Source organism: Providencia sp., from assembly GCF_052096715.1.
Classification (GTDB): Bacteria; Pseudomonadota; Gammaproteobacteria; order Enterobacterales; family Enterobacteriaceae; genus Providencia.
On the sequence record NZ_JBQDNB010000015.1, the window covers coordinates 1 to 57,671 of the forward strand.

Annotated in this window: 51 protein-coding genes and 1 tRNA gene (1 of these 52 running past the window's edge); 17 read left to right on the forward strand and 35 right to left on the reverse strand. The window is 40.7% G+C overall.

Annotated elements, in window-relative coordinates; genetic code table 11:
- Positions 1-186: 186 nt before the first annotated feature.
- The 20 genes from ACTH6U_RS12550 to sdhC all read right to left on the reverse strand — a co-directional run bounded on the left by ACTH6U_RS12550 (position 187) and on the right by sdhC (position 20,072).
- Positions 187-262, reverse strand: a tRNA-Lys gene (locus ACTH6U_RS12550).
- 230 nt (positions 263-492) lie between these two features.
- The gene (gene ybgF / locus ACTH6U_RS12555) at positions 493-1,281 is read right to left on the reverse strand and encodes a tol-pal system protein YbgF (protein ID WP_294109999.1); all 789 of its coding nucleotides are present in this window, start codon (positions 1,279-1,281) and stop codon (positions 493-495) included.
- A gap of 22 nt (positions 1,282-1,303) precedes the next feature.
- The gene (pal, locus tag ACTH6U_RS12560) at positions 1,304-1,801 is read right to left on the reverse strand and encodes a peptidoglycan-associated lipoprotein Pal (RefSeq protein WP_047756402.1); all 498 of its coding nucleotides are present in this window, start codon (positions 1,799-1,801) and stop codon (positions 1,304-1,306) included.
- Positions 1,802-1,843: 42 nt separating this feature from the next.
- Positions 1,844-3,136: a Tol-Pal system beta propeller repeat protein TolB gene (gene tolB, locus ACTH6U_RS12565; protein WP_336431006.1), complete on the reverse strand. Its 1,293-nt coding sequence runs from the start codon at positions 3,134-3,136 to the stop codon at positions 1,844-1,846.
- Between the two features lie 145 nt (positions 3,137-3,281).
- A complete protein-coding gene (gene tolA, locus ACTH6U_RS12570; protein WP_294109989.1) occupies positions 3,282-4,394 on the reverse strand; it encodes a cell envelope integrity protein TolA in 1,113 nt (370 codons plus the stop codon).
- A gap of 56 nt (positions 4,395-4,450) precedes the next feature.
- Entirely contained in the window at positions 4,451-4,876 is a 426-nt protein-coding gene (tolR, locus tag ACTH6U_RS12575) for a colicin uptake protein TolR (protein ID WP_294109987.1), read from the reverse strand.
- A gap of 17 nt (positions 4,877-4,893) precedes the next feature.
- Positions 4,894-5,577 carry a Tol-Pal system protein TolQ gene (gene tolQ / locus ACTH6U_RS12580; protein ID WP_294109984.1) on the reverse strand — a complete coding sequence of 228 codons (684 nt, stop codon included), beginning with the start codon at positions 5,575-5,577 and terminating at the stop codon, positions 4,894-4,896.
- A complete protein-coding gene (gene ybgC / locus ACTH6U_RS12585) occupies positions 5,574-5,969 on the reverse strand; it encodes a tol-pal system-associated acyl-CoA thioesterase (protein ID WP_434720137.1) in 396 nt (131 codons plus the stop codon). Before ybgC ends, tolQ begins: the two co-directional genes overlap by 4 nt.
- A gap of 262 nt (positions 5,970-6,231) precedes the next feature.
- A complete protein-coding gene (ybgE, locus tag ACTH6U_RS12590) occupies positions 6,232-6,519 on the reverse strand; it encodes a cyd operon protein YbgE (protein ID WP_294109980.1) in 288 nt (95 codons plus the stop codon).
- Positions 6,520-6,524: 5 nt separating this feature from the next.
- Positions 6,525-6,647, reverse strand: a complete 123-nt coding sequence (gene cydX / locus ACTH6U_RS12595) for a cytochrome bd-I oxidase subunit CydX (protein ID WP_068441571.1) — start codon at positions 6,645-6,647, stop codon at positions 6,525-6,527.
- Between the two features lie 12 nt (positions 6,648-6,659).
- Complete coding sequence (gene cydB / locus ACTH6U_RS12600; protein ID WP_294109970.1) at positions 6,660-7,799, reverse strand: cytochrome d ubiquinol oxidase subunit II; 1,140 nt, start codon at positions 7,797-7,799, stop codon at positions 6,660-6,662.
- Positions 7,800-7,813: 14 nt separating this feature from the next.
- Positions 7,814-9,382: a cytochrome ubiquinol oxidase subunit I gene (cydA, locus tag ACTH6U_RS12605; RefSeq protein WP_294109967.1), complete on the reverse strand. Its 1,569-nt coding sequence runs from the start codon at positions 9,380-9,382 to the stop codon at positions 7,814-7,816.
- Between the two features lie 830 nt (positions 9,383-10,212).
- Positions 10,213-11,085: a succinate--CoA ligase subunit alpha gene (sucD, locus tag ACTH6U_RS12610; RefSeq protein ID WP_294109964.1), complete on the reverse strand. Its 873-nt coding sequence runs from the start codon at positions 11,083-11,085 to the stop codon at positions 10,213-10,215.
- The gene (gene sucC, locus ACTH6U_RS12615; RefSeq protein WP_294109962.1) at positions 11,085-12,251 is read right to left on the reverse strand and encodes an ADP-forming succinate--CoA ligase subunit beta; all 1,167 of its coding nucleotides are present in this window, start codon (positions 12,249-12,251) and stop codon (positions 11,085-11,087) included. The genes sucD and sucC overlap by 1 nt, the downstream gene beginning before the upstream one ends.
- Positions 12,252-12,382: 131 nt before the next feature.
- A complete protein-coding gene (odhB, locus tag ACTH6U_RS12620; RefSeq protein ID WP_441829647.1) occupies positions 12,383-13,597 on the reverse strand; it encodes a 2-oxoglutarate dehydrogenase complex dihydrolipoyllysine-residue succinyltransferase in 1,215 nt (404 codons plus the stop codon).
- Between the two features lie 14 nt (positions 13,598-13,611).
- A complete protein-coding gene (sucA, locus tag ACTH6U_RS12625) occupies positions 13,612-16,419 on the reverse strand; it encodes a 2-oxoglutarate dehydrogenase E1 component (protein ID WP_434720140.1) in 2,808 nt (935 codons plus the stop codon).
- A gap of 385 nt (positions 16,420-16,804) precedes the next feature.
- Positions 16,805-17,521, reverse strand: coding sequence for a succinate dehydrogenase iron-sulfur subunit (locus ACTH6U_RS12630; RefSeq protein WP_294109956.1), 717 nt, complete (start codon positions 17,519-17,521; stop codon positions 16,805-16,807).
- A gap of 35 nt (positions 17,522-17,556) precedes the next feature.
- Positions 17,557-19,323 carry a succinate dehydrogenase flavoprotein subunit gene (gene sdhA / locus ACTH6U_RS12635; protein ID WP_294109954.1) on the reverse strand — a complete coding sequence of 589 codons (1,767 nt, stop codon included), beginning with the start codon at positions 19,321-19,323 and terminating at the stop codon, positions 17,557-17,559.
- Positions 19,324-19,668 carry a succinate dehydrogenase membrane anchor subunit gene (gene sdhD, locus ACTH6U_RS12640; RefSeq protein ID WP_294109953.1) on the reverse strand — a complete coding sequence of 115 codons (345 nt, stop codon included), beginning with the start codon at positions 19,666-19,668 and terminating at the stop codon, positions 19,324-19,326.
- On the reverse strand, positions 19,662-20,072 hold the full coding sequence (sdhC, locus tag ACTH6U_RS12645) for a succinate dehydrogenase cytochrome b556 subunit (RefSeq protein WP_294109951.1): 411 nt from the start codon (positions 20,070-20,072) through the stop codon (positions 19,662-19,664). Before sdhC ends, sdhD begins: the two co-directional genes overlap by 7 nt.
- 606 nt (positions 20,073-20,678) lie before the next feature.
- Here sdhC and ACTH6U_RS12650 point away from each other — a divergent pair.
- Entirely contained in the window at positions 20,679-21,965 is a 1,287-nt protein-coding gene (locus tag ACTH6U_RS12650; RefSeq protein WP_294109949.1) for a citrate synthase, read from the forward strand.
- An 89-nt stretch (positions 21,966-22,054) separates the two neighbouring features.
- Here ACTH6U_RS12650 and ACTH6U_RS12655 read toward each other — a convergent pair whose 3' ends face one another.
- Positions 22,055-22,813, reverse strand: coding sequence for an AraC family transcriptional regulator (locus ACTH6U_RS12655; RefSeq protein ID WP_294109947.1), 759 nt, complete (start codon positions 22,811-22,813; stop codon positions 22,055-22,057).
- A gap of 99 nt (positions 22,814-22,912) precedes the next feature.
- Here ACTH6U_RS12655 and ACTH6U_RS12660 point away from each other — a divergent pair, with 99 nt between their 5' ends.
- Positions 22,913-24,049 (forward strand): multidrug effflux MFS transporter, encoded by a 1,137-nt coding sequence (locus tag ACTH6U_RS12660; protein ID WP_441832323.1) that lies wholly within the window; start codon positions 22,913-22,915, stop codon positions 24,047-24,049.
- Positions 24,050-24,361: 312 nt separating this feature from the next.
- On the opposite strand, the gene ACTH6U_RS12665 is transcribed toward ACTH6U_RS12660, so the two are convergent.
- Positions 24,362-25,105, reverse strand: coding sequence for a type 2 GTP cyclohydrolase I (locus tag ACTH6U_RS12665; RefSeq protein WP_294109941.1), 744 nt, complete (start codon positions 25,103-25,105; stop codon positions 24,362-24,364).
- Between the two features lie 277 nt (positions 25,106-25,382).
- On the opposite strand from ACTH6U_RS12665, the gene ACTH6U_RS12670 reads away from it, so the two are divergent.
- Together ACTH6U_RS12670 and ACTH6U_RS12675 are read left to right on the forward strand one after the other, a co-directional pair.
- Positions 25,383-25,643: a hypothetical protein gene (locus tag ACTH6U_RS12670; protein ID WP_441832324.1), complete on the forward strand. Its 261-nt coding sequence runs from the start codon at positions 25,383-25,385 to the stop codon at positions 25,641-25,643.
- Positions 25,630-26,097 carry a colicin Z C-terminal domain-related protein gene (locus ACTH6U_RS12675; protein WP_441832325.1) on the forward strand — a complete coding sequence of 156 codons (468 nt, stop codon included), beginning with the start codon at positions 25,630-25,632 and terminating at the stop codon, positions 26,095-26,097. Before ACTH6U_RS12670 ends, ACTH6U_RS12675 begins: the two co-directional genes overlap by 14 nt.
- A gap of 45 nt (positions 26,098-26,142) precedes the next feature.
- Here the strand turns inward: ACTH6U_RS12675 and ACTH6U_RS12680 are convergent, their stop codons facing one another.
- Positions 26,143-26,538, reverse strand: a complete 396-nt coding sequence (locus ACTH6U_RS12680; protein WP_441832326.1) for a hypothetical protein — start codon at positions 26,536-26,538, stop codon at positions 26,143-26,145.
- A gap of 217 nt (positions 26,539-26,755) precedes the next feature.
- Positions 26,756-26,962 carry a YbfA family protein gene (locus ACTH6U_RS12685; RefSeq protein WP_441832327.1) on the reverse strand — a complete coding sequence of 69 codons (207 nt, stop codon included), beginning with the start codon at positions 26,960-26,962 and terminating at the stop codon, positions 26,756-26,758.
- Between the two features lie 410 nt (positions 26,963-27,372).
- Here ACTH6U_RS12685 and kdpF point away from each other — a divergent pair, with 410 nt between their 5' ends.
- The 7 genes from kdpF to ACTH6U_RS12720 all read left to right on the forward strand — a co-directional run bounded on the left by kdpF (position 27,373) and on the right by ACTH6U_RS12720 (position 35,749).
- Entirely contained in the window at positions 27,373-27,462 is a 90-nt protein-coding gene (kdpF, locus tag ACTH6U_RS12690; protein ID WP_294109932.1) for a K(+)-transporting ATPase subunit F, read from the forward strand.
- A gap of 1 nt (position 27,463) precedes the next feature.
- On the forward strand, positions 27,464-29,167 hold the full coding sequence (gene kdpA, locus ACTH6U_RS12695; protein WP_441832328.1) for a potassium-transporting ATPase subunit KdpA: 1,704 nt from the start codon (positions 27,464-27,466) through the stop codon (positions 29,165-29,167).
- 13 nt (positions 29,168-29,180) lie between these two features.
- On the forward strand, positions 29,181-31,244 hold the full coding sequence (kdpB, locus tag ACTH6U_RS12700; RefSeq protein ID WP_441832329.1) for a potassium-transporting ATPase subunit KdpB: 2,064 nt from the start codon (positions 29,181-29,183) through the stop codon (positions 31,242-31,244).
- A 10-nt stretch (positions 31,245-31,254) separates the two neighbouring features.
- The gene (gene kdpC, locus ACTH6U_RS12705; protein WP_336431004.1) at positions 31,255-31,848 is read left to right on the forward strand and encodes a potassium-transporting ATPase subunit KdpC; all 594 of its coding nucleotides are present in this window, start codon (positions 31,255-31,257) and stop codon (positions 31,846-31,848) included.
- A 7-nt stretch (positions 31,849-31,855) separates the two neighbouring features.
- A complete protein-coding gene (gene kdpD, locus ACTH6U_RS12710) occupies positions 31,856-34,543 on the forward strand; it encodes a two-component system sensor histidine kinase KdpD (protein ID WP_434720145.1) in 2,688 nt (895 codons plus the stop codon).
- A 16-nt stretch (positions 34,544-34,559) separates the two neighbouring features.
- Positions 34,560-35,243 (forward strand): two-component system response regulator KdpE, encoded by a 684-nt coding sequence (gene kdpE, locus ACTH6U_RS12715; protein WP_294109922.1) that lies wholly within the window; start codon positions 34,560-34,562, stop codon positions 35,241-35,243.
- A 101-nt stretch (positions 35,244-35,344) separates the two neighbouring features.
- Positions 35,345-35,749: a DUF5329 family protein gene (locus tag ACTH6U_RS12720; RefSeq protein ID WP_441832330.1), complete on the forward strand. Its 405-nt coding sequence runs from the start codon at positions 35,345-35,347 to the stop codon at positions 35,747-35,749.
- A 263-nt stretch (positions 35,750-36,012) separates the two neighbouring features.
- On the opposite strand, the gene glnS is transcribed toward ACTH6U_RS12720, so the two are convergent.
- From glnS to ACTH6U_RS12770, 10 genes are all read right to left on the reverse strand, one after another.
- Complete coding sequence (gene glnS, locus ACTH6U_RS12725) at positions 36,013-37,680, reverse strand: glutamine--tRNA ligase (protein WP_294109919.1); 1,668 nt, start codon at positions 37,678-37,680, stop codon at positions 36,013-36,015.
- A gap of 197 nt (positions 37,681-37,877) precedes the next feature.
- Entirely contained in the window at positions 37,878-38,693 is an 816-nt protein-coding gene (locus ACTH6U_RS12730) for a sulfite exporter TauE/SafE family protein (protein ID WP_441832331.1), read from the reverse strand.
- A gap of 330 nt (positions 38,694-39,023) precedes the next feature.
- Positions 39,024-39,758, reverse strand: a complete 735-nt coding sequence (locus ACTH6U_RS12735; protein WP_294109914.1) for a vWA domain-containing protein — start codon at positions 39,756-39,758, stop codon at positions 39,024-39,026.
- A 216-nt stretch (positions 39,759-39,974) separates the two neighbouring features.
- Complete coding sequence (locus ACTH6U_RS12740; protein WP_441832332.1) at positions 39,975-40,868, reverse strand: hypothetical protein; 894 nt, start codon at positions 40,866-40,868, stop codon at positions 39,975-39,977.
- 304 nt (positions 40,869-41,172) lie between these two features.
- Positions 41,173-41,376, reverse strand: a complete 204-nt coding sequence (locus ACTH6U_RS12745) for a hypothetical protein (RefSeq protein ID WP_441832333.1) — start codon at positions 41,374-41,376, stop codon at positions 41,173-41,175.
- 74 nt (positions 41,377-41,450) lie between these two features.
- Positions 41,451-41,855 (reverse strand): RidA family protein, encoded by a 405-nt coding sequence (locus tag ACTH6U_RS12750; protein WP_294109908.1) that lies wholly within the window; start codon positions 41,853-41,855, stop codon positions 41,451-41,453.
- A gap of 195 nt (positions 41,856-42,050) precedes the next feature.
- On the reverse strand, positions 42,051-43,682 hold the full coding sequence (gene mdlC, locus ACTH6U_RS12755) for a benzoylformate decarboxylase (RefSeq protein WP_434720153.1): 1,632 nt from the start codon (positions 43,680-43,682) through the stop codon (positions 42,051-42,053).
- 339 nt (positions 43,683-44,021) lie between these two features.
- Positions 44,022-45,305 carry a cytotoxic necrotizing factor Rho-activating domain-containing protein gene (locus ACTH6U_RS12760; protein WP_441832334.1) on the reverse strand — a complete coding sequence of 428 codons (1,284 nt, stop codon included), beginning with the start codon at positions 45,303-45,305 and terminating at the stop codon, positions 44,022-44,024.
- Between the two features lie 415 nt (positions 45,306-45,720).
- Complete coding sequence (locus ACTH6U_RS12765; protein ID WP_294109901.1) at positions 45,721-46,716, reverse strand: XdhC family protein; 996 nt, start codon at positions 46,714-46,716, stop codon at positions 45,721-45,723.
- Positions 46,717-46,725: 9 nt separating this feature from the next.
- A complete protein-coding gene (locus tag ACTH6U_RS12770) occupies positions 46,726-47,289 on the reverse strand; it encodes a nucleotidyltransferase family protein (protein WP_441832335.1) in 564 nt (187 codons plus the stop codon).
- A gap of 325 nt (positions 47,290-47,614) precedes the next feature.
- Between ACTH6U_RS12770 and ACTH6U_RS12775 the strand changes: the two genes are divergently transcribed.
- From ACTH6U_RS12775 to ACTH6U_RS12785, 3 genes are read left to right on the forward strand one after another with little or no spacing between them, the layout of a single operon-like run.
- Positions 47,615-50,410, forward strand: coding sequence for a xanthine dehydrogenase family protein molybdopterin-binding subunit (locus ACTH6U_RS12775; protein WP_441832336.1), 2,796 nt, complete (start codon positions 47,615-47,617; stop codon positions 50,408-50,410).
- The gene (locus tag ACTH6U_RS12780; protein WP_441832337.1) at positions 50,407-50,958 is read left to right on the forward strand and encodes a (2Fe-2S)-binding protein; all 552 of its coding nucleotides are present in this window, start codon (positions 50,407-50,409) and stop codon (positions 50,956-50,958) included. Before ACTH6U_RS12775 ends, ACTH6U_RS12780 begins: the two co-directional genes overlap by 4 nt.
- A complete protein-coding gene (locus ACTH6U_RS12785) occupies positions 50,955-52,190 on the forward strand; it encodes a cytochrome c (RefSeq protein ID WP_441832338.1) in 1,236 nt (411 codons plus the stop codon). Before ACTH6U_RS12780 ends, ACTH6U_RS12785 begins: the two co-directional genes overlap by 4 nt.
- A 44-nt stretch (positions 52,191-52,234) precedes the next feature.
- Here ACTH6U_RS12785 and ACTH6U_RS12790 read toward each other — a convergent pair whose 3' ends face one another.
- Entirely contained in the window at positions 52,235-52,795 is a 561-nt protein-coding gene (locus ACTH6U_RS12790) for a DedA family protein (protein WP_441832339.1), read from the reverse strand.
- 433 nt (positions 52,796-53,228) lie between these two features.
- Between ACTH6U_RS12790 and ACTH6U_RS12795 the strand changes: the two genes are divergently transcribed.
- The 3 genes in view from ACTH6U_RS12795 to ACTH6U_RS12805 are tightly spaced (at most 12 nt apart) and all read left to right on the forward strand, a layout consistent with a single transcriptional unit that may run on beyond the window.
- Positions 53,229-56,147, forward strand: coding sequence for a xanthine dehydrogenase family protein molybdopterin-binding subunit (locus tag ACTH6U_RS12795; RefSeq protein WP_336431001.1), 2,919 nt, complete (start codon positions 53,229-53,231; stop codon positions 56,145-56,147).
- A complete protein-coding gene (locus ACTH6U_RS12800) occupies positions 56,144-56,710 on the forward strand; it encodes a (2Fe-2S)-binding protein (protein ID WP_294109887.1) in 567 nt (188 codons plus the stop codon). Before ACTH6U_RS12795 ends, ACTH6U_RS12800 begins: the two co-directional genes overlap by 4 nt.
- 12 nt (positions 56,711-56,722) lie before the next feature.
- A protein-coding gene (locus ACTH6U_RS12805) for a cytochrome c (protein WP_441832340.1) crosses the window boundary here: on the forward strand, positions 56,723-57,671 show its 5' portion. 392 nt of this gene lie beyond the right edge of the window; 949 of the gene's 1,341 nt are visible here — the first part of the coding sequence; it begins with the start codon at positions 56,723-56,725; its stop codon lies beyond the right edge, outside the window.

The following is a 57,671-nucleotide window of genomic DNA, read 5'->3' on the forward strand; positions in this document are numbered from 1 at the left end:
ATTAAAAGTCAACTGCTCTACCGACTGAGCTAACGGCCCATCTTAAAACTTTCTATTACTTCGAATGATTCGCTTCGCTCATTTCGAACCTGCAACCAGCTTGCAAAAACTCGACTAATCTACCGACTGAGCTAACGGCCCATCTTAAAACTTTCTACTACTTTTACAATCTAAAAAACTTTAAGATGGTGGGCCGTGCGGGATTCGAACCTGCGACCAATTGATTAAAAGTCAACTGCTCTACCGACTGAGCTAACGGCCCATCTTAAAGTTTTCTAGTTAATTAAAATCTTACTAATTAATTCTCGTTTATACGGTTAAAAACCTAAGATTATCACAAACATCTGAGTAAACTTATTCTCGTATCAACGGCGGCTAATAATACTGATTTCTGACGATGGTGCAATGATTTTTTTGAAAAAAAAGACTGAATGCACACTTATCATACGGATAACCCCGAAATATTTGGGAATATGTCTTCGGGGCTATGAATTAAAGTGTACTCAACTTTTTTTCAGCAAGTTTTGAACCAGAACTATTCGGGTACTGTTTTAACACCTGTTGATAAACAGCTTTTGCTTTATCTTTTTGTCCCTTATCTTGCATGATCAGCCCAACTTTATATAAAGCTTCACTGCTCTTTTGGGATTTTGGATATTGCTTCACTACAGTCGCAAAGTAGAATGCTGCATCGTCTTTGCTACCTTTATTGTAGTTTAACTGCCCCAACCAATAATTAGCGTTAGATAGATATCCCGATTTAGGATAGGTTTTAATAAACCCTTGTAGTGAACCAATCGCTTCGTCAATTTGAGCTTTTGATTTACTGTTCATCGCAAGTTGAACGGCCGCATTATAATCATCTTTTTCATTACCACCAGCATTGGAACCCGCTGCTGGTGTGGCATCTGAAGGTGATTGTGCATTAGATGCACTTGTATCTGCTGCATCTGTTGAGTTAGTTGAATTACCGCCACCAGCATTGTCTAATTGCATGTACAAATCTTTTTGACGCTCGACAACTTGATTCAATTTGTATTCACTTTCTTGAATCTGACCACGTAGCATATCAATGTCACGTTGGTTATCAGCGAGTTGTTGCTGGATTTGATACAGAATTTGACCTTGAGAGCTAACAGCAGTCTCAAGCTGGGAGAGACGGTCTCCGGGCGAACCCGATCCGACATTGTTGATTGGCGCTTGGGCAATAGCGGTCCAAGGGACCGCTACGCCAACCAATAACGACAGACCAACTAGGAGTTGTCTGAAGTTACTGTTCATAATAGATAATTTCGCTTATCTATTAGTATGCAATGACTGCACGACGGTTTTTCGCGTAGTCTGCTTCAGTATGACCTAACACAGCTGGTTTTTCTTTACCGTAAGAAACCAGTGAAACTTGGTCACCAGAAACACCTTTGCTTTGCAGGTACATTTTAACTGCATTAGCACGACGTTCGCCCAACGCGATGTTGTATTCTGGAGTACCACGCTCATCCGCATGACCTTCAACTACAACACGTACTGATGGGTTGCTGCGCAGGAATGCTGCGTGTGCATCTAACATATCAGCGTATTCTGGAGATACGTTGTATTTGTCAAAGCCAAAGTAAACAGTGTTGTTCTGTTGCAGCTGTTCCATTTGCTGACGTGCCAGCTCTTCCGCAGACAGACCAGTGTTAGTTTGATTTGTAGAAGTATCAACACCATCTTGGTCATTGTTTTTGTTAGAGCTACAAGCTGCGACTGCCATGATTGGTAACGCGATCATCAGCCCTTTAAGCACTTTATTCAGTTGCATCGTTTAGATCCTTAATATTTTGCCACACATTATTATTATGCATCACAGATACGGCGACCAGGCAGGAAATTTTACCTGTCCATCGGTAGCCGGAAGACGCGCTTTGAAACGCCCGTCGGTCGAAACTAGCTGCAATATAGTCCCCAAGCCTTGAGAGGAGCTATAAATTACCATAGTGCCGTTAGGTGCGATACTCGGCGTTTCATCTAGGAACGTTTTCGTTAAAAACTCAACGTTATTCGTTGCCAGATCCTGTTTGGCGATATGCTGTTGACCGCCCCCAGAGCTGACCATCACTAAGAAAGTTCCATCCGGGCTTACATCAGCATCCTGATTTTGCGTTCCTTCCCAGGAAACACGTTCAGGGCTACCACCATTAATATTCATTTTATAAATTTGCGGGCGTCCCGCCTGATCTGAAGTATAGACTAAAGTTTGGCTATCTGGCATCCAAGTTGGCTCAGTATTATTACTGCGACCATCGGTTACCTGACGAATTTGCCCACTTGCTAGTTCCATAATATATAAATTCAGGCTGCCTGTTTTTGACAGAGCAAAAGCTAATTTAGTCCCATCAGGTGAAAACGCAGGAGCACCGTTATGACGCGGGAATGATGCAACCTGGCGAATAGCGCCACTTGATAGAGTCTGAATAACTAAAGCTGAACTACCGCTTTCAAACGTTACATAAGCCAGTTTTTCACCATCAGGTGACCATGCTGGCGACATTAAAGGTTCTGGTGAACGGTGAACCGTAAATTGGTTAAAACCGTCATAATCAGAAACTCGTAATTCATAAGGATATTGACCGCCTTTATTCACCACAACATAAGCGATACGGGTACGGAAAGCACCACGGATGCCAGTCAATTTCTCAAATACTTCATCACTTGCAGTATGTGCTGCATAGCGTAACCATTCTTTGGTTACTTTAAACTGATTTTGAGCAAGTACAGCGCCAGGGTTAGCCGCAACGTCCACTAACTGATAACTGACAACATAACTACCATCAGCAGCAGGCTGTACCTGACCAACAACAACCGCGTTAATCCCTAACGCAGTCCAAGCATCAGGAATAACTTCAGAAGCCGTGCCAGGTTGTTGAGGCATACGACTTGGCTCAATTGGGTTAAACTTCCCACTATTACGTAAATCAGCACCAACAATCATGCCAACCTCTTGTGGTGGTGCACCAGCACCTGCCCATTTAAAAGGCACGACACCAATCGGCTGAGCGGTATTAACACCCTCAGTGATTTCAATACGTATTTCTGCCTGAGCAATAGTAGCCCATAACATTAGGAACCCTAAAACTACTTTAAAAGCCTGCTTCATCCGTAATCTCCCTTACTGCAATATTCATCATCGCAATAATTCGCTGAATTTTAACAAAGGTATAATAACAAAACTAGATAGCACAGAAACTATTTATGCTTTTGCGATGAGTTTTTCAATGACAAAAACACTTACTCATTGAAAACTAAGGCTTAAACACTACAGTGCTACCTGCTTTATTAAATGTATCATAGACCTCTCGACTAGGTGGTTTCGGCATTGTAGCAAGTTTAGCTGCTCTAATTGCCGCATCACATAGTGCCGCGTCATTAGTTGGACTATTTTTTGGTGTAATACTAACCAATAATCCATCCGGCGCAAGCTTCAATTGGAGATCACAAGTTCGTCCACGATAACTTTCAGAATCATAGAACTTGCTTTGGATCGCCGCTTTCACTTTTCCTGCATAGCTATCCACATCTGAGTTGGAAGCGCCTGATTTTTTACCACCGCCACTTCCTGCTGCGGCTTCTCCACCTTGTTTACTTGGGCCTGATGCGGTTAAGTCACCCAGTAAGTCATCAACGGATGATGCACTTTTCGCAGCTTCTGCTTTAGCCTTAGCGGCCTTAGCTTTAGCATCTTTAGCTTCTTTGTCTGCTTTAGCTTTAGCGTCTTTAGCTTCTTTGTCCGCTTTAGCTTTAGCCTCTTTTTCAGCTTTAGCTTTAGCATCGGCTTCAGTTTTTGCTTTCGCTTCTGCATCGGCTTTAGCCTTAGTGGCTTCAGCTTCTTTCTTAGCTTGGGCTTCGGCCTTAGCCTTAGCTTCAGTTTGTTCTTTAACTAATTTTTCTTTTTCAGCTTTTGCTTGTGCAGCAGCTTCTTCAGCAACTTTTTGCTCTTCCTTGGCTTTTTTCGCTGCTTCTTTTGCTTGTTTTTGCTGTTCTTCTGCTTCTTTTAACTGCTTATCTGTTTCGCGCTCTGTTTTAATGCGCTCCTCTTCAAGCTTTTGCAGACGTTTTTGTTCCTGCTCTTGCTTTTCCCTCAGCTCAGCATCTTGTTTCTGTTCTTTCTCTTTACGCTCTTTAGCTGCCTGCTTGGCACTATTTTGCTGTTGCTGAGTTTGATTATATTGCTCAACAATCGCACCGGGGTCGACCATCACGGCATCTATAACCGTGCCTTCTTCTCCCCCACCGCCAAGTTTGACGACAGAAACTAAAGAGCCTATAACAATTAGACCAATCAAAAGGACGTGCAGAACTATCGACACGATCAATGAACGATTTAAGTTATCTTTTTTCTCTTTTGTCTTTCCCACGCTGGCTTCCAAAAAAAGAATCGTGACTAATTCGAATTCAAACTAAACAATTCAGTCTAGATAGCCTGAGTCATCAAGCCGACAGATTTAATTCCTGCACGATGCAAAATATTAAGCGCCTTAATGACTTCATCATAAGGAACTTCTTTAGCGCCGCCAATAAGGAAAACCGCTTTCGGATTTTTCTCTAGCTGTGCTTTAGCCTCAGCTGCAATCTGTTCAGGTGGAAGTAGCTCTAAGCGATCTCCATCAATCAACATATTATATTGATCCACGCCGGCTACCTCTAAGATAATCGGAGGATTATCACTCGATGATACAGTTTGCGTATCAGTAGCATCCGGTAGGTCAACCTCCACGCTCTGAGAAATAATTGGTGCTGTCGCCATAAAAATCAACAGCAACACCAACAAAACATCCAGTAATGGAACAATGTTGATTTCGGATTTCAGCTCACGTTTGCGTCTACTATTGCGCGCCATTCGCTTTTCTCCCCGTCTTATTTCTTATCAGCTGAGAATGCCTGACGGTGCAATATTGCCAGAAACTCTTCCGTGAAGTTGTCATAGCTTTGCTCTAATTTGTTTACGCGCAAGTTTAAACGGTTAAAAGCCATAACCGCAGGAATAGCAGCAAACAAACCAATAGCAGTTGCAATAAGTGCTTCAGCGATACCCGGTGCAACCATTTGCAGTGTTGCTTGCTTTACCGCACCAAGTGCAATAAAGGCGTGCATGATTCCCCATACAGTACCAAATAGACCAATATAAGGGCTAATCGACCCTACGGTACCTAAGAAAGGAATATTAGCTTCCGCCGATTCAAGCTCACGGTTCATTGAAATGCGCATAGCTCGAGAGGCGCCGGTAAGGACAGCATCAGGAGCATGAATATTCGCTTGATGTAAACGAACAAATTCTTTAAATCCAGAGTAAAATATTTGCTCTGTTCCGCTTAAGGCATCACGGCGAGCTTGGCTCTCTTTATACAGGCGAGATAACTCAATACCTGACCAGAACTTATCCTCGAACGCTTCGGCTTCACGCGTTGCCGCATTTAAAATTTTTGTTCTTTGAATAATGATGGCCCAAGATGCAATAGAAAAACCCATCAAAACGAACATTATAAGCTGAACCAATAGGCTAGCTTTTAGGAATAAATCCAGGATATTCATGTCAGTCACTGTTTAAACTCCGCGACAATAGACTTAGGAAGCGCTTTAGGCTTCATTTTTGATATGTCCACACAAGCAATTAAGGCGGTTGCCCCACAAAGTAGATTACCTTGTGAATCAACTAACCTTTGATTAAAGATTAATGAGGCACGTTTCATTTCAACAATTTGTGTTTCAACTTCTAACAGATCATCTAATCGAGCACCTTTAACAAAGTCGATAGTCATACTACGCACGACAAAGCCAAGGTTCTCAGTAAGCATGCTTTGCTGATTGATCCCTTTATTTCGCAACATTTCAGTTCTTGCCCGCTCAAAAAAAGCTAAATAACGAGCATGATAAACTACACCGCCCGCATCTGTATCTTCATAATACACGCGAACAGGCCAGCGAAATAACATAGCAACCACTCCGTCTTAGGTTAAATCAATTAACGGTGCCACTATACGCAAGACGGTGCCGCATTGGAATCACTTTGAAAGTAAAGATATCAAAAATAATTATGGGTACGATGACCCATAATGAGTAAATATACGCAAAATAATTAAAATTATAGGTAATCGACAAACGAATACAGCCAAATATCACACTTAACTTAAATTAACCTGATAACTTAATACGTAAATGTAATCACCATACAACTCAAATTATAGCGAATATAGATTAACTAAAGACTCTAATCAGTCCCCAGATAAGGATGATAGCAGCAGGAAGAGGATGAAAAACTGCTCGCCAGATGACTTTTTTAGGTTTAAAACCCACACCAAAAATCATCGAACTACAAGTTGCCCAAATTAACAGCAACCCTTGCCAAATTAAAAATGAACTGGTACTGGCTGCAAATAGGGTTGGATCCCACATCACAGCACCGGCAGTCACTAGCGCTAAAATAAGGATAAGGGCCCTTATTAGCCCCTTATCCATTAGCTGATAGGTTTTATCCACCAGCATATTATTTACTCACCATCTTTAGCTGTTTTAGCAGCTTTAGAGTCTTCAGAATGCTCTAGCGCTAATGCTGCAATCACTGCAAAACTACAAGCTAACAGAGTGCCGAGAATCCAGGCGAAATACCACATATGTTATGCTCCTTAATACAGTGAATGCTTGTTGCTTTCGATGAAGTTTTTGTCCAAACGGCCAAACATTTTGTAGTAACACCACGCAGTGTAAGCCAATACTAGCGGAACAAAAATGATAGCAACAACGGTCATAACCTGTAGAGTAAACAAGCTAGATGTTGCATCCCACATGGTCAAGCTTGCATTAGGCATAATGCTTGATGGCATGATGAATGGGAACATCGCAACGCCACATGTCAAAATAATACATGCGATAGTCAGAGATGAGCTAACAAATGCTAATCCATTCTTATCTGCTTTCGTGAACAGCATTGTAAATAATGGTAGTGCTACGCCTAAAGCAGGCAGAGCCCACAGCGCTGGATAGTTATTGAAGTTAACCAGCCATCCACCAGAAACCACTTCTACAGTTTTGTTCAGTGGGTTAGATACGCCATAAGTATCAATAGTTGAAGTTATCGCATAACCATCAATACCCATAACTAACCATACACCCGCACCAGCAAACGCTAACAGTGTTATTAAAGCAGTTAGGTAAGTTGTCTTACGAACACGCAGATGTAACTCACCTGCTGTACGCATTTGTAGATAAGTTGCACCTTGGGTAACAATCATCATCAAACTTACAACACCCGCTAACAAACCATAAGGGTTCAGCAGACCAAACAGATTACCGGTATAAGTCAGATACTGTTGATTATCAATTTGCAGTGGAACACCTAATAATAGGTTACCAAACGCAACACCGATAACTAGCGGTGGAACAAAACCACCGATAAACAGACCCCAGTCCCACATGCTACGCCATTTTGGATTCTCCAGTTTTGAACGGTAGTCAAAACCGATCGGACGGAAGAATAATGCAGCTAAAACCAAAATCATAGCAACATAGAATCCAGAAAATGCAGCAGCGTAGACTTGTGGCCATGCAGCAAACATTGCACCACCCGCGGTGATCAACCAAACTTGGTTACCATCCCAGTGCGGTGCAACGGCATTAATCATGATACGGCGTTCAGTATCCGTTTTACCTAAGATAGGTAATAAGAAGCCAACGCCCATGTCAAAGCCATCCGTGACAGCAAAACCAATCAGCAGAACGCCGATAAGGATCCACCACACAAATCGAAGAACTTCATAATCAAACATAAGTGGACTCCTATTTACTGAACGTCGTGTGTTGAACTGTTTTTCTGTTCAAAATGGTAACGACCCGTTTTCAGGCTACTAGGGCCTTTGCGAGCAAATTTGAACATCAAGAACATTTCAGCAATTAAGAACAGCGTATACAGACCACAAATCAGGACTAAAGAGAAGATCAGGTCATGAGTAGTCAAGTTAGAGTGTGCAACCGAAACAGGTAACACCTCACCAATTGCCCACGGCTGACGACCATACTCCGCAACAAACCAGCCTGATTCAATTGCAATCCATGGTAATGGAATACCATATAGAGTCGCACGCAGTAACCATTTGTTTTGACCAATACGGTTGCGTACAACAGCTAAGAAAGACAATCCAATAATTAAGAGTAGTAAGAAGCCAACACCAACCATGATACGGAATGCCCAGAATAATGGACCTACGTTCGGGATACTGTCTTTCACTGCTTGTTGGATTTGTGCTTCTGTTGCATCAACAACGTTTGGTGCATATTGTTTCAGCAGAAGACCATAACCGAGGTCGATTTTGCTTGCTTCAAATGCTGTACGTAGAGCAGGATCTTTGTCACCAGCTAAAAGCTGTTGCAACTGACCATAAGCAATCATACCGTTACGAATACGAACTTCATGCTGTTTCATTAAGTCTTTCAGACCTAAAACAGGTGTATCCAGTGAACGTGTTGCGATGATACCCATTGCCCAAGGAATAGAAATAGCGAATTTATTCTCTTGCTTTTCAGTATCAGGCCATGCAATCAGATTAAATGAAGCCGGAGGTGGGTGAGTTTCCCATTCTGCTTCAACTGCAGCGAGTTTAGTTTTTTGCACGTCACCCATTTCGTAACCTGACTCATCACCAAGCACGATAACAGACAGAACCGCAGCAATACCAAAACTTGCAGCAATTGCAAAAGAACGTTTAGCAAAAGCAACATCACGTCCTTTTAGCAAGTAGTATGAACTAATACCAAGAATGAACATGGCACCAGTACAATAACCCGCAGCAACAGTGTGAACAAATTTAACTTGTGCGACAGGGTTCAGCACTAGCTCCGAGAAGCTAAGCATTTCCATGCGCATGGTTTCAAAGTTAAAGTCAGAAGCGATAGGGTTTTGCATCCAACCATTCGCGACCAAAATCCACAATGCAGAGAAGTTAGAGCCTAAAGCAACCAACCAAGTCACCGCGAGGTGCTGATTTTTGCTTAAACGATCCCAACCAAAGAAGAATAAACCAACAAAGGTAGATTCTAAGAAGAACGCCATCAAACCTTCGATTGCAAGAGGTGCACCGAAGATATCTCCGACATAGTGCGAATAGTAAGACCAGTTAGTACCGAATTGGAACTCCATAGTCAAACCAGTTGCAACACCTAGGGCAAAGTTAATACCAAATAACTTACCCCAGAACTTAGTCATATCTTTATAAATTTGCTTACCAGATAGTACATATACCGTTTCCATAATCGCAAGCAAAAACGCCATACCAAGCGTCAATGGTACAAATAGGAAATGGTACATCGCAGTCATGGCAAACTGTAATCTTGACAGTTCGACAATATCAAACATCTTGACTCCTTGCTCCTAGCAGGAAGACACCGACTTGCGGCAACCCGGCCTTCAGTTTAAAACCGAAGGACCTCTTAACTACCAGCAAAAAATGCCTCAAAACAACAAATAATTAACAAAAGGAAAAGAACTAACTACACTATAATAATAGTACGCTTATCTTTACATACAATAAACTTCTTTTACGTGATTCAGATTTGAATTCTGACTTTACATCAAGAATTATACTATTTAATAGATAAAGACATATTTGATCGAGCACCAATTTAAGCAATTTAAACAAATAAAGCCAGTAGCAATGAATTGATTTACGTCAATTTTTTGCTTTTTGTTAATTGATTGAAGCCACAAACAATTAATCGTTATTTAGATGTTAATTTGCTGTTATTGACAATGAAGCAAATATGCATTTTTCTTTAAAAGATTAACAAAAAAATATTATCTTTCTTTTAAACATTCAAAAAAAGAATATTTAATTTATTATAGTATCTTATTTTGCAGTTATTACGAATTTTATTAAAAAAAGAACTTATCTCAACTAATTGTCTATTTATCGTTAATTAAAATCACTTTAAATCCATAAAATTGATGTACCGCAAATTACGTATTTCTCCATTAATTGTGCTTTCCTTTCCCACAACCAAAAATCATACTCACTATATCTAAACATCGCTAACGCACTTTATACCATGGTGACAGCGGAATCTTATTTCATTTTATACATTGATTAAGCCTATAGTATAAACGCCAGCTATAAAAAAACCCGCATCCAAAATAGATGCGGGCTTCTGTCTCTTACTCTAAACGCGAATAAATAACTCGCGCTTAGCTTACTTGTTTAGCAATGATTTTACTGCATCGCCGATATCTGCAAGGCTACGAACAGTTTTCACGCCAGCGGCTTCTAAAGCAGCAAATTTCTCATCGGCAGTACCTTTACCACCAGCGATAATTGCGCCCGCGTGGCCCATACGCTTACCTTTCGGCGCCGTAACACCTGCAATATAACCAACCACAGGTTTAGTCACGTGCTCTTTAATATATGCAGCCGCTTCTTCTTCTGCGTTACCACCAATTTCACCGATCATAACAATCGCTTCAGTTTGTGGATCTTCTTGGAATAATTTCAAGATATCGATAAAGTTAGAACCCGGAATAGGGTCGCCACCAATACCGACACATGTAGATTGGCCTAATCCTGCATCTGTGGTTTGTTTAACCGCTTCATAGGTCAACGTTCCTGAGCGAGAAACAATTCCAACTTTACCTGGCAGATGAATGTGCCCCGGCATAATACCAATCTTACACTGACCCGGTGTGATAACCCCTGGGCAGTTTGGACCGATCATGCGAACGCCTGCTTGGTCTAATTTTACTTTAACTGTCAGCATATCCAGAGTTGGGATACCTTCAGTAATAGTAATAATTAGCTTAATGCCTGCATCGATAGCTTCTAAGATAGAATCTTTACAAAATGGTGCTGGCACATAGATAACTGATGCAGTCGCGCCAGTTGCTTCTACAGCTTCACGCACGGTATTAAATACAGGAAGGCCTAAATGCGTTGTACCGCCTTTACCTGGTGTGACACCGCCAACCATTTTTGTACCGTAAGCAATAGCTTGTTCTGAGTGGAATGTACCTTGACCACCCGTAAAACCTTGGCAAATTACTTTGGTGTTTTTATCGATTAAAATAGACATTATTTAGCCTCCGCTGCTGCTACTGCTTTTTTAGCTGCATCAGTCAGGCTGTTAGCAGCAATAATATTCAAGCCACTTTCTGCCAGTTTTTTCGTTCCGAGTTCAGCATTATTACCTTCTAAACGCACAACAACTGGCACATTGACGCCAACTTCTTCAACTGCACCAATGATACCGTCGGCAATCAGGTCGCAACGAACAATACCACCAAAAATGTTAACAAAAACCGCTTTAACATTTTCATCTGAAAGGATGATTTTAAACGCTTCAGTTACGCGCTCTTTAGTTGCCCCGCCACCGACATCAAGGAAGTTAGCTGGGGAACCGCCGTGCAATTTAACGATATCCATCGTTCCCATTGCAAGACCCGCACCATTAACCATACAACCAATGTTGCCATCGAGAGCAACATAATTCAGTTCCCACTGAGCGGCTTGCGCTTCACGCGCATCTTCTTGGGATGCATCATGCATTTCACGCATTTCTGGCTGACGATATAATGCGTTGCTATCAATTCCTAATTTACCATCTAAGCAAATCAGGTCACCCTCGGTATTAATAACCAGTGGGTTAATTTCAGCTAATGCAAGATCGCGCTCAAGGAATAACGTTGCTAGACCCATGAAAATTTTAGCAAACTGGCTAACTTGTTTACCAGTTAAGCCTAATTTGAATGCAAGCTCACGGCCTTGGTAAGGCATAGGACCTGTCAGTGGATCAATACTTGCTTTATGAATTAACTCAGGCGTTTCTTCAGCAACTTTCTCAATTTCAACGCCACCTTCAGTTGACGCCATGAATACGACACGACGAGTGCTACGGTCAACAACGGCACCTAAATAGAGTTCTTTTGCAATATCAGTCGCCGTTTCTACCAAAATTTGGTTAACCGGCTGACCGTTTGCATCTGTTTGATAGGTTACTAAGTTTTGACCTAACCACTTTTCAGCAAATGCACTGATATCGTTGATATCATTTGTAACTTTAACGCCACCTGCTTTACCACGTCCACCTGCATGAACTTGGCATTTAATGACCCAAGGACCATTACCAATTTTTTTAGCAGCTTCAAGGGTTTCAGCGACCGTTGAACAAGCATAGCCTGTCGGCGCTGGCATACCATAACGTGCAAACAGCTGTTTTGCCTGATACTCGTGTAAATTCATGATGTTCTATCCATAATTAAGTCTGAAGAGGCGTTTATTCGCCTCTGCAATTGTTACTGATTTAGCAACCAGCGAACTGGTTACATCGGTTACTTCAGACCGGGCAGGTTGTACCCTGCCCTGTTATGTTGCTATACGTCTAGCAGTAAACGAGTTGGATCTTCCAGCATATCTTTGATAGCGACTAAGAAGCCCACTGATTCACGACCATCAACTAAACGGTGGTCATAAGACAGCGCTAAATACATCATAGGAAGAATTTCTACCTTACCATTTACAGCCATAGGGCGGTCTTTAATGGCATGCATGCCTAAAATTGCGCTCTGTGGTGGGTTAATGATAGGGGTGGACATCAGAGAACCGAATACGCCGCCATTAGTGATAGTGAAATTACCACCCGTTAAGTCTTCAACTGTTAACTTACCGTCGCGACCTTTGATAGCCAGTTCTTTAATATTTTTTTCAATATCAGCCATGCTCATGCCATCAACATCACGTAAAACTGGTGTTACCAAGCCTCGTGGCGTTGAAACTGCAATACTAATATCAAAGTAGTTATGATAAATCACATCAGAACCGTCAATAGAAGCATTCACTTCTGGGTAACGTTTCAGTGCTTCAACCGCCGCTTTAATATAAAAAGACATAAAGCCTAAACGTACGCCATGACGTTTTTCAAATGCTTCACCGTACTGGGTACGTAAGTCTTTGATTGGCTGCATGTTGATTTCGTTGAACGTGGTCAACATCGCCGTAGTATTTTTCGCTTCCAGTAAACGCTCTGCAATACGTTTACGCAGACGAGTCATTGGAACACGTTTTTCACTACGATGTGCTAATGGAGCTTGTGGAGCTGCCGGTGCTTGAGCAACTGCTGCTGCCGCAGGTTTGTTAGTTGCTAAATGTTTCTCAACATCTTCACGCGTTAAACGACCACCAACACCCGTTCCTTTAATATCTGCTGCATTCAAGCTGTGCTCAGCAATTAGGCGACGAATAGCTGGGCTCAGCGCATCATTGCTTTCAGTTTCTAAGCTACCAGTTTGACGTTGTGCAGGTGTCGATACCTGAGCTTCTTTAACTTCAGCAGGAATACCAGTGCTATCACCTAAACGAATACGGCCTAATAACTGTTTAGATAAAACAGTTGCGCCTTCTTCTTCAACGATAGCTTCTAAGATACCCGCTTCACTCGCAGGAACTTCTAAAACCACTTTGTCTGTTTCGATCTCTACCAGCACTTCGTCACGCTCGACTCTATCACCTGCCTTTTTATGCCATGTGGCAACCGACGCATCTGCAACGGATTCAGGAAGATCGGGAACAAGAATTTCTACGCTACTCATTTTGTATCCTTTATTTATTCAATGTTCAAAGCGTCATTTACCAGGGCTTTTTGTTGTTCCTGGTGAACGGACGTATAACCAACTGCTGGAGAAGAAGAAGCAGCACGGCCTGCATAGCGTAAAGTCGCTCCGGCAGGGATTGCTTCACGGAAATTATGTTGACTACAGTACCAAGCACCTTGGTTTAATGGCTCTTCTTGACACCAAATGAAGTCTTTCGCATTAGTAAATGGCGCCAATGCATTTTGGATATCTTCGTGTGGGAACGGATATAGCTGTTCAATACGAACAATCGCAACATCGGTTTGCTCATTCTTACGACGTTGCTCTAATAGATCGTAATAGACTTTTCCTGAACACAGAACGACACGTTTCACATTTTTCGGATTGATTTCATCTATTTCACCGATAACCGTTTCAAACTTGCCATTGGCCAGTTCTTCCATGCTTGATACCGCTAATGGGTGACGAAGCAGTGATTTAGGTGACATAACAATCAGAGGACGGCGCATACCACGTAGCGCTTGGCGACGTAACATGTGATAAACCTGTGCCGGTGTTGATGGTACACACACTTGCATGTTCTGATCTGCACACAGTTGTAGGTAACGTTCTAAACGTGCAGATGAATGCTCTGGGCCCTGACCTTCATAACCATGAGGCAGTAACATGACCAGACCACACATACGACCCCATTTTTGCTCGCCTGAGCTAATAAATTGGTCGATAACTACTTGAGCACAGTTAGCAAAGTCACCAAATTGCGCTTCCCAAATCGTTAGTGTGCGCGGTTCAGTTGTTGCGTAACCATATTCAAATGCAAGTACCGCATTTTCGGTCAGGACTGAGTCCCAAACATTAAATACACCTTGACCATTATGAACATTTTGCAAAGGTACGTAGACGGAGCCATTCGTTTGGTTATGAACAACCGCATGACGATGGAAGAATGTACCACGTCCGGCATCTTCACCTGATAAACGAACAGCAACGCCTTCATCGACAAGTGTGGCATAGGCTAAAACTTCAGCTGCACCCCAATCGAGAAGTTTTTCACCTTTCGCCATTTCTAAACGATCTGCGTAGATTTTCTCAACACGTGATTGAGCAACAATACCATCAGGAATTGTGCTTAATTTCGTCGCAAGTTCAGTGAGTCGTTTAGGATCATAAGTTGATTTATATGAAGCATCCCAATCATGATTTAAGTAAGGTTCCCACGTGTATGCATTGAGTCCCATTTCACGGTACTCTTCAACGACACAGTCACCTCTGTCGAGCGCATCACGATAGAGATTAACCATCTCAGTCACTTCATTTGCAGAAACCACACCGCTTTCAATTAAGCGATCTGCATAGATTTTACGTGGTGTCGGATGCTGCTTAATTTTTTGATACATAATTGGCTGAGTTGCATTTGGCTCATCAGCTTCATTATGGCCATGACGGCGATAACAGACTAGGTCGATCATCACGTCACGTTTAAATGTATTACGGAAATCAAGCGCTAAGCGGGTCACAAAAGCAACCGCTTCAGGATCATCTGCATTAACGTGGAAAATTGGTGCCTGCACCATTTTCACGATATCCGTACAGTATTCAGTTGAACGCGTATCTTTTGGATTTGAAGTCGTAAAACCAATTTGGTTATTAATTACGATACGCATTGTACCGCCAACCTCATAACCGCGAGCTTGAGACATGTTCAAAGTTTCTTGAACTACGCCCTGACCTGTCACTGCCGAGTCACCATGAATGGTAATAGGCAGAACCATATTGCTGCGACCTTCATCAAGACGGTCACGGCGTGCGCGTACAGAACCAATAACAACTGGGCTAACAATTTCAAGATGCGATGGGTTAAACGCCAACGCTAAGTGAACGCGCGAACCCGCGGTTTCAAAGTCAGATGAAAAACCTTGATGGTATTTCACATCACCTGCAGTTGAGTGATCTTTGTGCTTGCCCGCAAACTCATCAAAAAGTTCAGCTGGTTTTTTACCTAAGATATTAATCAGAACGTTGAGGCGGCCACGGTGAGCCATACCTAAAACAACTTCACGTGTATCTTGCTTGCCGGCGTGGTGGATCAGATCCTTCAACATAGGGATCAATGAATCACCACCTTCCAGTGAAAAACGTTTTGCCCCTGGGAATTTAGCACCTAAGTAACGCTCAAGGCCTTCGGCAGCAGTCAGTTCAGCTAAGAAACGACGTTTCTCTTCTTTAGAGAATTGCTCTGCAACATTCACAGACTCAAGACGTTGCTGTATCCAGCGCTTTTCTTCAGTGTTGGTGATGTGCATATATTCAGCGCCGATTGAACCGCAGTAAATGCGTTTCAGCTCTTTATATAAGTCACTGAGCTTCATGGTTTCTTTGCCGATAGCAAACGAACCCACGTTGAACGTTTCGTCAAAATCTTCTTTTGTTAAGTTGTGGAAGGCGGGATCTAAATCTGGAACAGATTCTCGATTCCAAAGACCTAACGGATCAAGATTTGCGTTTTGATGTCCACGAAAGCGGAATGCGTTAATTAGTTGCAAAACTTTAACTTGTTTTGCATCGATCGTAGGATCGCTAATAGAGGTGTGATAACGCGTAGAATCTTTTGCTAAGCGACGGAAATAATCGCGTGCTTGCGAGTGAAATTGCTCACTGTTGGTGCTTGCACCAGCCAGTTGTTGGAAAATATCTTTCCATTGCTCATCTACGGAATTAGGGTCAGTCAGATAATCTTCATAGAGCTGTTCTATATAAGACTGGTTCGCGCCTGCCAGAAAGCTTGAATCCAGCCAGTCCTTCATTACGCCGTTCTGCATTGTGATCCCTTAAGCTATTAGAAGCTTTAGTTTTCGCCGTGGTTAACTAATCGCCGCATTTAAGCGACCTCGATAAAGGTTCTCTTGGACATGCTTTTTGCATGTTCTCACTTTGGGAGTCCCATTATCAATTGAGGGTTTCCCTTTTAAGGAACCTTTAAAAACTGGCTGCGGTTTTTAAAGGTTCCTTGCTTACGCTCGTGTCTTCATCTTTTGCAGTTGGCTTTTTACTTTCACTTTTTTACTTTACGCTTTCGGTGACTTTATGGACTATTTTACAAGATTAGCATTTTTATTTTACGCTTTATCTTTACTTTATGTGTTTATTTTGTGCTATCACTTAATTAACCAGCAGTACCTAGGTACCGCTGGTCAAAATCAGCTTTTATGCACTATGTTTTAGTAACATAGATTTAATATGGCCGATAGCTTTCGTTGGATTTAGTCCTTTAGGGCATACATTGACACAATTCATAATGCTATGACAGCGGAAAACACTAAAAGCGTCGTTCAGATCATCTAATCTTGAATCCGTTTCAGTATCGCGACTATCAATCAGGAATCGATACGCTGCAAGTAGACCTGCGGGACCAATAAACTTATCCGGATTCCACCAAAAAGATGGGCAAGAAGTTGAACAACACGCACACAAAATACACTCATATAAACCATCGAGCTTTTCACGTTGTGCAGGTGATTGTATATTTTCACGCGCCGGTGGATTCTTATTATCATTAAGAAGATAAGGCCGAATTTTTTCGTATTGAGTGTAAAATTGAGTCATGTCGATAATCAAGTCACGCACAACAGGCAGACCGGGTAATGGACGGATCACAATTTTCTTCCCATTACGCGTTAAAGCAGATACTGGCGTGATGCAAGCCAGTCCATTTTTACCGTTCATGTTCAGACCATCAGAACCACACACCCCTTCACGACAAGAACGGCGAAAAGACAGTGTAGGATCTTGTTCTTTCAGCTGAATCAACGCATCCAATAGCATCATGTCACGCCCTTCCGGTAATTCAAGGGTGTAATCTTGCATACGTGGTGCGCTATCCACATCCGGGTTATAGCGATAAATCGAAAATTGTTGTTTCATAATTTATTTCTCCGCAACTGGATTAACACCACACATTAGTAGGTACGAATTTTCGGTGGGAAGGGTTCACGCAACTTAGGCTGCATGTTAACTTCACGACGCGTCATCGTTTCAGATTGCGGTAAATACAATGAGTGACATAACCAATTCGCATCATCACGCTCTGGATAGTCAAAACGGCTATGAGCACCACGACTTTCTGTACGGAAATTTGCAGCTTGTGCTGTTGCATAAGCCGTTTCCATCAGGTTATCCAGTTCTAAACATTCGATACGCTGAGTATTAAATTCAGTCGACGTATCATCAAGACGTGCATTTTGCAGACGCTCACGAATCACTTTCAGCTCTTCTAAACCTTTTGCCATTGCATCACCTTCACGGAATACCGAGAAGTTATGCTGCATGCAAGTTTGTAGTGCTTTACGAATCTCAACAGGATCTTCACCGGTACGTGCATTTTCCCAACGATTGAAGCGGGTCATTGCCGCATCGATATCAGATTCAGAAGCATCACGCATCGAACCTTGTTCCATGATTGATTCTTTCAAGTGCACGCCAGCTGCACGACCGAATACCACAAGGTCAAGCAATGAGTTACCACCTAAACGGTTTGCACCATGTACGGATACACAAGCAATTTCACCCACTGCAAACAAGCCAGGGATAACTTCATCTTCGCCTTTTTCGTTATAGCGAATCGCTTGCCCTGTAACTTTCGTTGGAATCCCACCCATCATATAGTGACAGGTTGGAATAACAGGAATTGGCTCTTTAATTGGATCAACGTGCGCAAAGGTGCGAGACAGTTCAAGAATACCCGGCAAACGGGATTCCAGCACATCTTTACCTAAGTGATCCAGTTTCAGTTTAGCGTGTGGACCCCAAGGACCATCACAACCACGGCCTTCACGGATTTCAATCATGATTGAACGAGCAACTACATCACGACCTGCGAGATCTTTCGCGTTTGGTGCATAGCGTTCCATAAAACGCTCGCCATCTTTATTCAGTAGATAACCACCTTCACCACGACAACCTTCTGTCACCAGAACGCCAGCGCCGGCAATACCTGTCGGGTGAAACTGCCACATTTCCATATCTTGCAAAGGCACACCAGCACGAGTTGCCATACCAACACCATCACCAGTATTGATGTGTGCATTCGTCGTTGACTGATAAATACGTCCTGCTCCGCCAGTCGCTAAAATTGTCGCTTTAGCTTTGAAGTAAACTACCTCACCGGTTTCCATGCAGATTGCGGTACAACCGACAATATCACCATCTTGATTTTTAACTAAATCAAGGGCGTACCACTCGGAAAAAATGGTCGTGTGATTTTTCAAGTTTTGCTGATACAGAGTATGTAACAGAGCGTGACCAGTACGGTCAGCAGCTGCTGCGGTACGTGCTGCTTGCTCGCCACCAAAATTTTTGGATTGACCACCAAATGGACGCTGATAAATAGTGCCATCATCAAGGCGCGAGAAAGGCAATCCCATATGCTCTAATTCAAGGATAGCTTCCGGCCCAGTTTTACACATGTACTCGATAGCGTCTTGGTCACCGATATAATCAGAACCTTTAACGGTGTCATACATATGCCATTCCCAGTTATCAGGGTGCGTATTACCAAGTGCAACAGTAATACCGCCTTGTGCTGATACTGTATGAGAACGTGTTGGAAAAACTTTAGACAACAAAGCACAAGTTAGGCCTTGCTGTGAAATCTGAAGTGCTGCGCGCATACCTGCACCGCCAGCACCAATGACAATAGCGTCAAACTCTCTGATTGGCAGATTCATCTATGCACCCCACACAACAATTGTTCCGTAAATTAAGTAAGCCAATAAAGCAACAACGATTACCAGTTGTAGCACTAAGCGCAACGCGATTGGCTTAATATAGTCGGTCAATACTTGCCACATACCAATCCAGGCATGTACCAAAATTGAAAACAACGTGAGGATAGTGAATACTTTTGTCACAGAAGAAGCGAAGAAGCCACGCCATACTTCATAGGTAATATCATTAATAGCAACGAAGCCAACAATGTAGAGTACGTAAAGTACGATAACAATTGCAGAACCGCGAATGAATAGCCAGTCCTGGATGCCAGTACGGCCTAAAGCAGATGCATTACTTACCATACTAATATCCCCGCCAGAATTGCCAGAATTACAGTAATAACAAATGTAATTTTTGCAGATGAGTTTCCTGCAGCAAGGGTTTCATCAACGCAACCAAAATCCATTAACATATGACGAATACCACCACATAGGTGATATGCCAATGCTGTTAGAATGCCCCAAAGAATAAACTTAGCAAAAAAGCCAGTCATTATTTCAGACGCGTATTGAAAACCTTCTGGAGAGGAGATAGATATCCCTAGCAACCAAAGCAGAATACCAACTGCGATGAGAGTAATGACGCCAGAGACACGGTGCAAGATCGAAGAAATTGCAGTGATCGGGAAATGAATCGTCTGCAAATCTAAGTTGACAGGTCTTTGTTTTTTCACAATTTTGCCCACACAGCTTTTATTATTTTCCATCCTCCGGACCTGGGGTGGAAATCAGACAGTGACAGGGGTACTAAATGCAACTTAACACAAACTGTAATCCATCATGTTTAAACAAAGTTGCATACTGATCACGCTGGGAACTCCTAATACAGGGTAATCCGGAGACCTGCCGCCAGTATAAAGTCTTCACATAGCTATTACAATTCCCACACAAAATGTTTGGGGACATTTAGCTCGAACAGTGAGAAGGATCACGATTTAAACATTTTGTATAAAAGTGCTTATCTTATTTGACAATGATTCAACATTTACCTTACATATAGGTCTGGCAGAATTACCTTAATGGTGTGAATGAATTTTCATCGTAAAAGGCAAAATTCATAAACAACAAAAGTTATGAAAGTTGTTCCCCTTACCACAAATAATGATATTGTAGGGAAAACAACAAAAAATAACATAACATCTAAGCACTCATGAACAACCTAATTACATTGTCGTCGGTCGTCAGATTTCAGGGTTTTATGTGATAGCTAACTGATTTCCTCACAACACTGGTAGAACAATGCGCAAAGACACAGTATAAAGCTGGGTTCTAGGTTGTTGGGTGTCGATTATCAAGCGCTAAGGAGACCATAAATGGCTGATAACAAAGCTAAGCTAACGACTGTAGGTACAGGTGAAATTGAGCTAGACGTACTAAGCCCGACTCTAGGCCAAGACGTTATTGATGTCCGTACTTTAGGTTCAAAAGGGTACTTTACTTACGACCCTGGTTTTACTTCAACTGCCTCATGTGAATCGAAAATTACCTTCATTGATGGCGACAAAGGCATCCTGCTGCATCGTGGTTATCCCATTGATCAATTAGCCACCCAAGCCTCTTACCTTGAAGTTTGTTACATCCTGTTGTACGGCGAAGCGCCGACGCAAAAAGAATACGAAACCTTCAAACACACCGTAACTCGCCACACCATGATCCATGAGCAAATTACACGTATGCTTAATGGCTTCCGTCGTGACTCCCATCCGATGGCCGTTTTATGTGGCGTAACCGGTGCATTAGCTGCGTTCTATCACGATGCCCTTGATGTTAATAACCCACGTCACCGCGAAATTACTGCTTATCGTTTGTTGTCAAAAATGCCAACAGTTGCAGCGATGTGTTATAAATACTCAATTGGCCAACCTTTTGTTTATCCACGTAATGATCTCTCTTACGCGGGTAATTTCTTGCACATGATGTTCTCTACACCTTGTGAAGATTATAAGGTTAACCCAGTTCTTGAACGTGCAATGGATAGAATTCTGATTCTACATGCTGATCACGAACAAAATGCCTCTACCTCAACCGTACGTACTGCTGGCTCATCAGGTGCAAATCCATTTGCTTGTATTGCCGCGGGCATTGCATCTCTTTGGGGACCTGCGCATGGTGGAGCTAACGAAGCTTGCTTACGCATGTTGGAAGAAATTCAAACAGTTGAGCACATTCCTGCTTTTATCGAACGCGCTAAAGACAAAAATGACTCTTTCCGCTTGATGGGCTTTGGTCACCGCGTTTATAAAAACCATGACCCTCGCGCAACTGTAATGCGTGAAACTTGCCACGAAGTTCTGAAAGAGCTGAATCTCAATGATGGCTTATTAGAAGTTGCGATGGAATTAGAACGTATCGCACTAAACGACCCGTATTTCATTGAGAAAAAACTGTATCCAAACGTCGATTTCTATTCAGGTATCATACTGAAAGCAATGGGTATTCCATCATCTATGTTCACCGTTATTTTTGCTATTGCACGAACAATTGGCTGGATTGCACATTGGAACGAAATGCATGATGACGGTCTGAAAATTGCCCGTCCTCGCCAGCTCTATACTGGTTATGCTAAACGTGAATTCAACACTGAATTATCAAAAAAATAATATTTAATTAAATCCGAACGCCCTACATCAATTAAGGTCTTGATTTTTCAAGACCTTTTACTATTCAACTTTCATCTTTTTATTATTGACTACTGTTGGTATTCTCTTGGGGTTACACCACTCATCTTACGAAAAAAACTGATAAACGCGCTATCACTAGAGAGGCCAAGCTCTTGAGTAATAAAGTGATAAGGCCTTCCTTGCGCAAGTAATTCAATTCCTTTAATAAAACGCCATTGCTGTCGCCATACCTGATAATTCATACCTGTTTCTTTCAAAAAAATTCGACTAATCGTTTTCTCACTAGCCCCAACAGTGAGTGCTAATTGATTTAGTGCAGGTGGAAGTTTTTCTATATCTAAATGTTTAAAGCGGCGATCTTGAGGAATTGCTAACAATGTCGGTTCTACCGCTGCATTTTGTAGTTCATCAATAAACACAGGCACTAAATTCGCCAAACGCCCCTGCTGCCAATTGCTATCAAATGGCGCGATAGCAACACATTCAAGCAATTCTCTAAGTAAAGGGGATACATTCATAATCACGACATCCTGCCCAATTTTCTGTGCATATTGAGGGCTCAAATAGACAGACCGATATCCTACAGATGCTCTCATTTGCGCACGATGACGAACAAATGGGGGTATCCACGCCACTCTTCCCGGCGGTAGTAATGAAATTTTATTATCCAGTGAAATACGCATGCAACCTTGCTGAGTGAACAATAATTGTCCCATTTCATGAGTATGTAAACCCGAGTCATGCAGCCCCATTTGAGCGGCGATCCCCAATATTGGTGCCTGATACCAATGGGTTTGAAATTCATCAGTTTGTGCTAACCAAGCCATAATGTCTCTTTATTGTTATTTATTGTCTTTATATTTGTAATAAGACAATAAAAATATCACTAAACTGCCTGCAATTGAATATCGATATAGGAAAAACAGATGAAATCGCCTCTTTCATTATGGCTAGCAGTTGCTTTAATGATGTTTCCTCAAATAGTAGAAACCATTTACAGTCCAGCTTTGACGCACATAGCAAGTGCATTTAAAGTCAATCCAGGACAAGCTTCCCAAACGCTATCACTCTATTTCTTTGCATTTGCATTAGGTGTCGTTTTTTGGGGAAGAATGTGTGACGTACTAGGTCGTCGCCCAACAATTCTGGCGGGTTTATGTCTATATGGCGTAGCATCTGTCATAACATTATTTATCTCACAATTTTATTTACTGTTAATTTTACGTATGTTATCTGCATTTGGTGCTGCTGTAGGCTCCATTGGAACTCAAACTATCATGCGTGATAGCTACCAAGGTCATGAATTAGCAAAGGTATTCTCGATTATGGGAATTGCACTGGCCATAAGCCCTGCATTAGGCATGTTAACTGGCACTGTGCTGGTTAATCTGGGTGATTATCAAGCGGTTTTTGGTGGTTTAGCGGCAATAGCAGCTGTTTTATTGTTATGGTCCTGTTATAAGTTGCCTGAAACCCGCCCAGAGAGTGTGACTAAGATCGCATTTATGGCGTTTCTATTAAGGATGATTAGGGATAAACAAATTATTAGAAATGTGATTTTAATCTCATTTCTGAACATTAATTTATTCAGTTACTACCAACTTGCGCCATTTATTTTTGAACGATTAGGCTTCACACAGCAACAATTCGGACTAACTGGCATTTTATTAGCTATCGGAGTGGGATTAGGCTCTTTAATAAATCGACAGTTATTGGCTAAAAAACATACTTCAGAGCAATTAGTTAAGCTTTCGAGTCTTATTTCATTACTTTGCGGATGCCTAGTTTTCGCATTAATTGATTCAATTTGGTTTTTAGCACCCGTAATAGGCGTAGTTATTAGCTATGGCATTGCGATCCCGAATATATTGGCAAACGCATTAAATAGTTATAGCCATGCAAAAGGAACCGCTGGGGCAATACTTGGACTTTTTTATTACACCGGATTAGCGCTAGGTTTAATGATTGCAGGCTGGAGCCAACATTTAGGTTTAGTATTAGCAATATCGGGCTTAATTCTGATTTTAACATCCAGAAAATACCAAATTCAGACAAACTACTAAAAATCTTCTATGAATTGAAAAATAAAGGAAATTGATTCTCTAAATAGTTCATGTTGTGGCTAGGCGGTGAATGAAGACAGCTTGGGGAACATATACAAGTATGTGACCCAAGTGGCTGAATGAAACCAACACCGCCACAGCGTGAAATATGACGAGAATTAGGGAACATACACAAGTATGTGACCCAAGTGGCTGAATAAAACCAACACCGCCACAGCGTGAAATATGACGAGAATTAGGGAACATACACAAGTATGTGCCCCAAATGGCCAAATGAAACCAACACCGCCACAGCGTGAAATATGACGAGAATTAGGCAGGATTGTCGATATCGACAAACTCGGCGTCTAACCCATGCTGATCAACGAGCCACTTAGTTAGTGCTTTAATGCCATAACGCTCTGTTGCATGATGACCGGCACTGTAGAAATGGATCCCCATTTCCCTTGCAATGTGAATAGTTTGCTCAGAAACTTCTCCAGTAACGAAAGCATCAACACCGAATTCTGCCGCTTGCAAAATGAACCCTTGCCCGCCTCCCGTACACCATGCGATTTGACGAATTTCCTCTTTTGCATTATCACCGCAATGCAACACTTTACGACCAAGTCGAGTTTCTAAACGGTTAGTTAGCTCTTCAGGCTTTATTGGGCTATCAAAAAAGCCAAATGGCATTAATGGATCAATTTGACCATTAATTTGCACTCCCATCAGATGAGCCAATTGGGCATTATTACCTAATTTATGATGAGCATCTAATGGCAGGTGATAACCATAGAGATTGATATCATTAGTTAATAATGTTTTTAAGCGCTGTCTTTTCATCCCTTTAATAATGGCGGGTTCATTTTTCCAAAAATAGCCATGGTGAACAATCACCGCATCGGCTTTTTTTTCGACAGCAACATCGAGTAATGCTTGGCAAGCGGTTACACCGGTGATTATTTTTTGCACATGTGGACGCCCTTCAACTTGTAGTCCATTAGGCGCATAGTCTTGGATTTCACTGACTTTCAACTCATCATTAATGATTTCTTCTAATCTTAAGTTATGCATTTTGTTGTCCTTTTAGTGCACGGGCTCAATAACTTGAGCTCACCATTTTGAATATAATTTACTGATAGTACTAAGCATAAATAGGAACACAACTTTTTTGTGTGATTTATTATTGTGATAATAACTATTTCATTTCTTAGTTTATCAATTCAAAACATCTAAAATTGACAATCTTTTTCATTTAATGATTGATTGTCTAAGTAACAAGGTAAGATAACGTAGAGAAACTAATTTTAATCTGTACTCGTTACTATCACTAAATAAAAGGCGTTTCTCTATGCATAATAACCGTTTAAAGATTAATTATGATCCATTTAATTGTAACAATGGAATTCCATTCGAACCGAACACTCACTGGGATCCTAGAAATAAAGCATGGGAGCTTAATGATTTCAGCATCAACTCCAACTTTATCCCTGATAGCATTCCTTCCCATCTCAAAGAAGCACTAAAAAATAATATTTGTATCGTCTTCGGTGAAAAAAATTGTCCATATTTAAAAAAACAAAAGCTATCAAGAGCTTATGAAAGCCATTAATAGCGGTGATAAACATGCTGCCCATAAAGCTTATGTACAACGATTCCAACACTATGAAAAGATGCAAAAAGGACTTATTGAAACTTCATTAAAAAAAGCACGAGCTGCAAGAGAAAGACAAGGACCTTGCGGAAGTTCAGGCCCATTTCAATCTAGAGCTCTTATTGCAATACCAGGGAAATGGAGTAAATGGGATAACCTTATAGCTAGCCAAGCCAATCAACAAAATACGCATGCTTATACCGTAAATTTTAATATTTCATCTAATTTGGAGTCATCTTTTGATGTTCAAATCAGGTACCCTGTATCTAATGGCATAAAGACTATTAATACAATAGGCCCTGGTTCATACTTCATCGAGGCTAGTTCAGCAGGTTACTCAAGTATTAGAGTAAAATCTCACTCTATACCTATAACGATAAGAATTGATTACCCCGCTGAAACTAATAATTAATTATTCCACCAAGGGTTAAATTATTGCCCTTGATTTATTTCATATTTACTTATTGTAAGCTTTTAATATTTCAAATCCTATTAATGTGCTCTTAATCGAAAATGCATATGATTTACTAGTATCAAATTCCGTCGCTATATATGTTGAATCTAATAATATTTTTTCATTAAAAAATAATTGCATATACCCACCAACATTTGAATTAATCAATAAATTAAATCTATCAGAGCAAAATTTATTTTTTTTCAATGTTATCCACATAGTCAATTTTTCTTCAACTTCTGATTTTGTTAGGTTTATTTTAGATACACATTCCTTTTTCAAAATAAAAAATTCATTTTCAAAAACATAAACAAGATTATCTTTTCGTTCATCGCTAACGCAACTAATTAATAAAATACTGAAAAAAAAACTTATAAATTTAAGTAATTTCATTTGCATATAAATTCCTTATAATAAATAGCTATTTAATTAGAGATAAATCTAACTAATTTAAAAAATCAAATTACTAAAAAATAATGTAACAGTATAAATGAAATTTTGACATGAGTAATTTATTGTTTATTAAAAAACAATAACCAATAAAAAAATCCCCACAATTATTTAATTGCAGGGATATCTAATGAGTTACTTATATACTTACTCGCTATACGCTTAATTAACGATGATTATCCATCGCCATCTCTGAACGTTCCAGCCACACAGGTTTATCACTGGTTTTCGCCCAGACCTTATGTAAGTAACTATAATATTTTGCTCGTTTTGGGTGAAAAACCATAACCGGGAACGCTAGAATGCCAGCTGTTACAGCCGCAGTACGGCGTGCTAAAACCTGATTACGGGAATATTCACGATATGTAGACATCGGTATCCTCCTTCAGTAGCGACTCTATTTGCCGATCCCAATATTGCTCTTCAACTTCTACAAAACTCGATAGTCTTGAAAAGAGCCACTAAAATCGCACAAATAACATAAAAACAAATTAACTGAAATTATGATAGCGCAATTTGTGTAATAAAACTACTCATCTGACCACTTAAATAGAAAAAAAATGAATGCTCATACTAAATTCTGTAGTTTTATTACAAAAATTAACCGATAGATGTATAAAACAAACAATAAATTAACAAAAAATAAACAATTTGATTCAGGCACCACTTATTCTCTATATATCCATTTTTATACTTTTTTTACACCCCTAGCCTTCTTTTTATCAGCTTCTTTACAACGAAATCTCTACCCTAACCTCATGGAAATACTCAGGAGATAACATTGTGTCATTACTTTCCACTATTGGGGCTGTTCTTGTTGTTGGACTACTCGCTTATCTAATTTATGCCCTGCTTAACGCGGAGGATTTTTAATATGGCGGCTAATGGATTTTTACTTATCGCTAGTTTCTTGCTGATACTCTTAGTGCTCGCTAAACCATTAGGTAATTTTATTGCCTGTATTATTGATGGTGATATGCCACATTTTGTAAATAAAAGTGAATCATTACTGTGGCGTTTTAGCGGAGTTAAACAGCGTGGACGTGAAATGGCAGAAATGAGTTGGCAACGTTATGCCATCGCAATTTTGCTATTTAATGTTCTCGGTTTTTGCTTGTTATTTGCTATTTTGATGTTCCAAGGTAGCCTGCCCTTAAATCCTCAAAAGCTACCGGGGATGAGCTGGGATCTGGCATTTAATACCGCCATTAGCTTTGTCGCAAATACTAATTGGCAATCTTATAGCGGTGAAAACACACTAAGTTACCTCAGTCAAATGGCTGGTTTAACGGTTCAAAACTTCCTATCTGCGGCAACAGGGATCGCCGTCGTATTTGCGCTCATTCGTGCTTTTTCAAGACATGCTAGTAAAACAGTCGGGAATGCGTGGGTAGATATTTCACGGATCACTTTATATCTTCTTCTGCCACTTGCCATTGTTTTTGCGCTATTCTTTGTTAGCCAAGGGGTTATCCAAAATTTCTCTGCCTATTTATTAAGCAGTAATTTAGACAGCAATGCACAACTTCTCCCTATGGGTCCTGTCGCTTCTCAAGAAGCCATAAAATTACTAGGGACCAATGGTGGTGGCTTCTTTGGTGCCAATTCCGCTCACCCCTTTGAAAACCCGACAGCACTCAGTAATTTTGTCCAAATGTTAGCGATTTTCCTAATACCAACTGCATTATGTTTCGCTTTTGGTCGTATGGTTGGTGATAGCAAACAAGGTCATGCTTTGCTATGGACAATGACCATTATCTTTGTAATTGCCGCGATTGTAGTTATCCAAGCTGAATATGTAGGAAATCCATTCCTCAGTGAACTACATGCTAACAGTAGTGCCAATATGGAAGGAAAAGAGAGCCGTTTTGGTGTACTCAGTTCGGCATTATATGCCGTTGTCACCACAGCCGCTTCATGTGGCGCGGTCAATGCCATGCATGATTCATTTACTGCACTTGGCGGCATGGTACCAATGTGGTTGATGCAAATCGGTGAAGTAGTCTTTGGTGGTGTTGGCTCGGGTCTGTATGGCATGTTGCTATTTGTTTTACTGGCCGTATTTCTTGCTGGTTTGATGATTGGTCGCACACCTGAATACCTCGGTAAAAAAATCGAAGTGCGTGAAATGAAAATGGTCGCAATCGCCATACTTGTTACACCTACACTTGTGTTACTTGGTACAACAATCGCATTGATGACCGAAGCCGGCCGTGCAGGTATTTTAAATCCTGGCGCTCATGGCTTTAGTGAGGTTTTATATGCATTTTCTTCCGCAGCAAATAATAACGGTAGTGCTTTTGCGGGTTTAAGTGCTAATACCCCGTTTTACAACGTGTCACTTGCCATTGCTATGTTCCTTGGGCGCTTTGGTGTCATTTTACCCGTCCTTGCTATTGCCGGTTCAATGGCGATGAAAAAACCACAAGCAGCCAGTATTGCCAGTCTTCCTACCCACGGCCCTTTATTTATTGGGTTATTAATCCTAACCGTTCTTCTCATTGGTGCGCTGACATTTGTTCCAGCACTTGCGCTTGGCCCAATAGCAGAGCATTTGCAAATTTGGCTAGTGGCGTAATGAGGGTAAAAAAATGAAAAATCAAAAAACACAATTGTTTGATAACGCACTGATCCGTCAATCTATTATTGATGCCTGTAAAAAATGTACTCCTCAAGCGCAATGGCGTAACCCTGTCATGTTTGTGGTTTATATTGGTAGTATCATTACAACTATTTTATGGCTAGCAATGTTAGCTAACTATGCTGAAGGCAGTGCATGGTTTAGTGGTATGGTCACCTTGTGGCTATGGTTTACCGTCATTTTTGCAAACTTTGCCGAAGCCTTAGCTGAAGGTCGCAGTAAAGCGCAAGCTCAAAGCCTTAAAGGGGTGAAACAACAAAGTAGCGCCACTAAACTGGCAACACCATCATTAGATGCGGCACAAGAAATCGTTAGTTCTGATTTGCTACGTAAAGGCGATATCGTACTTATTCGTACAGGGGAAACAGTTCCTTGTGATGGTGAAGTTATCGAAGGCGGCGCTTCCGTCGATGAAAGTGCCATTACAGGAGAATCAGCCCCAGTGATCCGTGAGTCAGGTGGCGACTTTTCATCTGTCACTGGCGGTACTCGTGTATTATCAGATTGGTTAATTGTTGAATGTACAGTCAATCCGGGTGAAACCTTCTTAGACCGAATGATCTCAATGGTTGAAGGCGCACAGCGTCGTAAAACCCCGAATGAAATCGCGTTAACGATTTTGTTGACGGCCCTCACCATCATTTTCTTATTAGTTTGTGCAACGCTTTACCCGTTCACCTTATATGCTGCTGAAAATGCAGGAGCGGGCAGCGCAGTCTCAATATTAGTACTTATTGGATTATTAGTGTGTTTAATTCCAACCACCATTGGCGGGTTGCTTTCATCTATCGGCGTTGCAGGTATGAGTCGCATGTTAGCGGCGAACGTCATCGCCACCAGCGGTCGAGCAGTCGAGGCGGCGGGCGATGTGGATGTGTTGCTACTTGATAAAACAGGCACCATTACCCTCGGTAATCGCCAAGCATCTGAATTTTTGCCTTTAGCAGGTGTAACTGAACAGCAACTGGCTGATGCGGCTCAATTATCATCACTAGCTGATGAAACTCCAGAAGGCCGTAGTATCGTTATCCTTGCCAAACAAAAGTTTAATCTACGTGAAAGAGACATTCACGCCATGAATGCAACCTTTGTACCTTTCTCTGCAATGACTCGTATGAGCGGTGTCAATGTTGGTGAAAGAATGATCCGTAAAGGCTCGGCCGATGCCATTCGTCGCTACGTAGAAGCTAATCATAGTAAGTTTCCCCCTGAAGCCGATAAACTCGTCGAACAAGTGGCACGCTTAGGTGGCACACCGCTAGTCGTTGTCGATAATCAAACGGTACTTGGTGTGGTAGCACTTAAAGATATCGTTAAAGGTGGCATGAAAGAACGTTTTGCTCAAATGCGCAGTATGGGTATTAAAACCGTCATGATCACCGGTGATAACCATCTAACCGCAGCAGCTATTGCTGCCGAAGCCGGTGTTGATGATTTCCTCGCGGAGGCCACTCCAGAAGCCAAATTGGCGTTAATTCGCCAATATCAATCCGAAGGACGCTTAGTTGCAATGACAGGGGATGGTACGAATGATGCGCCAGCACTTGCACAAGCGGATGTTGCGGTCGCGATGAACTCGGGCACTCAAGCAGCAAAAGAAGCCGGAAACATGGTGGATTTGGATTCAAACCCAACAAAATTAATTGAAGTCGTGCATATCGGTAAACAAATGTTAATGACGCGTGGCTCACTCACCACCTTCAGTATTGCCAATGATATTGCTAAATATTTTGCCATCATCCCTGCGGCATTTGCTGTGACTTGGCCGCAGCTCAATGCTTTAAATATTATGCACTTACATTCACCGGCTTCCGCCCTGCTATCGGCCGTTATTTTTAATGCTTTGATCATTATATTTTTAATTCCCTTGGCATTGAAAGGCGTTAATTACCGCCCGATGAGTTCTCAATCACTGTTGCAACGTAACTTGAGTCTCTATGGTATTGGCGGACTTATCGTTCCATTCATTGGTATCAAGCTCATTGATATGTTTATTAGCCTATTTGGAATATAAGGAATCCATTATGAACATGATTAGATCATCAATTATTATGCTTTTATTATTAACCCTCATAACGGGAATTGCCTATCCGCTGATGGTAACAGGGCTAGCAAATGTCTTCTTTCCATGGCAAGCCAACGGCTCACTCATTAAGCAAGATGAACACATTATTGGCTCTGCATTAATTGGTCAAAATTACCAACGGATTGACTATTTCCATGGTCGCCCTTCTGCCACATCGGAAATGCCTTATAACACCTTAGCCTCTGGCGGTAGTAACTTGGCGGTCAGTAACCCATTACTGAGTAACATCATGTCACAACGTAGTGAATTACTACGACAACAGAACCCTGAGGGGGGACAAGCTATCCCAGTTGATTTATTAACCTCATCGGCAAGTGGTCTCGATCCAAGTATTTCCATTGCCGCCGCACTTTATCAAGCGCCAAGAATTGCCAAAAACAGACAGATCCCATTAGAAGAGGTAAAATCGCTAATAAACACGCATACACAAAGTGCTTTATTTAAATTTTTAGGCGAACCTGTGGTGAATGTGTTAGAACTCAATATCGCCCTTGATGAATATAAACAACAAGAAAATAGCCTAACTCACTGAGGTTAATATGAATAATCAAGAGCCTGTTCGCCCAAATCCAGATGAGCTTTTGGCTAAGGCAAACGAGCACGGACGTGGCAAACTTAAAATATTTTTCGGCGCCTGTGCAGGTGTCGGAAAAACTTATGCCATGCTACAAGAAGCGCAACGCCTAAGAGCACAAGGTTTAGATGTTCTTATTGGTGTAGTTGAAACCCATGAAAGGGAAGAGACTGCGGCACTTCTTGATGGCCTTGCTCAATTATCACCTCGCCGACTTCATCATCGCGGACGTCGTTTACAGGCTTTTGACATTGATGGGGCTCTTGCAAGAAATCCAGCCATCATTCTAATGGATGAACTCGCCTTTAGTAATCCGACAGGCAGTCGCCATCCAAAACGTTGGCAAGATGTTGAAGAGTTACTTGATGCAGGTATTGATGTACTCACAACAATTAATGTCCAACACATTGAAAGTTTAAATGATATTGTTGGCAGTATTACAGGTATTCGCGTCAGAGAAACGGTCCCAGACCATATTTTTGATGCTGCCGATGAAGTGGTCTTAGTCGATCTTCCCCCTGATGATTTACGCCAACGTTTAAAAGAAGGCAAAGTTTACATTTCAGGACAAGCTGAGCGCGCTATCGAGCACTTTTTCCGTAAAGGTAATCTTATTGCATTACGTGAATTAGCCTTACGTCGCACCGCTGACCGTGTTGACGACCAAATGCGTGAATTTCGTGACGGAAAAGGGCAAGCACCAGTTTGGCATACCCGTGATGGATTACTTTTATGCATTGGTCATAATATGGGCAATGAAAAATTGGTGCGAGCCGCAGCACGCCTTGCGGCAAAATTAGGCAGTATTTGGCATGCGGTTTATGTTGAAACGCCAACGTTGTACCGCCTTCCTGAAAATCAGCGCCGCGCTATTTTAAAAGCATTACGTTTAGCGCAGGACTTAGGAGCCGAAACAGCCACGCTATCAGATCCTTCAGAAGAAAAAGCAGTCCTGCGTTATGCGCGAGAGCATAATTTAGGCAAAATTCTAATCGGACGCCGAATTAAGCATCGCAAATGGATAAAATTCAATCTTCGTGAAGGCTTTGCCGATCGCTTAGGCAAGTTAGGGCCCGATCTAGACCTTGTTATCGTCGCACTTGAAGAAAAAAGTGAGTGGGATAAAGAGCCAGAAAAAAAACCGTTTTCTGAAAAGTGGCGCTCTGACGTCAATGGCTTTTTAATGGCGATACTGATGTGCGCCGCTATCACCCTCTTTTCTCGCACATTTTTACTTGCCCTCGATAAAGCCAATTTAGTCACTCTTTATTTACTTGGCGTAGTATTAATTGCCTTATTTTATGGGCGTCGCCCCTCTATCTTTGCCGCTTTAATTAATGTGATAAGCTTTGATTTATTCTTTGTTCAGCCACATTTTTCATTAGCTATCATGGATATGCAATATTTAGTGACCTTCTCCGTGATGCTAATTGTCGGCGTCGTCGTCGGAAATCTCACTGCGGGTATGCGGTATCAAGCGCGGATTGCACGCTATCGAGAACAGCGAACTCGCCATCTGTATGAAATGACTAAGGAATTGGGTCAAGCACTCAGTACAGAAGATATTGGCGAAACAGGTTATCATTTCATCAATAATGCATTTCAAGCAAAAACCTGCTTATTATTACCCGATGAAAATAACCAGTTATTTCCTTTGCAATGCAAAGGGCATAGCCCAATGCAAATTGATAAAGCCATTGCTAAATGGAGCTTCGATAAACGTCAGCCCGCAGGTGCAGGTACAGATACATTGCCGAGCGTACCTTATCAATTACAACCCATTACCTCCGCAGATCAAACACTTGCTGTTCTTGCTATTGAGCCGACAAATATACGTCAATTACTCATTCCCGAACAACAACGCATGCTACAAACTTTTACCGGATTAATTGCAAGTGCCCTATCGCGCTTACAACTGACCAAGCAAGCGGAAGCCGCCAAATTAGATATTGAACGAGAACAACTGAGAAACTCACTTCTCGCAGCGCTTTCTCATGATTTAAAAACTCCATTGACTGTCTTATTTGGTCAAACAGAGATTCTCATGCTCAATTTGTCTGCGGAAAATTCACCCTATACAAGCCAAGTCGATAAAATGCGTCAACAAGTGCTCAGTACTTCCCGCTTGGTAAATAACTTACTTGATATGGCACGCTTACAATCTGGCAGTATTCAACCAAATCTTGAATGGCAGTCACTACAAGAAATTACCAGTAGCGCAGTGAGAACTTTAGATTATACTTTACATAGTCATCCTCTAGATATTGATATTCCAGTGGATTTACTGCTGTATTGTGATGCAAACTTGATTGAACGTGTACTCATCAATTTATTGGAAAATGCGACCAAATATAGTGATGAAGAAACACCGATAGGAATTCGCGCCTATACAGAGCCACAAAAAGTACATATTGAAATTTGGGATGCCAGTAATGCTATCCCTGATGGGCAAGAGCAAACTATTTTTGATAAATTTTCGCGTGCACAAAAAGAATCCGCTATTCCTGGCGTGGGTTTAGGTCTTGCAATTTGTCGTGCTATCATTCAGTTACATGGTGGTGAGATCTGGGCTAAAAATAATGAAAAAGGTGGTGCCAGTTTCCACTTTGTTTTACCTTTAAAACAATTGCCTGAAATTGAGGCCGAAATCTAGGAGACGTCTAACCATCGTGGGCACCCATCAAATCCTAATTATTGAAGATGAAAAAGAGATCCGCCGCTTTGTTCGCCTTGCGTTGGAGGGTGAAAATTGGAAGGTTTTTGAAGCTGAAAACTATCATCGCGGCTTAATTGAGGCTGGCACCAGACAGCCTGACTTGCTGATATTGGATCTTGGCTTACCTGATGGCGATGGCATTGATTTAATTCGTGATTTACGTAAGTGGAGTAGTATTCCTGTTATTGTATTATCGGCTCGTGAAGAGGAATCCCAAAAAGTCGCCGCTCTTGACGCTGGCGCTGATGATTATCTCACAAAACCTTTTGGTATCAGTGAATTGCTGGCAAGGGTACGAGTCGCATTACGTCGATTTGGTAAAACAGGTCAAGAAAGTTCTCTTTTTCAATTCGGTGACATTAGCGTCGATTTTATTAATCGTGTTGTCACCAAAAAAGATGAACAGTTACATCTCACCCCTATTGAGTTTCGTTTGCTCAGCGAAATGGTTGCTAATAGCGGCAAAGTACTGACTCAGCGCCATTTGCTATTACAAGTATGGGGACCAAATTATGTTGAACATAACCATTATCTTCGCATCTATATGGGGCATTTACGCCAAAAGCTAGAAAATGATCCAGCCCGGCCAATTCATCTTCTCACCGAAACCGGGATTGGCTATCGTTTTATGCCTTAAAAGGCCAAATAGAGATAATCCTTAAAAATAAACTTCTCAGAATAACGCCAATAGTTTAAATCCGGTAACGCTCTATAATTCCCGCATCTTAACGTATTGGAGTGAATACCTTGCAACTGTTATCAACTCAATCATTTCGTCGTTTTTCATCATTTTTAATTTTGTTTCTAAGCCTTTTTGTCACAACCCAAGCTTTCGCCCTAAGCCCTGAAGAAAAGATCCGTACAGAAGCGCTATTAACAGAACTGGGTAAGCAACAAAATCTCACTTTCACTCGAAATGGCACAGAACATAGTGCTATAGATGCTGAATCTCACCTAAGATTAAAGCTAGGTAAAACACATAAGAGATTACAAACCGCAGAGCAATTTATTGATAATGTTGCCTCAAAATCATCCATTACGGGTGAACAATATCAAGTCAAAGATGGGCAAGGCAATATAATGTCAGCCAATAAATATCTCCATGATTTATTGAAAAACAATGTAGATAAAACAACTAAATAATAGCTTTATCCATCTGTAAAAAAGCCGCAATCTTTATCAGAAAATTGCGGCTTTTTAAAAAGTAAAACGAGCGAAGTTTAACTCAGATTTGTCCCCTAAATAATTTGTGTCACAGGTAGGCGGCAAATAAAGCTATCCCGATGAGCATACACTAGTATGTGATTCGGGTAGCTTAATGATGCCAACACCCCTGTGGCGCAAAGAATGACGGGGACATTAAATATTGAAGTCAACGCAGCTACAACGCGAACTATGACGAGGATTTAAGCCCCTTCAACCTTAGACCAAGTATCGCGCAACCCAACCGTCCGATTAAATACCAGATGCTCTGCATTACTCAACTTACTATCTGCACAGAAATAACCTTCGCGTTCAAACTGATACGCTTTTTCAGGTGCTGCATTTTGTAAGCTACGTTCAACAAAACCTTGGCGAATAACTAAAGACTCTGGATTAATCGTCGATAAAAAGTCATCTTCTGCCGCTGGGTTTGCCACCGTAAATAAACGGTCGTACAAACGAATTTCAGCAGGTAATGCATGAGGAATGCTCACCCAGTGAATTACGCCTCTTACTTTACGGCCATCAGCAGGGTCTTTATTTAATGTATCTTCATCGTAGGTACAGTAAATAGTAGTGATATTGCCTTCTGCATCTTTTTCAACACGTTCTGCTTTAATAATATAAGCATTACGCAGGCGAACTTCTTTACCTAAAACTAAGCGTTTATATTGACGGTTAGCTTCTTCACGAAAATCAGCACGGTCAATATATAATTCGTTGCTAAATGGTACTTCACGAGTGCCCATCTCTGGGTCGTTTGGATGATTTGGTGCAATTAAAATCTCTTCACCATTTGTTTTATTTTCAATCACTAAACGAACTGGGTCGATAACTGCCATGGCTCGTGGTGCGGATGCATTTAAATCATCACGAATACAAGATTCTAGAGATGCCATTTCGACATTATTATCTTGCTTAGTGACACCAATGCGAAGGCAAAATTCACGAATAGAAGCTGCTGTATAACCACGACGGCGTAAACCTGAAATGGTCAACATACGAGGGTCATCCCAACCATTAACGTGTTTTTCAGTCACTAATTGATTGAGTTTACGCTTAGACATAATCGCGTATTCAAGATTCAAGCGCGAAAATTCGTACTGGCGAGGGTGGCAATCTATAGTGATATTATCCAAAACCCAATCGTATAAACGGCGGTTATCTTGGAATTCCAATGTACACAGTGAGTGCGTGATCCCTTCTAGGGCATCAGAAATACAATGCGTAAAGTCATACATCGGGTAGATACACCATTTTTTACCGGTTTGATGGTGTTCTGCAAATTTAATGCGATATAGAACCGGGTCACGCATAACCATAAATGGTGAAGCCATATCGATTTTTGCACGTAAACATGCTTTGCCTTCTTCAAAACCACCGTCACGCATTTTTTCAAATAACGCTAAGTTGTCGGCAATAAGACGGTCACGATAAGGGCTGTTTTTACCTGGCTCTTTTAACGTACCACGGTATTCGCGAATTTGATCCGCACTGAGTTCATCAACATAGGCAAGACCTTTATTAATAAGCTCTACCGCATACTGATACAATGCATCAAAATAATCTGATGAGTAGCGAACATCGCCGCTCCATTTGAAGCCAAGCCACTGCACATCATTTTGAATTGAGTTAACGTATTCAACATCTTCTTTTACAGGATTGGTATCATCAAAGCGTAAATTACACTGTCCCTGATAATCCTGCGCAATACCAAAATTCAAGCAAATTGATTTCGCATGACCAATGTGTAAATAGCCATTCGGTTCTGGCGGAAAACGAGTGTGCACCGAAGTGTGTTTTCCAGTCGCCAGATCTTCATCTATGATCTGACGGATAAAATTTGTTGGGCGAGTTTCTGCCTCATTCATTGTCATCATTCCTCAATGCCAAATGCGCGCTAAAAGCCTGTAGTAACCGAACATATTCTACCATAATCACTCAGGAAACAACCGTTTGATCGTGGTTCGCCTACAAAAGGTGTACCAAAAGGGCTATTTAGCAGAAAATCTCAACATTAAACTGCATTTAATCTCTATATAATACCACTCAAAATGCCATGGGTAGATTAGGTTAATAGCATAGCAACTAACACAATTAACAATAATAATGGATAACTTTGTGCATGACGTTTATCACTCAGATAAGGCATTAATAACGCTGCAAATCGGATGCCTAGCCATGAGGATGTTATTAAAATCAAAGCACCTTTAATATAGATCATTCCCATAAAGCCATCACCTAACTCAAGATGTTTTGTCATTGCAAAATATGAATAGGTTAATGTGCCAGTAATTGCCATCGGTAAAGTTAACGGATTAGCGAACGCCGCCGCTTGGATCATACTAGCACCACGTCGTCTCATTAGTGGGACGGTCATTACACTGCCGCCAACACCTAAAAATGCAGCGACTGCACCAATGAGCACACCAATCGGTGTATCTGCATAAAATCTCTTTTTAACCGCTCCAATACTATTTGAACTTATTTTCATAAAACCGGGACGAATAAAACAATCAAATATTGTGATAACTAAGTAGCCAATAAATATCCAACGGATCCATTCACTGTCTACTGATAACGCGATAAATGCCCCCATAATTCCACCTAAAGAAATAGGGATAATAAATGGACGTATCATTGACCCGTTGAGATTACCTTTCAAATAATGAGCACGACTCGAAAGTAGAGAAGAGAAAATCATCACACAGGTTGAAGTTGCCACTGCAATTTGCATGGCAACCTCTCCAGCGTTACTGCGAGGCCCCCAAACTAATATAATTAATGTGTATAATAGGGGGACTGTGATGAAACCACCGCCAAAGCCAAATAATGCAGTGGTGATCCCAGATATAAAACCAAATAAGCAAAGAAGAAGCTCCACATAAGTGTCCTCATAAATCATTTAGTTTTTTATCATATCGATGAAAAAGAAGGTTGGCTTATGCAAATTTGACAATTGAGTTTGAGATTTAGCCAAATAGCTTAACTAGCACGACTATAGTTTTATAAGATGTAATGAAATTAATGACCGATTTTATTAATGAAAATAAAAAGCAATTATAGACAAAACAGTTTCATTTGCTGGCAATTATTCCTAATAATGCTCAATAAAAAACCCCGATAGCCAACATTTAACGTTAGTTAGACTTCCGAGGCTTCTTACATGATTTAAAAAATTATTTTTAAATCAATAAATTCAAAATTTATTTTATTATTTTTTGCGTTCCTTTGCATCAGCCTCAACTTCCTGTTTCCAATCCTCTGATATTGGCGCAGCCATTTGCTTCGATTCAACTGCTTTATTTACAGCTCGATAAGCTTTGTCATATCCAGTTCCATCTTGAACATAGCCTGTCGCATTAGAGCTTTTTATACCAATATTTTCAGCCTCTGATACCGCATCTATATTGGCACCTAAAAAGATAAAATCCCATTTATCTTCAGTTTCCGCAGATTTAATCATTGATTTAATTTTTGCAGCATTATATTTCTCACTACTATTTTCTTCACCATCAGTAATGATGACAAATAAAACGTTATTATTTTTAGTGACTTTTCTGTTTTCACGCATCTTTTCAATGCTTTCACCAATCGCATCTAACAATGCTGTATTTCCATTAACAGAATAATCATCCAAAGTTAAATTAGAAACTTTACTAATAGGCTCTCTATTATGTAACATTTTTGTTTTGTCATTAAACAAAACAGTTGTAATAAATGTTTGGCCTTTTTTATCTCTATTTTCAGCTAGAACACTATTATATCCACCAACAGTATCTGATTCGAAACCAGACATAGAGCCACTTTTATCTAAGATAAAGACTAAGTCTAAGACTTCCGTATCTTTGGTTGTTTCAATAACACTTTTACCCAGTGAAACACTCGAAAACAATAATATTAAAGCGGTTGATATCATGGTTAAAAACGACTTTTTTAATTTAGTCATCGCCGAATTCCTTGATGAAGTTACAGTTAATATGGCCTATAGCTATCATCCAATTTTAATAATTATTTCAAATAAGATTACTCTGCTTAATTGATAAGCATATTCTTAATTCATGTTTCACACTTATTGTTACCGGTAATTATTACCGGAGAATAGGCTATACCAATTCGCCTTAAATTATTTAATCATTACTGATAATACCAAAAATACAAAGCGTTATCGAATCCAAATACCACCATTTCTAAGCTGATTAATTTGCTTAAAAAACGCATTATACCGCTCATTTTCTTCAGAGCTATAATTTATAGAGGATGCCGTATACGCATTAACAAAATCAATGCTTAACTGATGAAACTGTGTATTTAATCTATCATGAATATCAGTGTTATTTGATTCTTGTAATTGCATAACTAATTTAATTAGCTGTTGAGCTGTTGACTGCACTTGAGGATCTGAAAAATCAACACTAGGTATTTCATAATTGAATTTCATATTCACTGAATTCATTGCGTTATCTTTTTCTATTTCAGAAATTAAACTTAAATTCTCTTTGAGATCGATATATTCAGTTATTTCACTTTCATCAAAACACTTAGATTGAATATTACCTTCAAAATTATTATTTTTCGAAGCTATCAACGTAGGCAACCTCTCTCCGATAGGAGAGTGACATCTAAATAAATTTGCATCGATAATCTGAGCGCTGGTACTTCTAATCGGCATCGCTAGCTCATGACCATGAAAAATAACCGGCTGAATGGAGGGCTTGAATATATCACTATTTCCTTCTACGCTATAAACCTCTGATAATGTATAATATACAAAATGATACGGATTAATAATCCCACCAGAATTATGTTCGAATACCATAAATGTCGTTATATTGTTTTTATTGTCCGCCATAGTATGTAAACCAGAAGAAAGCTGAATCACCCCATGATGGTTGGGTAATACATCATATTTTTTCCCATCTATTTTAAATATAATATTATTTTTCGTTGGATTACTATAATAAAACTTTCCCTTGCTTTCCATGAGATCAAAATTATCACATGCAGAAATAAAAAATATACTCATCACCAACAATAAAAAATTCAATATAGCTTTCATTGTATTTTTCCAATATAATTTAAATATTAGGGCTTAATTCTAAAAATAAGAACCGAACACTAATAACTATAGCCACGCTATTTTTAATCTATATTGATAGAAAAAACTTTACTATATGTGCTTTAGTTTTTTTAGTTAGATATCCTAATATTATAATCTTTTGAAAAATAAGTATAAAAATAGATATCATACAAACTAATGTAATCAAAAAATTATTAACTTCACTAACTGAAGAATGGACATTACGCACGATAGCAAATAAAATTTAATTTAAGCTTTGGTTGAATATCATAAAAATTTAACTTTATTTAACATTAACTGAAAAACAATTACAGCCACAATGAAAACGAACAACTATAGGAAGCTTAGCTTTTTTTCCGCGCCTTTTACAAATCGAGTTTTCAATTTCAACAGCACGTTTTATTTCATTAATTTCAAGTCGTGATAATCGTTTATTCTTACCTGTTTCACTGCGAACTATTTCACCACCGAGTTTAGCACCTGACATAACAACCTCTTTTTAATGAAAAAATCAAAAATAGCGCCAAATAGCGCTATTGATCTGTTTAGTTATTTAATCGCTTAGCTTAACACTGCGTGAGCTTCGATTTCAATTAACCACTCAGGTAAAGATAGCCCCGTAACAATAATCCATGATGACGCAGGTGGCGTTGCATTAAATTTTTCTTTTAAGGCTTTCGCAATATCGAGCTGTTCATCATGAGTATCAAACCCTTGTTTAATATAGATCCTCAGCATCGAGACATGAGATAAATCACCGCCGGCTTCTTTGATAACATGTTCAATATTGACTAACGATTGTACTGTTTGCTCATACATACCACCAGCCACAGTTTCTTGATTTGCATTAACGCCCACCTGCCCCGAAAGAAATAACTGGCGAGTACCTGTTGTCTCAATTGCCTGACTAAAACCATATTGTAAAGAATCAAAAACAGAAGAAGGATTAATTGATTTTTTATGCATTTTCTCTCATCTACCAAAAGCTGTGAACGACTTTCTATTATAGATTAAAGAACTATATAAAGCCGAAACGATACAGTAAATCATCTAAAATAGATTGATTACAAAAAACTTACACATTTTGCGAAAAGAGGCTAAAAAAATAGCCTCCACATTGACTGATGTGAGGCTATTTAAACCATTAATTCTGTATTGTAATTAAATAAGTGGCGGAATTGCTGGTAAAATCGGGACTTCAATAACAGTTGGTCCTTTACGACTAAAAGCATCTTTACAAGCTTGTTTTACCTGTTCAATCGTTTCTGCTTTTATCGCAGCACAACCATAACCCTTGCCTAATGCCACAATATCTAAGTTTGGGATATCTAACCCCGGCACTCCCGGTGTTTCTTCTAATACCGCAAATGATTTTAAAATCGCATATTCACTATTTCGCGGTATCACAAACACAATCGGCAAATTATGTTGAGCGGCACTCCATAAACCTTGAATTGAATATTGCATCGAGCCATCACCAATAATTGCCATCACAGGACGATTGCGACCGCTATCTCTTTCTGCTAATGCAAGCCCAACACTCGCGGGTAAGTTCCAACCTAATGAACCACTTGCAAAAGTATAAAATGAATCCGGTGATTCAATGGGCCATTCGCGATGTAATTCACCAAGATTAGAAGGTGACTCTTCAACCAAGATGGTTTCTTTCGGTGAAACAGCTCTAAGTGCACGAAATAATTGTGAGGCGCTCAGTGGAGTATCATTTGCCAGCGTCTCTGGAGCTGCCGGATGAGGCGCCATCCCATGTGATTGTTTAACAACTGTTTTCGCTGCTGTAGCTCTTGCTGTCACCAGATGAGTTAATCCTTCGATTGCGAGAACTGCATCACTTAATAAACTATCACCAACAGGCGATCGCCCTGCTTCAATCGGGTCGTCAGTAATATGTAATAAACGCAGGCCATCAGGAATATATTCCCCCCCTACATAAGGGTAATACCTAAAAACAGGTGCACCAATAATTATTGCTAAATCATGCCCTTGTAATTTTTCAGATAAAGGTGCAATCGCAAATGGAAGACCGCCTGCATAAAGAGGATGAGTTTCCGGAAAAGGTGGACGCTCTGACGCAGGGGCTGACCAAACTGGAATATTTAATTTTTCAGCCAGTTTAATTCCTGCATCCCAGCCTTGCCCTCTCGCAATTGCCGAACCATAAATCAGTACCGGATTTTTTGCAGCCGAGAGCGCGTCAGCAAATTCATGCAATCGCAGAGGATCGTAACCAATGCGTTCAGAAACTGAACGCACAACGGCATTATTGTCTACAGCAGGTTTGTCCCAATCATCAAGTGGAATGGATAAAAATACTGGCCCGGCCGGCGGCTGTAATGCCATAGCATAAGCACGCATAAAAGCAGCGGGAACATCTTCCGCGCGAACGGGTTGATAACTCCATTTAACCCAAGGCTTTGGTAGCACTTCTGGCTCAATATTCGTTAGCCAAGGTTCCATAAGTAGCATTTCACGAGTTTGATTACCGGCAGTAATAATTAATGGAGTACGATTCATGTATGCGGTTAAAATATTACTCATTGCATTACTTAAACCAGCAGAGGTGTGAACGTTGACCATCGCCACTTTACGCATACCTTGAGCATAACCATCTGCCGCCGCAACCGCCGAAGACTCGTGTAGCGTTTGTATATATTGGAAATCACTCGGAAAATCTTTTAAAAATGTTTCTTCTGTTGAACCAGGGTTACCAAAAACAGTTGTAATATCGAGTTTACGTAATAAATCAAATGTCACTTGGCGAATTGTTTTTTTCATTTAAAACATTCCATAAAAGAATAACGAAATGACCAATAATGATTGTCTATATTAGACTTAAAAATAAATATCACTCAAATAAAACAATCAATATTAGAATATATTTGTTTTTAATTTTATATTACATCAAAAAATGTAATAACTTACTTTTAAAATCAACTGTACTAGTATACCTATTCATTGAAAAGAGCTCTATATAAAAATAAGTGATATCGCTAGCTAGATGAAACGATAGTGCTATATTTTCAATATAATTCAGTGCTCATTCACATTTAACACTACTTTTATTTTATATATTTAATCATAAAAAATTTTCTGAATTCCATCTACAAGCACTCTCTATAATTTGGTATTACTTTTCAATACCAATATTTCTTTAGAACTAGACATAGTATGTGATAATGATTTGGTTTTTAACGAATTTTTATCAATCGCTATATCATCACTAAGAGAGCTCATTTTAATTACGCCATTGTCATTAGTTAATACCACAATCGCATTCGCGACTCTAACCTCATTTTTACTAATCAGTGTTGATGATTTATTATAGTCAAAAGAAATGACATTTTTTTGACTATTAACATTTTCACCATGCCCACAAAAGGTCATTATTGAATACTCAAAGTTTTCATGAAGATAATCAGTAAGAACTTGATTATTAATTTGACCATCAGTTTTAGTCGATGATCCTGTCATTTTTTTATGACTATCAATTATCGACTTTGAACCATCTATTTCAGTTTCCCATTCTGATTTATTATTTCCTGGTTGCCCGCTATGTAGTGCATAAAAATGTTCATCTTTTATACCAAATACCATAGTACAACCTGAAAGCTCTCCGCTATGAATGAGTAGAGGCTGTTCTGGTTTAAGTTGTGATAAATTAAATCTGAAACCTACGGTTCCACAGTTACCATTATCCAATTGTATGCACTTAAGATTATCACTAAATTCTTGTTTATTATAATAATTACCTATTGGAGTTCCTAATATAATCTCGGCCGATTGAATATTTTTCCCACTATAGGCTTCAAGTCCATAAGCAATATCTAAGATATTGTTAGTAAGCTGTTCACTTTCTTTATCAAACCTAACATAATCGCATTCAATTGGTAATTTACTATCCACCACCTTAGTCGATATAATACCTTTTCCAATCAATGGGCTAACATCGCCTTTCATTACTTGAGCTTTATCTTTTAACAATTCACTCTTTTCACTAAGAGTAGTCTCGGTTTTAACACCATTAAATCTTGTTGTATTAGCGAAGTTAATTCTAGCATTCGCTCCTGAATCCGATATCACAACAGATTTATTAACAAGCTCTCTTAGGTTACTACGAGCCACCTTATTAAGGTTAGCATTAACAGAGCTCCGATAATTTTTTTTACTTATGCCTGAAGTTGAACGACTCAATTTACTAATTCCAAGACTAAAATTACTTTGATTACTGCTATTTTTTTTTCGAACACAATAATTAGTATTATTTTTAGTTGATAACGAATTGTTTTTTATCTCATTTATGTTTTTTAAAAACAACGAATTACCATTTTTCTTATACGTAACCAAATTAATATTAGTGCTCTTAATGTTATACAAACCAATCTTATTAAATATACTCATTATGCTTCATCTTGATAATTCATAGCCTGTATGAATATTAAATCATCAAATAAACTAGCCACTATCAAAAAACGATTAATATGTGAAAATTATCGATAAATTCTTGCAAATATTAAAACTACCAAACCACTCGTAATAAACTTAAAAACACTTTCAGTACAAAGAATTACATTTTTTATATCACATTAACTTCAATTTCCCCTAATTAACATTTGGTTTATAAAATTGAATTACAAATAAAGTACTCAACATAATAAACACCCTTGATACCGCGGCTTATATTGAGGTGATTACCGATAAATACGATTCGGCAAAGCTAATGGACAAAATTCGTGAATTTAGTACTTATTTGTATTCATCCCAGCGTTAATAAAAGAGCATAGCATCAACCCAATGCTCTTTTTCAATTTATTGATTATTTTGTTATTTTCGATAATCGTTCTGCAAATTTAATGCCATTTTTGCAAGCAACAATATCCGCCATAATAGCCAGCGCAATTTCAGATGGTGTTTTACTGCCTATTGGAATGCCAATAGGCGCATGTATCCGGTCAAGTTCACTTATCGACATTCCACCAACCGCTATTAGTCGTTCACGACGGCGATCACTCGTACGCTGTGACCCCATCGCACCGATATAAAATGCTGGGGTATTCACCGCTTCCATTAATGTCAGATCATCGATACGTGGATCATGGGTTAATGACACAATGGCGGTATTCACTGAACAGCTATTTTCTTCTAAGAAACGTGCAGGAAATAGTGAACTCATTTCAACCAAAGGGGAAATTTGCCCTGCAAAACGAGAAAGCTCATCGTTTCGGTGCTCACAAATAATCACCTCAAATCCCAGTGTCAGTGCGAAATCAGCACAGTACAAGCCAACATTAGAGATACCCGCAATGATAAGTCGAGGAGGAGCTGCAATATAAAGTTGAATTGAGTCATTTTGTCGCTCAATTTTTGTGGGATGTTGAGCATCAATCACTTGACTGATTTCCCCACACCGCGGCAAGGTAATTTTTTTAATAATCGCCGTATAGCCCTCAAGTGCTTTTTGTAACTCAAGAAGATAATTGAGAGAAACTGCATTATTTGGCAGGTATTCAATCAAAACATCTAAACTACCATCACAAGGTAAATTCACTTTAGCGTCTACTCCTCCTTGGCCGTAGCGAACCACTTGGCTTTCTTTGAGGTATTCACCTGTTTGTATTCGTTGAATGAAATCCTCTTCAATACATCCCCCAGAAAGCGATCCCGAATACAGGCCGTCACCTTTTGCGACAAGAAGAGAACCCGGACTTCTCGGTGATGAACCATAAGTGCTTAACACGGTACATAGCCAAACGGGTTGTTCTTTAACCCATGTAATGGCTTGCGCTATCACAGAGACATCTTCACGTAACATATTTAAACCTTATTTATTATCAAGCAGAGGATAATCAATATCTTTGACGACACTTTTATCATTTATATTTAATTGATGGGTATAATGATGTTGTAATATTGATTTTGCCCCCTCATCTCCTGATAAATTAATTAATTCTTGCCTATATATTGCAGATATTCCCACAGGGTGTCCCGGTAAACCTTGGTATATAGGCCTCACTAGTGACCATGTTTTTAATTCTTGAGCGACTTGAACAAATAAATCACAACTAATGTAAGGCATGTCTGCTAAATGAATTAGCCATCCATCCCAATCTTGAGTCTTTTTGACGCCTAGCGCAATTGAATCGCCTAGCCCGTCACTATTTAATAATGAATATGGCACATTAAATTGCAAGCAATTGTTTATAACTTCCAGATTATCTGGTCTGGTTATTACATGTACAGGCAATCCGCTCTCGATTGAATTTACCAGTGTTTGTTCAAACACAGTACGCTCTCCCAAAAAGCTATTCAACTTATTTCCATGACCGCCAGCATTTTGAAAACGCTGACTTTTTCCTGCTGCAGTAATTAATATTCCAATTATCATAGTTTACTATTATGCATTAATAGATATTTTGTTTATATTATAGGGGTGCATACTCATCATTATTTAAGCTGCATGGTTGTTGACTGCACTCACCTAGCCGAGTCACATAGTTTATCTATGCCCCCGACTATCATCATTAGTCATCTACATGCACCTCGATTTTTTTGAGTATATATTAAATATTATAATAGTTTTTATTTATTGTTAACCCATTCGAATGATTCGTATTTAGACATTATTTTTTCTGCTACGTTAGATTATTTAAATCGATACTCGTTAGGTTGGTAATAAATTAAAAATAATAAAATAAGTGTAAGGGTATATTATGAGCAAAAGCAATGTCGAATTTACTCGCAGGCATTTTCTTAAGTGTGCTGTTATTGCGGGGATCTCTGTTTATTTAGCCCCTTTGTATAGCCGTGCTTTTGATGTGTTATTTGAAGAGAAAATTCTTCAATCCCCAGACTGGGACCCTGTCGATAAACGCATCAAATTTCGTATCGACGGTTATGCCAAAGTCCAAGGCGAAAAAGTATTTGCGCGCGATATTCGAGCTCGCGACATTCCACACTGGCCAAAACAACAAGGCCATGCATTCTTACTTCGCGTAACCCAAGCCGACAAAATTTATACTGATTTTGATCTCAGTTTACTAAATGATGGTTTGATGCCTGACAGAGTAGTCACAGCCACAGACCTCGAAAAAGACGGTGTCGCCTTCCCTGAATTTTATGGTGATGATTTACTGCTTCCTGCGGGAAAAACACCCGCTTACCTTGGTCAAGCGGTAGCATTACTTATTTATCATGATTTTGCTAAATTTCGTTTCGCTAAAGAAACACTTAAATTTCGTGATGATGTCATTCAATATGGAGCACAAACTGGCCCATTACAGCGCGACCCATGGGGAAGCTATCGCGGTGTACGTATTGGAGATGAAGACCCATATTCACCTGATATATATTCCAGCCTAAAAGATATGCCAATTTCCCCCATTGGTATGAAAAAGCATCTACCCGTATGGCCTGAAGGTCGAGAAGGAGGAAAACTCGATGAAGAAGGCATGTATCATGCAGATCAACTCGCTAAACAGCTTGAAAACCCGCCTGAAGATTGGTTGATCATAAAACGTAATTATTTCTCACAATCTATTGATACAGCAGCGCTTGAGCCCGACAATGCAAATGGCTGGTATGATGCACAAACTCAATCATTCCATCTTGTTGTCCCGACTCAATCACCACAAGAAATTTCAGCGTCTTTACCTGAAATGTTAGCAAAATCGCATTTTCCAATTAAACGCATTTTTTTACACCCTTGCTTTACTGTCGGTTATGGCTCAAAAGACCATACGCCATTTCCTTACTATGGCGCTATGGCGACCCTATATGGTGATGGCGTCCCTATCCGATTGGCTAACGACCGCTATGAACAATTTCAGTCCACCATCAAACGTCATGCGTTTGATATGGACTACACCCTCGCAGTCAATAAGAAAACCCATAAAATTGAAGCTCTTTGCGCCTCATTTGTTGGAGATGGCGGCGGGCGCTGTAACTTTACCCCCTCGGTTGTCATGGTGGGCGCAACGGGCGCACAAGCCATTTATTACATTCCGAGAAGTGACTTATCTGCGGTCGGTATTGCTTCCAGAGCCGTTGATGCAGGATCTGCTCGTGGTTATGGCACATTACAAGCCATGGCTGCCACGGATATGTTGATGGAAGAAGCGGCTAAACTACTGAAAGCCGATCCGATTGAATTTCGACTAAAAAACATTATCAAGTCAGGGATGAAAAATACGCAAGGGGCTATCCCTGGCGGTGCAATTCGTGCTGATGAGGTACTCATTCGCTGCGCAGATCATCCAATATGGAAAGATAAAACCACACGAAAATCAGACTATGAAGCGAAACACCCGGGTAAACTATTTGGCACAGGCATTTCCTGTGTTCAAAAGGATTTTGGTACAGGTGCGGAATCTTCATTTGCTCGCGTAGAATTAACGCCAGAAGGTAAAATTGCCATTTATCATAGTGGTGCAGAAATCGGCACTGGGATGTCAACATCTCAGTCGGTTGTATGTGCCAAATGGCTAGGAAAACCAGCAGAAGAAGCGCATTTTTCCGTGGTTGACTGGTCAGTTTTACCTATGGTTTCTAGCGGTAACCCGTTTGCCATGTCCCAAGACGAACAAGACCGTTTAGCGCAAGATCCACTTTGGACACCAAATTATTGTTCTCCGGCAAGTGCCAGTAACTCCGCTTATTATTTCACTCAAAGTACAGAAGAAGCGGCACGTTTAGTCTTTGAGTATGGCCTATGGCCTGCGGCTATGTCGATTTGGCAAGAAGGTATTGGTGGAGGACAAGCAGCACCGTTAGTTGTTCGTCGTGAAGATGCTCGCTGGGTCGATAACGGATTGACAGCTGATGGACTTGAAGTTCTCCCACTTTCTCGCCTCATTGAGCGCACCTTTCAAATGGGTGGATTAACCGGCGCAGTTTGTCACGTATTTAACCGCTGGCAATGGGCGGAGTCTGATTATCAAATTAACGATGAGCTACGCCGTTTACCTATTGATGGTCTCTCATTACGTTTTGCAGGCAAAGAATATCAAGTCTGGAAGCGAGAGAAAGCCTATTACCCCGACACCCAACGCAATAATGCAGGGGTGACTTACTACAGTGCGGTGGCAACCGTATCAGAATTAGCTATCGATACTGCAACGGGAAAAGTTGAGCTCATCGACCACCATAGTGTCGTCGAATGCGGCAACTTAATTGTACCTCAACTCGTTTCAGGACAAATTCAAGGAGGACTAGCAATGGGAATTGGCCATGCACTCCATGAATATTTACCTCTCTATGAAGATGGCCCCGGCAATGGAACATGGAACTTTAACCGTTACCATCTGCCATTAGCCAGTGATGTGGCGGTTTGGAAACAGACCAGCGAAGTGTTACCCGGCTTATCCGAAACCGACCCGCCGAAAGGCGTTGCGGAAGTTGTGATGATCCCCGTGGTTTCATCTATCGTAAATGCCATTGCTGACGCAACTGGACATCATTTCTTGCACCTACCCGTGCGTCCTGAAGACATCTTAGAGGTAATCCAATGAGCTTAAATTTTCTGCCACTCACTTTAAATATTAACGGTCAACAATATGGGCCAATGGATGTTCCTGAAGGCTTAATGATGATCGATTTCTTACACGAATATGTCGACTTGACGGGTTCACGATTGGGCTGTGGGCAAGGTATTTGCCACGCTTGTGTCGTTATCTTAGATAACCCATCAGGTACTAGTGAAGAGATCCGCACCTGTATCACAGGCGCACATTTCTTTAACAATAAAAAAATTCGTACCATCGAAGGTGCTGTAACCAAAGAAAAGGATGGGGAAGTTAAGTTATCCCCTGTTCAGCAAGCGTTTATCGAACATTTTAGTTTTCAATGTGGCTATTGCACCCCCGGTTTTGTGAACGCCGCCACCGTATTTGTTGAGGAATTACAACGTAATCCTATTGCTCAAGAAGATCTGGAAGATGCCATTAAAAAGGCGCTGAACAACCACATTTGCCGCTGTACGGGCTACGTTCGCTATTATGAGGCCGTTCGTGATGTTGTTCTTAGTATGCCGGGTTTGATTAAGGAGGCCATAAAATGATCAAACGTATTTTATTATGGCTAATCGCGATAGCTATTGTAGTTTGGGCGGTACTCTATTGGTTTGAAAGTCGCACTCCCGATGGCCCTGTGCAAAAAGTCACCGCCTCCGCCCAAGAAATCGAACGTGGTCACTACTTAACATTAGCAGGAGACTGCGCAGCCTGTCATACCGCTGCCAATGGGGCGCCAATGGCAGGAGGCTATCCCGTCGATACGCCATTTGGTGTAATCTACAGTAGCAATATTACCCCATCCGCTGACTTTGGTATTGGTCGTTGGACAAAAGAAGATTTCCATCGTGCTTTAACAGAAGGTATTTCTCCACCAAGTCGTCACTTATACCCTGCAATGCCTTATACCTCTTATAAAGGCGTCACGCGTGAAGATTCAGATGCCATGTATAGCTATCTGATGAGCCGAAAAGCGATTGATATTGCGCCTCCTGAAAACTCACTACCTTTCCCGTTTAATCAACGAATGGCAATGATTGGTTGGAACTTACTGTTTTTCAGTGATAAGCCGCTACCTGATAGTTCTCAGGGTAGCTCAGCTGAGTGGATTAGAGGGAAATATTTAGTCAATGTCTTAGAGCATTGTGCTGAATGCCATACACCTCGTGGCATCATGGGGGAAATGGAGCTAGATAAGTTCATGAAAGGTGGCTCATTAGGCCGTTTTACTGCGCCTGATATTACACCAGAAGCTCTTGCTGCAAGAGGATGGACAACCGACGATTTACATCAGTTCTTCATGACGGGTATCACGGCTCAAGGCTCTGCCTATAGCGATATGCACCCTGTGATTTATCTCAGTTCGCAACATTTAACCAGTGATGACAATAAAGCCATCGCCACTTATTTGATGGGTGATACGCCACCTGCAACACTACCTGCTAAATTAGGGTCTGGCAGTGAACAAGGTCGCCAAGTTTACCTTGAATCCTGTTCCGGTTGCCACGCATATGATGGCAGTGGTAAGCCGCATGTGGCTGTCGCAATGAAAGGAAATTCAACGTTACGAGATACTGACAGTACTAACCTGATCAATGTTATTTTAGATGGTTTACCTGAACAGCAATTCCCTAATAATGAAAGTATGCAAAGCATGCCGGGCTTTGCAGGAAAACTTGATGATAAACAAATTGCAGAGTTAGTTAATTTCTTACGTGTTGAATGGGGAGGACAGCCTGCGGATGTGACTCCTGAAAAAATTAAAACACATCGGCAGTAAGTATTGTTAAAAGCGAATAAGGCTTATTGGTTTACTCATAAGCCTTATTTTTTTGATGAACGATATTTTTTCTTAAACCAAAAGAGCAATAACAAAATAAAAATAATCGCTATCATCGCCCATAGAAAATATGAATGAATAGGCAGTCTGAGCACTATAGAGCTAACAAAATAGCCAATTGAGACAATACCGCAGCCCCATATCGCACCACCAAAAATATTTAGCACTAAAAATTTCAACGGATTCACTTTGCTTGCGCCAATAATAATTGGGCCGATAGTTCTCATACCATAAGCAAAACGAATACCGATAATAATCACATTTTCCCGTTGGCGAATAAGTTGCTGCACTCGGGCAATTTTATTTTGATGACGCTTAAAGCGGGGTAAAATACGACTTCCTGAAAATCGGCCAACGAGAAAAAGCACATTGTCGCTCACAATACCGCCGAGCGCGGCAAAAAGCATCGTCCATGAATACGATAACAATTGATTATGCGCCGCTATCCCAGATAAAAATGCCGCCGTCTCACCCTCAATCATTGTGCCGAAGAAGACGGCCCAATAACCATAATCTGTTATCCAACGTGTTAGCTCATCAGTCATTCAGTCATATTTCCTATCAAATTTATTTTTAGCCATTATTTTAATCATCATTTTTCGACTAAATGTCAGTTAAATTCACCCATAAATTTATTTATACATGATAAATAACAATCATTCCGTCTATTCTTTCACTTATTAGCATAATAATATTTCAACTCAATTAGTTTTTTCGATTACCTTTATTCAATTAAAGAAGGTTTATTTAAAATTATTCACTATCTTGCATAAATGACTTTATCATTAACAATATACACATATTATCTGTGGTATATTTTCATCTATAAAAATAGATAAACACGGTCATCTGAGCAATTCGAATAAGAGCATTCAATTTAGTTGAAATATACTTTCAATTAAAACCATAAAAGCTTCATTTTCTATCGCTATCTATTACAAATATAAGTCCAAAAATAATAAATTCTGGGAGTACAAAATGTCGGGACAAATTTCTAGACGAAATCTCATCAAACTAGGCACAATCGCAGGTATTGCGGTCATGGTTGGCCGACTCCCCTTCGCAATCGCCTTGGAAGTAGATTCAGATGCACCATCGACGGGATGGATAGGTCAAGATGGTAAAGCACGTTTCCGCTGGGATGGTATCGAAAAAGTTACAGGACAAAAAAACTTTGCTCGAGATTACCGAGCAAAAGATATTCCAGGCTGGCCTCAAAAACAAAGCTACGCTTTTATGTTAAAAGCCACACAAGCAGATAGAAGCTTTGAAGGAATTGATATTTCAATGTTAGGGCCAAACTTACAGCCCGATCGTATTGTTCTACAAGAAGATCTCATTCGCGATGGACTGAATATTCCCCAAGATACCAGTATGGGAAAAGGCTTTTATGGCTATAATATTTTAGTCCCCAAAGGTGATACATCACCGATCATTGGCCATCCTGTCGCCATCCTTATTTATCATGACTTTGATCGTTATAGTGCAGCTCAACGCATGTTACGTTTTAATACCGATGTGGTGAAATACGGCGCGGTCACGGGCATCAAGCCACTCGCCAATTATGGCGCAGCACGTTATGTGCGTATCGGAGGAGAAACACCACTCTCGCCTTCTATATTTTCACCCTATCAAGACTCGGGTATCAAAGGCGGATTCGATGGCAATACACCCGTTTGGCCGCCTTATGACCCTAAACATGCCATTACCGTTCCCCCCGTCATCCGCAAAGACCGTGGCGGTGGCTTTATTCAAGCACTACACCAAGCCGAAGATAAGCCAGATGCCCAAGAGAAGGGAATGGATTACGCACGACAAATTAATCAAGAAATTGAAGCGGCACGCCAAAATCCAGATAAATTTGTATTAGAGCGTCATGGTTTTTCACAATCTATCGACCCCTGCGCGATGGAACCTGATAACAGTAATACTTGGTATGATGCCAAAACCAAAACATTGCATATTTTGACAGCAACGCAGTCGCCTGCTGGGGTTGTTAATGCAGCGGCCGAACTTTCAAAACGCAATAAGCACTTTCCAGTTGAAAATATTATCTTATTAACCGGTTCAACCGTCGGTTATGGCTCCAAAGATTATTCGGTGTTTCCATTCTATGCAATGGTGGCAAGTTTCTACGCTGACGGTCTGCCCGTTCGTATGGCAAACGATCGTTATGAACAATTTCAAATGGGTATGAAACGTCACTCAATTGAAATGGATGTAACCATCATCGGCGATCGAAAGACAGGTAAGTTTGATATATTAAGAGGAACTTACAATTGTAATGGTGGTGGTCGTGAAAACCTTTCCGTTGCGGTTTCGCACGTTGCAGTACGTGGCGCACAATCCATATATTACTTCCCTAAATCTGATTTGACTGCATTAGCCATGGCGACACCCGCCGTAGAAGCAGGCTCAATGCGCGGATTTGGTTCATTGCAATCAATGGCAATTACAGAATTGATGGTGGATGAAATCGCGCATAACCTCAATATCGACCCTATCGAGCTACGCCGTCGAAATGCGATTTTAGAAGGTTATCCGAATACACAAGGCGGTGTTATTGCTGGTGACCCTCGCAATGTAGAAATGCTAAATTTAGTAGAAAAACATCCTCTTTGGCTTAATCGAGATAAAAAGAAAGCTGAATATGATGCTGCAAATCCTGGCAAACTCTATGGTGTTGGTTTTGCTCAAGTCCAACAAGTTTACGGTTCCAGTGGTGTACCAACCATCCTTTCCCTTGAATTCGATGCGCAAGGGCAACTCACTATGCGCCACTGTATGCAAGAAATCGGTACCGGTGGTACAACTGCGCAGCAAGTAATGGTTTGGCAAGCACTGAGTAAGGCGCCAGATGTTGTTGAATTTGGGGTTACTGAATTTGACCAACTGCCATTAAAAACCAGTTGGGCCAATCAGAAAAAACAAGATGAATTAGCAAAAAATGATCCTTATTGGACACCAGCACTCATCCCTGACATGAGCTCATCAAGTGGCGTTTATTATATCGGTTTCGGTACGCGCCAAGCTGGTCGCTTTTTACTTGAAAACTCGCTATGGCCAGCCGCAAAAAGTATCTGGAGTGAAGGCTTAGGTGGCGGGTCATTTAATGGTTTAAATGTTGAGTTTTCGGATATCCGCGTAGGACCTGATGGTATCGGAGGTGGTGGTATGAAGCCAATTCCCTTCAATATATTAGCCAAAAGAGCGCATCAATTAGGTCTCATCACGGGTGTTGCCGTGCATGGCTATTCAAGCTGGCAATGGGCACGAGCAGACTTTGACATTCCAACACTCGGTTTACGTAATCTTCCGCTGGATGCGTTATCTGTTCGATATGGTGATGGCGCGCCTCAAGAGTTGAAAAAACTCATGACAACGGGTGGATATCATTTCATTAAGCGTGAAATTGCTTATTACCCGCCAACACAGCGCGCTAAAGCAGACCCAACAACTGTGACCCCTGCGTCTTGTTTGGTCGAGCTCAACGTGAATACACTTACCGGTGAAGTCGACGTTATGCGACATCATATGATTATGGACCCCGGTACTATGATTGTGCCTGAATTAGTTTCTGGACAAATTCAAGGGGGAACTGCGATGGGTATTGGCCACGCGCTACTTGAAGAGCTACCGTTATATGAAAACGGCCCCGGTGATGGCACATGGAATTTTAATCGTTATGTTGTTCCACGCGCAAAAGATGTCGCTGTCTGGCAGCAAACCATTGATTACTTACCACCACTTTCAGAAACCTCACCACCAAAAGGTATGGCTGAACTTGGGATGATCCCAATATTGCCCGCCACCAGTAATGCATTAACCCATGCAACCGGTAAGCGTTTTTATGAATTCCCAATTACAGTAGAAAAAATCCAAAAGGCACTATCATGAAGATTAAAAATGCCGTTCCTATTATTGAAAAAATGCCATTAAGCTTAACAATCAATGGCAAAAAAATCGGCCCTATTGATGTTCCTGTTGGCATGCCGATGATTGAATTTTTACATGAATATCTTGACTTGACGGGAACTCACTTTGGTTGTGGGCAAGGTATTTGTCACGCCTGCACAGTGATGGAAGTACAAGCGGACGGCACCACTGTTGAAAGTCGTACCTGCATTTTTGGTGCTCACTATTTCAATAATAAAAATATTGTCACTATCGAAGGACAAGCCAAACTTGATGATCAGGGGAAAGTGGCAGAACTTACACCTATTCAGCAGGCTTTCATCGAGAATTTTTCTTTCCAATGTGGTTACTGTGCCCCCGGTTTTGTTACTGGTGCAACGGTCTTTCTTAACCAACTCAAACACACCCCTGTAAAACGCGAAAATCTAGAACATGCGATAGAAGAAGCCCTAAATGAGCATATTTGTCGTTGTACTGGTTACGTTCGCTACTATGAAGCGGTACGAAAAGTCGCACTCGCTACGCCCGGCTGCGTGATTGACTAAGGGGAACAGAAAATGGTGAGAAATCGTTTAACACGTAAAATCATTTACGCCGTCATAATACTCGGCATTTTATTTATGTTCTCGGTTTTGTTTGGTGTTTTTCGTACCTCTAGCATTGGACCGAACTTAGATAAACCGTTAACGTCGGAAGAAATTGCAAAACTGATCCCTCGCGGTAAAGAGCTTGCTATTGCAGGGGACTGTTTTGGTTGCCATTCCTTACCCGAGGGACCACTAGCAGCAGGGGGGCGCGCCATTGGTACCCCATTCGGTGTTATTTACTCAACCAATATTACCCCCGATAAACAATTTGGGATCGGTAATTATACTCGTGCAGATTTTCATCGCGCGCTTAAGGATGGGATAGGTAAAGAGAGAGGCAACCTCTACCCTGCAATGCCTTTTGTTTTCACTCAAATGACAACATCAGAAGACTTAGATGCTTTGTATGCCTACGTCATGACCTTACCTGCCATGCCTATTGCGAATAAAGAAAACACCGGTGTTTTTGTGCTTCCTGTTCGCCCATTTATGAATTTTTGGACCTTACTTAATTTCCCTGACCATAAAGCGCCGGATAACCCACAACGTTCTGCACAGTGGAACCGTGGTGCTTATATTGTTGAAGGCCTTGCCCATTGTGGTGCATGCCATTCCCCACGTAACTTTATGATGGGTGTAGATTTTTCACGCTCACTACAAGGGGGAGAAGAAGCGGGCTTAGCTATTCCAAATATTACCGCACAAGCACTTTTAAACCATGGCTATGATACCGCCTCGCTCAGTCAGTTTTTACAAACAGGCATTTCGCCGCAAGGCTCTTCATTTGCGGACATGAATACAGTAACCCACTTTTCCACCAGCCAAATGGCCACTGAAGATGTCAATGCTGTGGCTATCTATTTGTTAACTGGAGAAGATGGCCAATTACTTGGTGCAAAACCGGCACCGCAGCCGCTGC

Excerpts from the sequence above, each read along its gene's own strand:
- ACTH6U_RS12680 (WP_441832326.1), bottom strand. The coding sequence starts at position 26,538 with ATGCAAATGAAATTACTTAAATTTATAAGTTTTTTTTTCAGTATTTTA.
- kdpD (WP_434720145.1), top strand. The coding sequence starts at position 31,856 with ATGAATAATCAAGAGCCTGTTCGCCCAAATCCAGATGAGCTTTTGGCT.
- ACTH6U_RS12675 (WP_441832325.1), top strand. The coding sequence starts at position 25,630 with ATGAAAGCCATTAATAGCGGTGATAAACATGCTGCCCATAAAGCTTAT.
- ybgF (WP_294109999.1), bottom strand. The coding sequence starts at position 1,281 with ATGAACAGTAACTTCAGACAACTCCTAGTTGGTCTGTCGTTATTGGTT.
- ACTH6U_RS12740 (WP_441832332.1), bottom strand. The coding sequence starts at position 40,868 with ATGAAAGCTATATTGAATTTTTTATTGTTGGTGATGAGTATATTTTTT.
- ACTH6U_RS12790 (WP_441832339.1), bottom strand. The coding sequence starts at position 52,795 with ATGACTGATGAGCTAACACGTTGGATAACAGATTATGGTTATTGGGCC.
- mdlC (WP_434720153.1), bottom strand. The coding sequence starts at position 43,682 with ATGAAAAAAACAATTCGCCAAGTGACATTTGATTTATTACGTAAACTC.
- cydX (WP_068441571.1), bottom strand. The coding sequence starts at position 6,647 with ATGTGGTATTTCGCCTGGATTCTCGGCACTCTGTTAGCTTGTAGTTTT.
- kdpB (WP_441832329.1), top strand. The coding sequence starts at position 29,181 with ATGAAAAATCAAAAAACACAATTGTTTGATAACGCACTGATCCGTCAA.
- ACTH6U_RS12760 (WP_441832334.1), bottom strand. The coding sequence starts at position 45,305 with ATGAGTATATTTAATAAGATTGGTTTGTATAACATTAAGAGCACTAAT.
- ACTH6U_RS12785 (WP_441832338.1), top strand. The coding sequence starts at position 50,955 with ATGATCAAACGTATTTTATTATGGCTAATCGCGATAGCTATTGTAGTT.
- ybgE (WP_294109980.1), bottom strand. The coding sequence starts at position 6,519 with ATGCTGGTGGATAAAACCTATCAGCTAATGGATAAGGGGCTAATAAGG.
- ACTH6U_RS12650 (WP_294109949.1), top strand. The coding sequence starts at position 20,679 with ATGGCTGATAACAAAGCTAAGCTAACGACTGTAGGTACAGGTGAAATT.
- sucC (WP_294109962.1), bottom strand. The coding sequence starts at position 12,251 with ATGAATTTACACGAGTATCAGGCAAAACAGCTGTTTGCACGTTATGGT.
- sucA (WP_434720140.1), bottom strand. The coding sequence starts at position 16,419 with ATGCAGAACGGCGTAATGAAGGACTGGCTGGATTCAAGCTTTCTGGCA.
- ACTH6U_RS12800 (WP_294109887.1), top strand. The coding sequence starts at position 56,144 with ATGAAGATTAAAAATGCCGTTCCTATTATTGAAAAAATGCCATTAAGC.
- ACTH6U_RS12660 (WP_441832323.1), top strand. The coding sequence starts at position 22,913 with ATGAAATCGCCTCTTTCATTATGGCTAGCAGTTGCTTTAATGATGTTT.
- tolR (WP_294109987.1), bottom strand. The coding sequence starts at position 4,876 with ATGGCGCGCAATAGTAGACGCAAACGTGAGCTGAAATCCGAAATCAAC.
- ACTH6U_RS12685 (WP_441832327.1), bottom strand. The coding sequence starts at position 26,962 with ATGTCTACATATCGTGAATATTCCCGTAATCAGGTTTTAGCACGCCGT.
- kdpA (WP_441832328.1), top strand. The coding sequence starts at position 27,464 with ATGGCGGCTAATGGATTTTTACTTATCGCTAGTTTCTTGCTGATACTC.
- pal (WP_047756402.1), bottom strand. The coding sequence starts at position 1,801 with ATGCAACTGAATAAAGTGCTTAAAGGGCTGATGATCGCGTTACCAATC.
- ACTH6U_RS12745 (WP_441832333.1), bottom strand. The coding sequence starts at position 41,376 with ATGTCAGGTGCTAAACTCGGTGGTGAAATAGTTCGCAGTGAAACAGGT.
- cydA (WP_294109967.1), bottom strand. The coding sequence starts at position 9,382 with ATGTTTGATATTGTCGAACTGTCAAGATTACAGTTTGCCATGACTGCG.
- ACTH6U_RS12780 (WP_441832337.1), top strand. The coding sequence starts at position 50,407 with ATGAGCTTAAATTTTCTGCCACTCACTTTAAATATTAACGGTCAACAA.
- ACTH6U_RS12670 (WP_441832324.1), top strand. The coding sequence starts at position 25,383 with ATGCATAATAACCGTTTAAAGATTAATTATGATCCATTTAATTGTAAC.
- glnS (WP_294109919.1), bottom strand. The coding sequence starts at position 37,680 with ATGAATGAGGCAGAAACTCGCCCAACAAATTTTATCCGTCAGATCATA.
- ACTH6U_RS12665 (WP_294109941.1), bottom strand. The coding sequence starts at position 25,105 with ATGCATAACTTAAGATTAGAAGAAATCATTAATGATGAGTTGAAAGTC.
- ACTH6U_RS12655 (WP_294109947.1), bottom strand. The coding sequence starts at position 22,813 with ATGGCTTGGTTAGCACAAACTGATGAATTTCAAACCCATTGGTATCAG.
- sdhA (WP_294109954.1), bottom strand. The coding sequence starts at position 19,323 with ATGAATCTGCCAATCAGAGAGTTTGACGCTATTGTCATTGGTGCTGGC.
- ACTH6U_RS12630 (WP_294109956.1), bottom strand. The coding sequence starts at position 17,521 with ATGAAACAACAATTTTCGATTTATCGCTATAACCCGGATGTGGATAGC.
- ACTH6U_RS12750 (WP_294109908.1), bottom strand. The coding sequence starts at position 41,855 with ATGCATAAAAAATCAATTAATCCTTCTTCTGTTTTTGATTCTTTACAA.
- ACTH6U_RS12775 (WP_441832336.1), top strand. The coding sequence starts at position 47,615 with ATGAGCAAAAGCAATGTCGAATTTACTCGCAGGCATTTTCTTAAGTGT.
- sdhD (WP_294109953.1), bottom strand. The coding sequence starts at position 19,668 with ATGGTAAGTAATGCATCTGCTTTAGGCCGTACTGGCATCCAGGACTGG.
- odhB (WP_441829647.1), bottom strand. The coding sequence starts at position 13,597 with ATGAGTAGCGTAGAAATTCTTGTTCCCGATCTTCCTGAATCCGTTGCA.
- ACTH6U_RS12795 (WP_336431001.1), top strand. The coding sequence starts at position 53,229 with ATGTCGGGACAAATTTCTAGACGAAATCTCATCAAACTAGGCACAATC.
- ACTH6U_RS12770 (WP_441832335.1), bottom strand. The coding sequence starts at position 47,289 with ATGATAATTGGAATATTAATTACTGCAGCAGGAAAAAGTCAGCGTTTT.
- sdhC (WP_294109951.1), bottom strand. The coding sequence starts at position 20,072 with ATGGAAAATAATAAAAGCTGTGTGGGCAAAATTGTGAAAAAACAAAGA.
- ACTH6U_RS12735 (WP_294109914.1), bottom strand. The coding sequence starts at position 39,758 with ATGACTAAATTAAAAAAGTCGTTTTTAACCATGATATCAACCGCTTTA.
- sucD (WP_294109964.1), bottom strand. The coding sequence starts at position 11,085 with ATGTCTATTTTAATCGATAAAAACACCAAAGTAATTTGCCAAGGTTTT.
- tolB (WP_336431006.1), bottom strand. The coding sequence starts at position 3,136 with ATGAAGCAGGCTTTTAAAGTAGTTTTAGGGTTCCTAATGTTATGGGCT.
- kdpC (WP_336431004.1), top strand. The coding sequence starts at position 31,255 with ATGAACATGATTAGATCATCAATTATTATGCTTTTATTATTAACCCTC.
- cydB (WP_294109970.1), bottom strand. The coding sequence starts at position 7,799 with ATGTTTGATTATGAAGTTCTTCGATTTGTGTGGTGGATCCTTATCGGC.
- ACTH6U_RS12765 (WP_294109901.1), bottom strand. The coding sequence starts at position 46,716 with ATGTTACGTGAAGATGTCTCTGTGATAGCGCAAGCCATTACATGGGTT.
- ybgC (WP_434720137.1), bottom strand. The coding sequence starts at position 5,969 with ATGTTATTTCGCTGGCCTGTTCGCGTGTATTATGAAGATACAGATGCG.